The 54,445-nt window shown below is 70.3% G+C and carries 58 protein-coding genes and 4 pseudogenes; 40 read left to right on the top strand and 22 right to left on the bottom strand.

The annotated features are described in order from the left end of the window. Window positions 1–86 precede the first annotated feature (86 nt). Window positions 87–593 carry a hypothetical protein gene (locus ACFVFQ_RS31620; RefSeq protein ID WP_383422627.1) on the top strand — a complete coding sequence of 169 codons (507 nt, stop codon included), beginning with the start codon at window positions 87–89 and terminating at the stop codon, window positions 591–593. 113 nt (window positions 594–706) lie between these two features. Here the strand turns inward: ACFVFQ_RS31620 and ACFVFQ_RS31615 are convergent, their stop codons facing one another. Continuing rightward, window positions 707–982, bottom strand: coding sequence for an HAD family hydrolase (locus tag ACFVFQ_RS31615; protein ID WP_383422625.1), 276 nt, complete (start codon window positions 980–982; stop codon window positions 707–709). A gap of 5 nt (window positions 983–987) precedes the next feature. On the opposite strand from ACFVFQ_RS31615, the gene ACFVFQ_RS31610 reads away from it, so the two are divergent. Genes ACFVFQ_RS31610 through ACFVFQ_RS31600 form a run of 3 tightly spaced genes read left to right on the top strand, consistent with a single transcriptional unit; the run spans window position 988 to window position 3,611 of the window. Then, window positions 988–1,359, top strand: a complete 372-nt coding sequence (locus ACFVFQ_RS31610) for a plasmid mobilization protein (protein WP_383422623.1) — start codon at window positions 988–990, stop codon at window positions 1,357–1,359. After that, window positions 1,359–3,176, top strand: a complete 1,818-nt coding sequence (locus tag ACFVFQ_RS31605) for a relaxase/mobilization nuclease domain-containing protein (protein ID WP_383422621.1) — start codon at window positions 1,359–1,361, stop codon at window positions 3,174–3,176. Before ACFVFQ_RS31610 ends, ACFVFQ_RS31605 begins: the two co-directional genes overlap by 1 nt. A gap of 30 nt (window positions 3,177–3,206) precedes the next feature. Then, the gene (locus tag ACFVFQ_RS31600) at window positions 3,207–3,611 is read left to right on the top strand and encodes a hypothetical protein (protein WP_383422619.1); all 405 of its coding nucleotides are present in this window, start codon (window positions 3,207–3,209) and stop codon (window positions 3,609–3,611) included. On the opposite strand, the gene ACFVFQ_RS31595 is transcribed toward ACFVFQ_RS31600, so the two are convergent. Further along, window positions 3,612–5,567: a serine/threonine-protein kinase gene (locus ACFVFQ_RS31595; protein ID WP_383422617.1), complete on the bottom strand. Its 1,956-nt coding sequence runs from the start codon at window positions 5,565–5,567 to the stop codon at window positions 3,612–3,614. Between the two features lie 598 nt (window positions 5,568–6,165). Between ACFVFQ_RS31595 and ACFVFQ_RS31590 the strand changes: the two genes are divergently transcribed. Both ACFVFQ_RS31590 and ACFVFQ_RS31585 read left to right on the top strand, forming a co-directional pair. Next, the gene (locus tag ACFVFQ_RS31590; protein WP_383422615.1) at window positions 6,166–7,302 is read left to right on the top strand and encodes a serine hydrolase domain-containing protein; all 1,137 of its coding nucleotides are present in this window, start codon (window positions 6,166–6,168) and stop codon (window positions 7,300–7,302) included. A gap of 231 nt (window positions 7,303–7,533) precedes the next feature. Next, a pseudogene (locus ACFVFQ_RS31585) lies at window positions 7,534–7,625 on the top strand (IS5/IS1182 family transposase); the annotation flags it as partial. Window positions 7,626–7,762: 137 nt separating this feature from the next. Here ACFVFQ_RS31585 and ACFVFQ_RS31580 read toward each other — a convergent pair. Continuing rightward, a complete protein-coding gene (locus ACFVFQ_RS31580; RefSeq protein ID WP_383422613.1) occupies window positions 7,763–8,440 on the bottom strand; it encodes a DUF402 domain-containing protein in 678 nt (225 codons plus the stop codon). 114 nt (window positions 8,441–8,554) lie between these two features. Here ACFVFQ_RS31580 and ACFVFQ_RS31575 point away from each other — a divergent pair, with 114 nt between their 5' ends. Beyond that, window positions 8,555–8,764 carry a hypothetical protein gene (locus tag ACFVFQ_RS31575; protein WP_383422612.1) on the top strand — a complete coding sequence of 70 codons (210 nt, stop codon included), beginning with the start codon at window positions 8,555–8,557 and terminating at the stop codon, window positions 8,762–8,764. A gap of 19 nt (window positions 8,765–8,783) precedes the next feature. On the opposite strand, the gene ACFVFQ_RS31570 is transcribed toward ACFVFQ_RS31575, so the two are convergent. Next, a complete protein-coding gene (locus tag ACFVFQ_RS31570) occupies window positions 8,784–9,380 on the bottom strand; it encodes a hypothetical protein (RefSeq protein WP_383422610.1) in 597 nt (198 codons plus the stop codon). A gap of 344 nt (window positions 9,381–9,724) precedes the next feature. Between ACFVFQ_RS31570 and ACFVFQ_RS31565 the strand changes: the two genes are divergently transcribed. The 4 genes and pseudogenes from ACFVFQ_RS31565 to ACFVFQ_RS31550 all read left to right on the top strand — a co-directional run. Beyond that, entirely contained in the window at window positions 9,725–9,871 is a 147-nt protein-coding gene (locus ACFVFQ_RS31565; protein WP_383422608.1) for a helix-turn-helix domain-containing protein, read from the top strand. Between the two features lie 102 nt (window positions 9,872–9,973). Then, the gene (locus ACFVFQ_RS31560; RefSeq protein WP_383422606.1) at window positions 9,974–10,228 is read left to right on the top strand and encodes a winged helix-turn-helix domain-containing protein; all 255 of its coding nucleotides are present in this window, start codon (window positions 9,974–9,976) and stop codon (window positions 10,226–10,228) included. Then, window positions 10,225–10,776, top strand: coding sequence for a transposase (locus ACFVFQ_RS31555; protein WP_383422604.1), 552 nt, complete (start codon window positions 10,225–10,227; stop codon window positions 10,774–10,776). Before ACFVFQ_RS31560 ends, ACFVFQ_RS31555 begins: the two co-directional genes overlap by 4 nt. 183 nt (window positions 10,777–10,959) lie before the next feature. Further along, window positions 10,960–11,124, top strand: a pseudogene (locus ACFVFQ_RS31550) (pirin family protein); the annotation flags it as partial. A 476-nt stretch (window positions 11,125–11,600) separates the two neighbouring features. Here the strand turns inward: ACFVFQ_RS31550 and ACFVFQ_RS31545 are convergent. Continuing rightward, entirely contained in the window at window positions 11,601–12,092 is a 492-nt protein-coding gene (locus tag ACFVFQ_RS31545; RefSeq protein WP_383422602.1) for a MarR family winged helix-turn-helix transcriptional regulator, read from the bottom strand. Window positions 12,093–12,307: 215 nt separating this feature from the next. Here ACFVFQ_RS31545 and ACFVFQ_RS31540 point away from each other — a divergent pair, with 215 nt between their 5' ends. The 5 genes from ACFVFQ_RS31540 (at window position 12,308) to ACFVFQ_RS31520 (ending at window position 18,247) form a co-directional block, all read left to right on the top strand. Then, window positions 12,308–14,011, top strand: coding sequence for a chloride channel protein (locus ACFVFQ_RS31540; RefSeq protein WP_383422672.1), 1,704 nt, complete (start codon window positions 12,308–12,310; stop codon window positions 14,009–14,011). A gap of 69 nt (window positions 14,012–14,080) precedes the next feature. Further along, the gene (locus ACFVFQ_RS31535) at window positions 14,081–14,182 is read left to right on the top strand and encodes an NAD(P)-binding protein (protein ID WP_383422600.1); all 102 of its coding nucleotides are present in this window, start codon (window positions 14,081–14,083) and stop codon (window positions 14,180–14,182) included. A gap of 572 nt (window positions 14,183–14,754) precedes the next feature. Beyond that, window positions 14,755–15,903, top strand: coding sequence for a serine hydrolase domain-containing protein (locus ACFVFQ_RS31530; RefSeq protein WP_383422598.1), 1,149 nt, complete (start codon window positions 14,755–14,757; stop codon window positions 15,901–15,903). A gap of 206 nt (window positions 15,904–16,109) precedes the next feature. After that, window positions 16,110–16,238 carry a hypothetical protein gene (locus tag ACFVFQ_RS31525; protein ID WP_383422596.1) on the top strand — a complete coding sequence of 43 codons (129 nt, stop codon included), beginning with the start codon at window positions 16,110–16,112 and terminating at the stop codon, window positions 16,236–16,238. Between the two features lie 776 nt (window positions 16,239–17,014). Continuing rightward, a complete protein-coding gene (locus ACFVFQ_RS31520; protein ID WP_383422594.1) occupies window positions 17,015–18,247 on the top strand; it encodes a DUF3089 domain-containing protein in 1,233 nt (410 codons plus the stop codon). 588 nt (window positions 18,248–18,835) lie between these two features. Here the strand turns inward: ACFVFQ_RS31520 and ACFVFQ_RS31515 are convergent. From ACFVFQ_RS31515 to ACFVFQ_RS31505, 3 genes are all read right to left on the bottom strand, one after another. After that, a complete protein-coding gene (locus tag ACFVFQ_RS31515) occupies window positions 18,836–19,630 on the bottom strand; it encodes an SDR family oxidoreductase (RefSeq protein ID WP_383422592.1) in 795 nt (264 codons plus the stop codon). 164 nt (window positions 19,631–19,794) lie between these two features. Next, on the bottom strand, window positions 19,795–19,941 hold the full coding sequence (locus tag ACFVFQ_RS31510; RefSeq protein ID WP_383422590.1) for a hypothetical protein: 147 nt from the start codon (window positions 19,939–19,941) through the stop codon (window positions 19,795–19,797). Beyond that, complete coding sequence (locus ACFVFQ_RS31505) at window positions 19,941–20,639, bottom strand: DNA polymerase ligase N-terminal domain-containing protein (RefSeq protein ID WP_383422588.1); 699 nt, start codon at window positions 20,637–20,639, stop codon at window positions 19,941–19,943. The genes ACFVFQ_RS31510 and ACFVFQ_RS31505 overlap by 1 nt, the downstream gene beginning before the upstream one ends. A 430-nt stretch (window positions 20,640–21,069) precedes the next feature. Here ACFVFQ_RS31505 and ACFVFQ_RS31500 point away from each other — a divergent pair, with 430 nt between their 5' ends. The 3 genes and pseudogenes from ACFVFQ_RS31500 to ACFVFQ_RS31490 all read left to right on the top strand — a co-directional run. After that, window positions 21,070–22,380, top strand: coding sequence for an NAD(P)/FAD-dependent oxidoreductase (locus tag ACFVFQ_RS31500; protein WP_383422670.1), 1,311 nt, complete (start codon window positions 21,070–21,072; stop codon window positions 22,378–22,380). A gap of 23 nt (window positions 22,381–22,403) precedes the next feature. Next, window positions 22,404–23,186, top strand: coding sequence for an Fpg/Nei family DNA glycosylase (locus ACFVFQ_RS31495; RefSeq protein WP_383422586.1), 783 nt, complete (start codon window positions 22,404–22,406; stop codon window positions 23,184–23,186). Window positions 23,187–23,424: 238 nt separating this feature from the next. Continuing rightward, window positions 23,425–23,562, top strand: a pseudogene (locus ACFVFQ_RS31490) (IS5/IS1182 family transposase); the annotation flags it as partial. A 26-nt stretch (window positions 23,563–23,588) separates the two neighbouring features. Here the strand turns inward: ACFVFQ_RS31490 and ACFVFQ_RS31485 are convergent. Continuing rightward, a complete protein-coding gene (locus ACFVFQ_RS31485) occupies window positions 23,589–24,119 on the bottom strand; it encodes a hypothetical protein (protein WP_383422678.1) in 531 nt (176 codons plus the stop codon). A gap of 30 nt (window positions 24,120–24,149) precedes the next feature. Further along, window positions 24,150–24,293 (bottom strand): hypothetical protein, encoded by a 144-nt coding sequence (locus tag ACFVFQ_RS31480; RefSeq protein WP_383422584.1) that lies wholly within the window; start codon window positions 24,291–24,293, stop codon window positions 24,150–24,152. Between the two features lie 405 nt (window positions 24,294–24,698). On the opposite strand from ACFVFQ_RS31480, the pseudogene ACFVFQ_RS31475 reads away from it, so the two are divergent. From ACFVFQ_RS31475 to ACFVFQ_RS31460, 4 genes and pseudogenes are all read left to right on the top strand, one after another. Then, window positions 24,699–24,953: pseudogene (locus ACFVFQ_RS31475) on the top strand (MFS transporter); the annotation flags it as partial. A gap of 117 nt (window positions 24,954–25,070) precedes the next feature. Then, the gene (locus ACFVFQ_RS31470) at window positions 25,071–25,391 is read left to right on the top strand and encodes a hotdog domain-containing protein (RefSeq protein WP_383422668.1); all 321 of its coding nucleotides are present in this window, start codon (window positions 25,071–25,073) and stop codon (window positions 25,389–25,391) included. A gap of 7 nt (window positions 25,392–25,398) precedes the next feature. Continuing rightward, window positions 25,399–26,097, top strand: coding sequence for an FAD-dependent oxidoreductase (locus tag ACFVFQ_RS31465; protein WP_383422582.1), 699 nt, complete (start codon window positions 25,399–25,401; stop codon window positions 26,095–26,097). After that, window positions 25,983–26,765, top strand: a complete 783-nt coding sequence (locus ACFVFQ_RS31460; protein ID WP_383422580.1) for a flavin monoamine oxidase family protein — start codon at window positions 25,983–25,985, stop codon at window positions 26,763–26,765. The genes ACFVFQ_RS31465 and ACFVFQ_RS31460 overlap by 115 nt, the downstream gene beginning before the upstream one ends. Before the next feature lie 27 nt (window positions 26,766–26,792). On the opposite strand, the gene ACFVFQ_RS31455 is transcribed toward ACFVFQ_RS31460, so the two are convergent. Continuing rightward, window positions 26,793–27,404, bottom strand: a complete 612-nt coding sequence (locus ACFVFQ_RS31455) for a TetR/AcrR family transcriptional regulator (RefSeq protein ID WP_383422578.1) — start codon at window positions 27,402–27,404, stop codon at window positions 26,793–26,795. 67 nt (window positions 27,405–27,471) lie between these two features. On the opposite strand from ACFVFQ_RS31455, the gene ACFVFQ_RS31450 reads away from it, so the two are divergent. Next, complete coding sequence (locus ACFVFQ_RS31450) at window positions 27,472–28,500, top strand: VOC family protein (protein WP_383422576.1); 1,029 nt, start codon at window positions 27,472–27,474, stop codon at window positions 28,498–28,500. Here the strand turns inward: ACFVFQ_RS31450 and ACFVFQ_RS31445 are convergent. Further along, on the bottom strand, window positions 28,490–29,368 hold the full coding sequence (locus ACFVFQ_RS31445) for an NADP-dependent oxidoreductase (protein WP_383422574.1): 879 nt from the start codon (window positions 29,366–29,368) through the stop codon (window positions 28,490–28,492). The genes ACFVFQ_RS31450 and ACFVFQ_RS31445 overlap by 11 nt on opposite strands. A gap of 37 nt (window positions 29,369–29,405) precedes the next feature. After that, the gene (locus ACFVFQ_RS31440; RefSeq protein ID WP_383422572.1) at window positions 29,406–30,590 is read right to left on the bottom strand and encodes an MFS transporter; all 1,185 of its coding nucleotides are present in this window, start codon (window positions 30,588–30,590) and stop codon (window positions 29,406–29,408) included. A 317-nt stretch (window positions 30,591–30,907) separates the two neighbouring features. Here ACFVFQ_RS31440 and ACFVFQ_RS31435 point away from each other — a divergent pair, with 317 nt between their 5' ends. Beyond that, on the top strand, window positions 30,908–31,030 hold the full coding sequence (locus ACFVFQ_RS31435) for a hypothetical protein (RefSeq protein ID WP_383422570.1): 123 nt from the start codon (window positions 30,908–30,910) through the stop codon (window positions 31,028–31,030). Between the two features lie 201 nt (window positions 31,031–31,231). Here ACFVFQ_RS31435 and ACFVFQ_RS31430 read toward each other — a convergent pair whose 3' ends face one another. Then, a complete protein-coding gene (locus ACFVFQ_RS31430; protein ID WP_383422568.1) occupies window positions 31,232–32,503 on the bottom strand; it encodes an APC family permease in 1,272 nt (423 codons plus the stop codon). Window positions 32,504–32,849: 346 nt separating this feature from the next. Here ACFVFQ_RS31430 and ACFVFQ_RS31425 point away from each other — a divergent pair, with 346 nt between their 5' ends. Next, the gene (locus ACFVFQ_RS31425; protein WP_383422566.1) at window positions 32,850–33,533 is read left to right on the top strand and encodes a CBS domain-containing protein; all 684 of its coding nucleotides are present in this window, start codon (window positions 32,850–32,852) and stop codon (window positions 33,531–33,533) included. 39 nt (window positions 33,534–33,572) lie between these two features. Here ACFVFQ_RS31425 and ACFVFQ_RS31420 read toward each other — a convergent pair whose 3' ends face one another. Both ACFVFQ_RS31420 and ACFVFQ_RS31415 read right to left on the bottom strand, forming a co-directional pair. Beyond that, entirely contained in the window at window positions 33,573–34,478 is a 906-nt protein-coding gene (locus ACFVFQ_RS31420; protein ID WP_383422564.1) for a universal stress protein, read from the bottom strand. A gap of 254 nt (window positions 34,479–34,732) precedes the next feature. Continuing rightward, the gene (locus ACFVFQ_RS31415; RefSeq protein WP_383422562.1) at window positions 34,733–35,314 is read right to left on the bottom strand and encodes a hydrogenase maturation protease; all 582 of its coding nucleotides are present in this window, start codon (window positions 35,312–35,314) and stop codon (window positions 34,733–34,735) included. Between the two features lie 170 nt (window positions 35,315–35,484). On the opposite strand from ACFVFQ_RS31415, the gene ACFVFQ_RS31410 reads away from it, so the two are divergent. The 6 genes from ACFVFQ_RS31410 to ACFVFQ_RS31385 all read left to right on the top strand — a co-directional run bounded on the left by ACFVFQ_RS31410 (window position 35,485) and on the right by ACFVFQ_RS31385 (window position 41,723). After that, a complete protein-coding gene (locus tag ACFVFQ_RS31410) occupies window positions 35,485–36,642 on the top strand; it encodes a 4Fe-4S dicluster domain-containing protein (RefSeq protein WP_383422560.1) in 1,158 nt (385 codons plus the stop codon). Beyond that, complete coding sequence (locus tag ACFVFQ_RS31405; RefSeq protein ID WP_383422558.1) at window positions 36,639–37,124, top strand: cyclic nucleotide-binding domain-containing protein; 486 nt, start codon at window positions 36,639–36,641, stop codon at window positions 37,122–37,124. The genes ACFVFQ_RS31410 and ACFVFQ_RS31405 overlap by 4 nt, the downstream gene beginning before the upstream one ends. Further along, window positions 37,121–37,945, top strand: coding sequence for an FAD/NAD(P)-binding protein (locus tag ACFVFQ_RS31400; RefSeq protein WP_383422556.1), 825 nt, complete (start codon window positions 37,121–37,123; stop codon window positions 37,943–37,945). Before ACFVFQ_RS31405 ends, ACFVFQ_RS31400 begins: the two co-directional genes overlap by 4 nt. Window position 37,946: 1 nt before the next feature. After that, complete coding sequence (locus tag ACFVFQ_RS31395) at window positions 37,947–38,750, top strand: oxidoreductase (RefSeq protein WP_383422554.1); 804 nt, start codon at window positions 37,947–37,949, stop codon at window positions 38,748–38,750. Further along, window positions 38,747–40,120 (top strand): Ni/Fe hydrogenase subunit alpha, encoded by a 1,374-nt coding sequence (locus ACFVFQ_RS31390; protein WP_383422552.1) that lies wholly within the window; start codon window positions 38,747–38,749, stop codon window positions 40,118–40,120. The genes ACFVFQ_RS31395 and ACFVFQ_RS31390 overlap by 4 nt, the downstream gene beginning before the upstream one ends. Window positions 40,121–40,373: 253 nt before the next feature. Further along, the gene (locus tag ACFVFQ_RS31385; RefSeq protein WP_383422550.1) at window positions 40,374–41,723 is read left to right on the top strand and encodes an MBL fold metallo-hydrolase RNA specificity domain-containing protein; all 1,350 of its coding nucleotides are present in this window, start codon (window positions 40,374–40,376) and stop codon (window positions 41,721–41,723) included. Between the two features lie 143 nt (window positions 41,724–41,866). On the opposite strand, the gene ACFVFQ_RS31380 is transcribed toward ACFVFQ_RS31385, so the two are convergent. Next, a complete protein-coding gene (locus ACFVFQ_RS31380) occupies window positions 41,867–42,250 on the bottom strand; it encodes an ArsR/SmtB family transcription factor (protein WP_383422548.1) in 384 nt (127 codons plus the stop codon). 108 nt (window positions 42,251–42,358) lie between these two features. On the opposite strand from ACFVFQ_RS31380, the gene ACFVFQ_RS31375 reads away from it, so the two are divergent. Genes ACFVFQ_RS31375 through ACFVFQ_RS31365 form a run of 3 tightly spaced genes read left to right on the top strand, consistent with a single transcriptional unit; the run spans window position 42,359 to window position 45,361 of the window. Beyond that, window positions 42,359–44,335 (top strand): heavy metal translocating P-type ATPase, encoded by a 1,977-nt coding sequence (locus ACFVFQ_RS31375; protein WP_383422546.1) that lies wholly within the window; start codon window positions 42,359–42,361, stop codon window positions 44,333–44,335. Beyond that, window positions 44,232–44,738, top strand: coding sequence for a (2Fe-2S) ferredoxin domain-containing protein (locus ACFVFQ_RS31370; protein WP_383422544.1), 507 nt, complete (start codon window positions 44,232–44,234; stop codon window positions 44,736–44,738). The genes ACFVFQ_RS31375 and ACFVFQ_RS31370 overlap by 104 nt, the downstream gene beginning before the upstream one ends. A gap of 26 nt (window positions 44,739–44,764) precedes the next feature. Next, a complete protein-coding gene (locus ACFVFQ_RS31365) occupies window positions 44,765–45,361 on the top strand; it encodes a cation transporter (RefSeq protein ID WP_383422542.1) in 597 nt (198 codons plus the stop codon). Between the two features lie 256 nt (window positions 45,362–45,617). On the opposite strand, the gene ACFVFQ_RS31360 is transcribed toward ACFVFQ_RS31365, so the two are convergent. Beyond that, entirely contained in the window at window positions 45,618–46,655 is a 1,038-nt protein-coding gene (locus tag ACFVFQ_RS31360) for a terpene synthase family protein (protein WP_383422540.1), read from the bottom strand. An 818-nt stretch (window positions 46,656–47,473) separates the two neighbouring features. Between ACFVFQ_RS31360 and ACFVFQ_RS31355 the strand changes: the two genes are divergently transcribed. Together ACFVFQ_RS31355 and ACFVFQ_RS31350 are read left to right on the top strand one after the other, a co-directional pair. Beyond that, window positions 47,474–48,487 (top strand): hypothetical protein, encoded by a 1,014-nt coding sequence (locus tag ACFVFQ_RS31355; RefSeq protein ID WP_383422537.1) that lies wholly within the window; start codon window positions 47,474–47,476, stop codon window positions 48,485–48,487. A gap of 248 nt (window positions 48,488–48,735) precedes the next feature. After that, the gene (locus tag ACFVFQ_RS31350) at window positions 48,736–49,515 is read left to right on the top strand and encodes a glycosyltransferase family 2 protein (RefSeq protein WP_383422535.1); all 780 of its coding nucleotides are present in this window, start codon (window positions 48,736–48,738) and stop codon (window positions 49,513–49,515) included. A gap of 100 nt (window positions 49,516–49,615) precedes the next feature. On the opposite strand, the gene ACFVFQ_RS31345 is transcribed toward ACFVFQ_RS31350, so the two are convergent. Further along, a complete protein-coding gene (locus ACFVFQ_RS31345) occupies window positions 49,616–49,891 on the bottom strand; it encodes a hypothetical protein (RefSeq protein WP_383422533.1) in 276 nt (91 codons plus the stop codon). Between the two features lie 263 nt (window positions 49,892–50,154). On the opposite strand from ACFVFQ_RS31345, the gene ACFVFQ_RS31340 reads away from it, so the two are divergent. Next, window positions 50,155–51,126 (top strand): sugar-binding transcriptional regulator, encoded by a 972-nt coding sequence (locus tag ACFVFQ_RS31340; protein WP_383422531.1) that lies wholly within the window; start codon window positions 50,155–50,157, stop codon window positions 51,124–51,126. Window positions 51,127–51,214: 88 nt separating this feature from the next. Here the strand turns inward: ACFVFQ_RS31340 and ACFVFQ_RS31335 are convergent, their stop codons facing one another. Continuing rightward, complete coding sequence (locus tag ACFVFQ_RS31335; protein ID WP_383422529.1) at window positions 51,215–51,379, bottom strand: hypothetical protein; 165 nt, start codon at window positions 51,377–51,379, stop codon at window positions 51,215–51,217. A 271-nt stretch (window positions 51,380–51,650) separates the two neighbouring features. Further along, the gene (locus tag ACFVFQ_RS31330) at window positions 51,651–52,562 is read right to left on the bottom strand and encodes a universal stress protein (RefSeq protein ID WP_383422527.1); all 912 of its coding nucleotides are present in this window, start codon (window positions 52,560–52,562) and stop codon (window positions 51,651–51,653) included. Window positions 52,563–52,803: 241 nt separating this feature from the next. On the opposite strand from ACFVFQ_RS31330, the gene ACFVFQ_RS31325 reads away from it, so the two are divergent. After that, window positions 52,804–53,481, top strand: coding sequence for a CBS domain-containing protein (locus ACFVFQ_RS31325; RefSeq protein WP_383422525.1), 678 nt, complete (start codon window positions 52,804–52,806; stop codon window positions 53,479–53,481). On the opposite strand, the gene ACFVFQ_RS31320 is transcribed toward ACFVFQ_RS31325, so the two are convergent. Beyond that, on the bottom strand, window positions 53,475–54,053 hold the full coding sequence (locus ACFVFQ_RS31320) for a hypothetical protein (RefSeq protein WP_383422523.1): 579 nt from the start codon (window positions 54,051–54,053) through the stop codon (window positions 53,475–53,477). The two genes, ACFVFQ_RS31325 and ACFVFQ_RS31320, sit on opposite strands and share 7 nt — an antisense overlap. A gap of 189 nt (window positions 54,054–54,242) precedes the next feature. Here ACFVFQ_RS31320 and ACFVFQ_RS31315 point away from each other — a divergent pair. Then, window positions 54,243–54,445: response regulator transcription factor (locus ACFVFQ_RS31315; RefSeq protein ID WP_383422521.1), on the top strand; the 203-nt coding region annotated here is incomplete at its 3' end.

Below are 54,445 nucleotides of genomic sequence, written 5' to 3'. Positions count from 1 at the left end.
GCCCAGTACACCTTCAGCGGCTACGACGCCGCCGCGCGCCGTCGGAGGAGGCTGCCAACGCTCAAGTCGCTGGCCCGAAGGGGGTCATGCTGGCCATCGTGTGGTCGTGGGGAGCGGGCTTCGCGCTGTTGGCCGGGTTGAACTTCGCCATCCAGGACTGCGCCGCCACCCAGGATGCCGGCGTGCCGCCGGCACAGATCTTCCTGGACGCATGGGGCCAGGGCGCGACGAAGTCCCTGCTGCTGTTCGTGATCGTCACGCAGCTGTCCTGCGGCAACGCGGAAGCCAGCCGCGTGCTTGGGCATGATCTTCGCTTCTCCCGCGACCCGGCACTGCTGCCTGGCCGCGGGGTGTGCAACGGCACTTCGCGGACGGGGGTGGGGGCCGTGGTGTGGGTGGGCTTCTTGACGATCCCGTTCTGCCTGCCGCAGCACTACCCGATGACGGCCGACACCTTCAACTACGCACCGATCGCGTTCGTCGCCGTGCCGGGCGCCGAGACCCTGTGGTGGTGGTTCGCCAAGCGCGTCTACACGGTCCCCGCAGCGCCGGTCGACCCCGATCTGGAAGACCTGGAAAGGCACGTCATCTGAGGTCTCATCCCCGCTTCTCGCTCGATCAGGTTCCGGAGACGACAACGGCTCCTGCTTGCCAAGTCCCGGAGACCACACCTCCCCTTTGGAAACGGGGGTGTTGCCCAGGGCGGTTAAACGGCGATCGCGACCTCGATACCGGCGTCGGTGAGGCGCGCTGTCACCGCGGAGAGTTCGGGGATCACCGCGTCGGCCATGTGTGACAGTTCGTCGCGTTGGTGCGTCGTGGTGAGCGCCACGGTGGCCATGCCTGCCGCGCGAGCGGCTTCGAGGCCGGCGGGGGCGTCCTCGAATGCCAGGCAGCGGTCGGGGGTGGTACCGAGGAGTTGGGCCGCGGTCAGAAACGGCTCCGGGTGCGGCTTGTGGTTGGTGACGTCGTCGACGGTCACGATGTGTGAGGCATCGACGCCCGCGGCGGTCAGGCGCGCGTCGGCGCCTCTCCGACACCGAGAACGCCGAGATCGTCGCCGCCGCCGCGCAGCGCGGCGTCACCGTCGCCCGATTCCTCGCTGCCGCCGGCCTCGCCGCCGCCCGCGCTTCCACCACCTTGCACACCAACGAACAACTCGACACCGCCATAGACGAGTTGGCCGCCCTGCGTACCGCCCTCTCCCGGATCGGCAACAACATCAACCAGATCGCCTACATCTACAACGCCGGAGGGCAGCCACATCCCAGCCAACTCGACCACGCGCTCACGACCCTGACCCGATCCCTGGCCCGCATCGACGTCACGGCCGACACCCTGGTGAAGAAGCGGCTCTGATGGTCCCCAAGATCCGACGAGGCTCACGAACCCACGGCCTCCTCGCCTACCTGTACGGCCCTGGCAAACGCGACGAACACGTCGACGCACACCTCGTTGGAAGTTGGGACGGTTTCGCCCCCGACCCCGGACGCGACACCAGCCCCGACCCCGACCCCAAGGTCACCCTTGCCCGTCTCGCCGCCGCGTTGGACCTGCGCGTCAAGCAGGCCGGCGAGGCGGCCCCGGCCCAGCACGTCTGGCACTGCTCGGTCCGCACCGACCCCGGCGACCGGCCCCTGACCGACGCCGAGTGGAACACCGTCGCCCGACGCCTGGTCCAAACCGTCAACCTCGCCCCCGACGGCGATCCGGACGGTTGCCGATGGGTCGCCGTGCGGCACGCAGACGACCACATCCACATCGTGGCCACCATGGTCCGAGGCGACCTACGCCGGCCCAGGATGAACTACGACTTCAAGAAGGCCCAGGCCGAATGCCGCCGCATCGAAAAGGAGTGGGGCCTGCGTCAGCTCAGGCCAGGCGACGGAACCGGAGCCAAGGCCCCCACCAGCGCCGAACGCTTCAAGGCCGAACGCACCGGCCGACCCGAGGCTCCACGGGAGACGCTCCGTGAAGCCGTCCGCCACGCCCTTGCCGGGGCCGCCACCGAAGAGGAATTCTTCACCCGGCTGCGCGAGGCGGGCCTACGGGTGAAGATACGGAACGCCCCATCCGGCGATGCCATCGGCTACAACGTCGCCCTCCCGGGCGACCGCAACCGCGACCGCAAGCCGATCTGGTTTCCCGGCTCCAAGCTGGCCCCGGACCTCTCCCTGCCGAAAATCCGCCTTCGTCTGGCCAACAGCATCGCCGACCCGACGAAGCCGTCGACCTTCACCAGCGGCCACCCGGACTGGTCGCCGCCCGCCCGCGCCCGCCGGAGTGCCACCGGTACCGCCGAGCGTGCCGCCATCCTGCTCGACAGTGACGACGACGAAGCCGCCGCTCAACTCGTAGGCGTCGGCGAACTCCTGGACGCGGTCGCACGGACCTCCCCGGCCGCCACCCGCGCCGAGGTGAGTGCCGCCGCCCGTGCCTTTGAGCGCGCCACTCGCAGTCACGTCCGAGCAGAGCGCGCTGACACCCGGGCGATCCGCTCTGCGGCCCGGGGCATCATCCAAGCTGGCAGCGCTCTCGGCCGGGGCGAGGATGGCGGCACCACCGCCATGCTCGTCTCCACCCTGGTCCTCGTTGCCCTGGCTGCCGCCCGCTGGCACTCCGCTCGTGGCCATGCCCAGCAGGCCCACGCTTCCCGACAGGCCGCCGCCCATCTGCGAGCCGCCTACCGCCAGTCCGCCGTCACGCCCATGCAGGCACTGCGCGATCAAGGTCGCGCTCTACCCCAAGCCGAACGCCGAACTCACGAGGCCACCATCCGCGTCGCCCTGTCGGCAGAGGGGCTGCGAGCAGACAGCACGTCGACGAAGACTGACGCCCTGGTCGCCACCCTTGCCCAGGCTGGGGAGGCAGGCCATGACCCCAAGGCCCTTGTGCAGCAAGCGATCGGCATGCGTGAACTTGACACCGCCGAAGACGTGAACGACGTCCTGGTCTGGCGACTGCGCCGACTCGCCCAACTCCCTGCTCACCCAGGCGAAGCGACCCGCCGCCGGCAGGCCGGCACCAACCAGCCCAAGTCCTCGGCCAACCGCACCAGCAACCGGACGGCACCCACAGCCGCAGCTCGCCCCGCCGCTGACCGGAGTCGGGCGGGTCAGTCAACGGCCCGCCCGACTCCGCGAAACCCATGGACAACCCGTTCCACCGGCTGCTAGGGCTGGAAACAGAAGGACCTCGACCGGGAGATGACGCTCGTGCTCAGAACCACCGACCGCCCCGCAGAACCGGCACCCGAGCTGCCCGCCCTCCCCGTCGGCACCGACCCTCTACTGCAACTCGAATACGAGACGCAGCCGCCCAGCGGCCCCGGCGTGACGCGCTGTCTCAACCACCCGCGCGAGCTGGCCCTCCGCGGGATCCCGGTGACGTGCACCGCCTGCCATGCCCGGCGCGACTGGCTGCTCATCAACCACGGCCGCAACGTCTGGGTCGTCTGCCGGTGCAGCAACCAGTGGCTCGAACCCGAGGCCAGCCCGGCCGACTTCGACGCCCTGATTGCCACCCCGGACGGGACGACGTACCCCAGCGTCGAGCAGGGACTCGCCGCGCTCGGGTTCGACGGCGCCTTCGCCGGAACTTACCTGGAGTAGCTAGCTCTTGCGGGCCAGGTCGGCGTACCACTCTGTGCCGGTCCCGTCGTTGGGGGACATCCGGATATGTCCCGCCTTCTCTCCGTGCGTGTTGAGTTCCAGCGCGGGGGAGTTGGCGGCGCAGCTCGGCGCCGAGGAGTTGGGTTCCCGTTTGCCGGGGGTGGTGAGAAGACTGCCGTCGTACGCGGAGAACACCTCGGCCGAGTAGCGGCATCGCTGTTTGGTCCTGCTCACGGTGGTGATATCGACCGCGCGGTGGGTGCGGTCGTAGCCGATTCCCAGCTCGACAGAGGAGCCGTCCGTTGCCGAGCTGTTCCACCGGGCCCGGTACGCGTCCGGCGCGCTTCCCTCGGGGTTCGCCCGCGGGCTCTGCTCGAAGCCGGCCTTGAAAGTGCGGTCGGTTGAGCTGGGCGTGCTGAACCAATTGAGCTGCCCGCCCGACCTGACGAGCCTGCCCGTGGGCTGTTCCAGGCAACTGGCCGTACCGGAGCTGGTTTTGAGCTTGCCCGTGCCGAGTGTGAGGGCTGGGTAGTCGGGTGTCTCCTCGACCTTGGTGATCACGGTGTCCCAGACGCACAGCTGGGCCCTGTCCAGGATTGCCAGCTCGACGTCCTTTTCCGTGATCACCAGCCGGGCGCGCAGCGCATCCGATTCTTGCGCCCCGGGCATCTTCCGTTCGCCGTAGCCTGCCCAGTGACCGCGCAACGCGCTCGGTACGGGGGTGGACGTGGCGCCCCCGTCGTTCTGCCCGGGGCTGAGCAGTGCCGCTCCGACGGCGGCGAGGAGGGCGACGGTCACCGCACCCACCGTGAGGGCCCAGGGGCGACGTCGCTGGTTCGCGGTGCGCGTGGTCTCGTCGTGGCCCGGTCCGACCGTGGGCGCGTACGGGAGCGCGTCCGGTGTGAGTGCAGCGGGTGCTTGGTTGGGCTGGGGCGCGGGGGCTGTTTGCTCGGGTTGGGGTGTGGGCGCGGGCCGGTCGGGGGGTGGCGGAGCGGGTGCCGCCTGGGCGTGGGGCGGGGTGGAGTCCGGGCCCGGCACGATGGCGGTGGGCGAGCGCAGCGGGTCGAAGTCCAGCAACTGTGCGGCATGTCGGCCCAGTTGGCCGAGCAGGGGGCCCGGCAGCCACTCGGCGGCGTCTTCCGTGGTGGTGCGGGTGGCGACTTGTTCTGGCGTGGGGCGTTGCGCCGGGTCCTTGTGCAGGCATTCCCGTACGAGCCCGAGAAGCGGTTCGGGCATCCCGTCCAGGTCCGGGTCCTCCTCCGCGATGCGGAACAGCTGGGCGTGCAGCCCGTTGCCGGTCGCGCCGAAGGGCTGGCGTCCGGTGGCGGCGTAGGCGAGGACCGAGCCGAGGCAGAACACATCGGAGGCGGCGGTGACGTGGAGTCCGCGGACCTGCTCGGGCGACATGAAGCCGGGGGAGCCGATCACCATGCCGGTGCGGGTCTGGAGGCTGTCTCCGCTGATGCTGTCCAGCGCCCGGGCGATGCCGAAGTCGATGACGCGCGGCCCGTCCACGGTCACCAGGACGTTGGACGGCTTGAGGTCACGGTGGACGAGGCCCGCCTCGTGGATGGCCCGCAGCGCGAGCGCGAGCCGGTTGGCGAGGACCCTCACCGAGTGCTCGGGCAACGGCCCGTGCTGCTCGGCCACGACGGTGTGCAGGTCGGGCCCGGGAACGTACTGCGTCGCCACCCAGGGGGTCTGGGCGTCGGTATCGGCGTCGAGGACCGCGGCCGTCCAGGCCCCGCCGACCCGCCTCGCCGCGGTGACCTCACGCGCGAACCGCCTCCGGAATTCCTGGTGTTGGGCGAATTCGGCCTGCACGACTTTGACCGCGACGGTCCGTCCCCCGCCCGACCGGGCGAGGTAGACAAGGCCCATGCCGCCGGCGCCGAGGCGGGCGATGAGCCGGTAGGGGCCTATGTGGGTCGGGTCTTCGGCGATCAAGGGGTCCACAGGAGGACGATAGACCGAGTCGTCCGATGGGCACACCCGAACCTGCCGAAGCAACAAGCGCGTCATGCTTCGACTCACCCGTCACACTGGGATTGTTCGTCTCCGCGTCGGGGGCCCAAGGTCCTGGCGTCCTTGAAGATGAACTCGCTGCTGTGCTGGGGCGGGTGGCCGCCGCGGGGATGGGCCCGGTAGTACTCCTCGCGGGAAGGCGTCGGACGGTGCATGACCCGGTGCGAGCGCAGGCGTCCGACCAGGTCCCGGATCTGGCGGGCGGTCACGGCGGCGAGGTCGTCACCCGGTCACAGGCGTACGGCGTCCAGGGGCGCGGTCTACCGCGCACTGTGGACTGCCTTCGTTGTCGCAGACGGCGGAGCGACTGGGTTCGTTGTCAAACGCTTCGCTTGGATGGCACGGGCTTCCCCGGCTATTCCCGTAGCCTCTTGCCCATCATTTCATTGGTACTTCATCCCCTCCGGGAAAACTTGCCGAGTCAGCACGGCGGCACCCGACCGGAGTTGTTCGCCTACTTCTCACCAAACCCATGGCCAGGCCAGGTTTGGCGTAGACGTGATCGCTGTGATCACACATGAGGAGTCCGATGAAATCTCTTCGTCTGACCGCCGTCGGCGGGGCGTTGGGCCTTGCCGTCCTGATCGGTGCCAGTCCCGCGCACGCCGCGGACCAGACACCGGCCGACACTTTGAAGGCCGGGGCCCAGCAAGGGGTCGCTGACGGGTATCCGGGCGTGATCGGCCTGATACGCGACGGCGGCTCCACCCAGCGCGTCCAGGCGGGTGTCGGCAAGGTCGGCACCAAGGTGCCCGCCGATCCCAAGGCACAGTTCCGGATCGGCAGCAACACCAAGGCGTTCACCGCTACCGTGCTACTTCAGCTGGAGAGCGAGCATCGCCTCTCCCTGGACGACAGCGTGGCCAAATGGCTGCCGGGGGTGGTCGCCGCCAACGGCTACGACGGCGCCAAGATCACCGTCCGGCAGCTGCTCAACCACACGTCGGGTCTGCCCGACTACATAGGCAGCCCGCAGATCGCCGGGCCCTACGCCGTCGACGCCAACGCCCGTCAGTCCTACCCGCCACAGACCCTGGTGAACATCGCCCTGGCCCTGCGCAAACCGGTCACAGCACCGGGCGAGAAGTTCGACTACGCCAACACCAACTACGTGTTGGCGGGCATGGTGATCAAGGCTGTCACGGGCAACGATGTCGCGAGCGAAGTCCACAAGCGCATCATCGAGCCACTCGGCCTCCATGACACCACCTTCCCCACCAAAGACCCAGCCCTGTACGGCAATTACCTCCACGGCTACGTGCATCCGGCGGTCTTCTACATCCAGGACGTCACGGTCTCCAACGTGCAACTCTTCGGGCCCGCCGGTGCGATGGTGTCGACGCTCGACGACCTGGCCACCTTCACCAGGGCGTTGCTGTCCGGACGCCTCCTGCCGCCCAGGCAGATGGCCGAGCTCAAGACCACCGTCCCGACCAGCGACGGAAAAACCCGCTACGGGCTGGGTATCCAGCACGCGCAGACGCCGTGCGGGAAGTGGGTATGGGAGCACACCGGAGCCGTCCTCGGGTACTACAGCTTCTGGCTGTCCAGTGAGGACGGCACCAAGCAAGTGGTGCAAGCCAACACTGAATACCACCTGATCCTCGGGACGCCGGGCCAGACCCACACCGGCTACGCCGCGTTGAACGCCTACTGCGCACTCTGACGACTGTCCGCCGGGTCGCGAACGAAGCCGGAGCCGAAGAGCTGCGACGGTCACGGTGCGGTAGAAGTTGTGCGCCCTGTAGGCCACGTTCTGTGTGGCCTACAGGCTGCCGCGGGTGGGAAGGATCGCTGTCCGTACGGACAGCGCACTCACCTTGGGGAACTCGTCAACGCCCTGCGGCACGAGGCCCACGCGGACAAACTCCGTAACCTACCGACGATTCCTGCATGAGAGCTGTCCGGCGCGAAGGCCGCAGTCGGCCACACGACAGTGATCGCGGACGGCGGCTACCGCGCACCGGCTTGGTCATCCCGCACCGCCGCGCCCCCTGCCTGGCGCTCTCCGAAGGCGGCTTGCCCACAGGGTCTGGCCGGAGCAAACGGGCGGCCGCTGATTCGTGGGTTCACGTCTCCGGTCACGCCTTCGGTCCCCCGCCGAGAGCAACCGTCCCGGCAACGGTTCAGCCACTCTCTGGTGCAATCCTCTCCGCGGCCTGGGGAAGGCGCGGCGTGGGCCAGGCCGGCTCCCACCGCCAGGTCGCCCAGCGTTCCGCCTGCGCGAAGACGCCGGAGAGTTCGGTGAGCATCGTCAGGATCTCGCCGCGGGCGGCGTCGACGGCGCGGTGCTCGGTGTCGGAGACGATGCCGAGGCGTCGCACGTGGGCGTACTCGTCTTCATCCTTCCACTCCCAGCGGGTGAGGTCGGGCGTGATCACCAGGTCCACGGTGAGGTCGAGGGTGTCGAACCCGGCGTCGGTGCGGCGGGTGGGGTGCTCGAAGTTGACGTACCAGTTCCGCAGCCGACGCCCGGGCCCGTCGGGCACGTAGAAGGCGTTGACGCTGAACCAGGCCGTGGGTGGCTTCCACAGCAGCAGGTCGGTCTCCTGCCACACCGCGCTCGCGAGCTCCCATCGGCCACTGGCCATCGCGTCGAACGCCTGCGTGCGCACCGACCGGTCCCCCTCCGCGCGGGCCTGCGCGTACAGGGCCGGCCACCGGACCTGCGCTCCGGGTGCGCAGGCGGTCACCAGCGCCTCGTCGGTGTCGGCGACGACCCGCAGCGCCTGCTCGCTCCACACCCGCCCGGAGCGGTGGACATCGCGCCGTACGACCGTCTGGCCCGTCTCGAAACCGCTCACCGTGTTCCCCTCCAGTGTCCAAGGCCATGCCCGGCCCGGCTTGCACACCTCAGCCCATCCCGGCCGGGTGGGAAAGCCGCCATCCGAGGGTGGCTTGCCCACCCTCCCGCCGGCTTGCCCACGCTCCCCTTGGGCTTGCCCGGCTACCGGCGACGCCCGAACGGACCGCGGCTCTTCTCCATATCCGCTTCGGCCGTCCCGGACGGTGATCTCCTCCACCTGGCGGCGCACGTCTCGCTCAGCCTCCGCACGGTCGGCGGCTCCTTCGCGCACGGCCTGCACAGCTGGTCCGACTCGCCCGGCCACGAGTGCTGCCTGATCTGAGGCAGGTGGTGCAGCGGTGTTATCGCCTCCTGTAGCGGAAGAGGAGGTCCTCGGCTTGGCGAGCGGTGATGCCGAGGGCTGTGGCGAGTTCTTCGGAACTCAGCGTCTGATAAGCGCTGTTGGCGGCGTGGTATCCGATGTTCTGTGCCAGGATCTCCAGGCGGCGAGCAGCTTTGAGGGCAGCTGCGGGGGCATCTCGTGTGATCGCGTCGAGTTCGTCACCTGCCTTGTTCAGCAGTTCGTCGATTTCCTTAGGGATGGCGACTGTTGACGCTTCCACCTCGTCGATGTGCTTGTACCAGTCCTCTGTGCAGTGGTCGGCGTCCCCGCGGACGGTCTCGTCTTCGTGTAGTTCGGTGTCGCCGATTCGCTCCCAGTCGATGGGGTACTCCGGGCCGGTCCAGCCGCACACGCATACCGCCCGCAGTACGTGCGCACGCGGGCCGGAGAAGGGGTGCCCGTCGTAGTGGGCCCAGAAGGTGCTCTTGTGCCCAAAGCTGCCCGAGGCGGAGCCGAAGTAGACCGGCTTGGGGACGCTCCCGTCCTCCAGCAGCACGCCGACCCGGCCCTCGTGCGACTTCCCGAACTCGCCTGTCACCCACGTCTCTTCCGGCACCTACGCGCTCCTCAGCTCGGCTGCTCGTCGCCCGCGCATGTCCAGATGCGGGCACACCACGACCCTCCCGCAATCAGCACTGCGCCGAGAGGAGAACCAGGAAGAAGGCTTGTGTTGAGCGTGAAGGGTGAGGCCCCGGTCGAATTGCATCCGGGCGCACCCGCGGACGAGGGCCGAAGAACCGTGCGCGGTCGCCAGGAGGCGACGGATCCGCCCTACCGTGGAGGGGATCCACGCAGACGCGAACGGTCAGGGCGCTCAGCGGTCACGTGACCCACCGGATAGGCCCTACTGAGGCTTGATATTGGGGTTGACGGCCCGTCTGGTGGTGCTATCCCACGGATATGGAGGAGATGGGGCTGACGTGTGAGGGGTGTCTGCAGCGGGAGAAGCTGCGGTTGCAGGCTGCCGAGTGGTTCGAAGAGGGCATCGCCCAGGCAGAGATAGCCCGGCGGTTGGGGGCTTCCCGGCAGGCAGTGCATGCCTGGTAGAAGAAGTGGAAGAACGGTGGGACACAGGCATTCCGTTCCTCAGGGCCGTCGGGCAGGCGCCCGCTGGTCTCCGAGGACGAATTCACACAGGTCGCAGAGGCGTTGAAGCAGGGACCTGCCGCACACGGCTTCACTGGAGGGTTGTGGACCCTGGCCCGGATCCGCCGGGTGATCAAGGAGGCGACTGGTGCCGAGTACACCAGCCCGTCCGGGGTGTGGCGGCTACTGAAGCGACACGGCTGGTCGCGGCAGATCCCCACGCGCCGGGCCTACGAACGCGACGAGAAGGTGGTGATGACCTGGCGGAGTGAGGTGTGGCCCCAGGTAAAACCACAGCCGAGCATCGCAAAGCGGTGATCGTCTTCTCGGACGAATCCGGTCTGTCGCTGCTGCCACCGGTGCGACGGACCTGGGCACCCGCCGGCCAGATCCCAACTCTGCAGATGCGGATGGGGCAGCGGCCCAAGGTCTCCGTCGTCGGCTGGTGCTGCTACAGCCTCGGCCAGCCAGCCCGCTACTTCTACCGGGTCGTACCGGGATCAGTCACCGATCGCATCCTGATCCGCCAGTTACACCAGGTGCACCGGTCTCTCGGCCGCCCAATCGTTCTGATCTGGGACAACCTCAGCAGCCATCGCAGCCGCCGGATGCGCGCGTTCGCCGCCCGCAGCCACTGGCTCACCTTGATCTATCTGCCGCCCTACGCACCGGACCTCAACCCGGTCGAAGGCGGCTGGGCGCACATCAAGAACGGACCGCTGGCCAACCTCGGCGCCCGAACTCTCGACGAACTCCTCACCACCGCCCGCCGCGGCCTGCGACACATCCAACGTCACCCGGCCCTGGCCACAGGATTCCTTTCCGCGGCGCACCTGGACTGGAACCCACAACCGTCAACCTCATAAGCAAAGGTCAGTAGACCACCCCGACGGGGCGTGCTCGCAGTCCTTGAAGAACGAACCCATACCGCGGGCCAGGGTCTTGGTTGCCATCGTCGAGCTGACTCCTCGGGTACCGATGCTGACGGTTTGCTGACCGCCCACGGTGCGAGACGTCTCTGACCTGCACGAAGCTGTGGAGCGTGTGATATGTGGTGGAACTTCGTGGGACGGTCCCACGAGGACATCGTCCAGGCCCGCGCGGACTGGATGACGGGTACCCGATTCGGTGAGGTGCACGGTTACGAAGGGGGCCGACTGCCGGCGCCGGAACTGCCTTCGGTGACCTTGCGGCCGCGGGGGAGGAGGCGCTGACCTGCGGTTTCGTTCCGCCGGCCGGATGGTGACGGAAGCGCTAGCCGTGCCTTGAAGGCGGTGAACTGGACGGCACGCCAAGCGCTGTCATGGGTCGGCCTTGTAGTGCGCCGGGAGTCGAGGGTTTGGTCGTCTGTGGCGTGGCCTGGTGGGGTCTGTCGGGGTCTGTCGGGATCAATGCTGATCCAATGCTGACTTGACTTTGCTGACGGGTGGTCAGGTCAAGGTAGGCGCGAATGCCGCTGCGGGGCGAGGGGAAGGTGACGTGGAACCCCACGGCCCAGCACTGGACGGAGCCGCGCTCCCGTTGCAAGGCCGGACTCCCAACGGCAGCGCCCAACTCAGGGCTGTTCGCACCCGTCTCCCGCACGTCGGGGGAGAACGGTACTGGGGGGTGATCCAGGCTCTCGGGATCCGCAACCGGGTCGGTGCCTCGGACTCGTGCATGGGCGGGAAGGGGCGTGCGTGGCGGTGCCTCAACCAGCGGTGGTGTCGGTCCAGCCCAGCGGATACGCGTCCGGGCCGGCAACGGGGACGGCCGGTTCACCCGCGGCGTGGGCGAAGGCCGTGAGGGCGTCGATCAGTGCCTGGCCCTGGGCGGGGTCCATGCGGCTGACGATAGTGGCGATCTCCGCCCGGCGGCGGGAGGTGACCTCGTCGACGAGCCGGCGCCCGTCGTCGGTGAGTTGGATCAGGGATTCGCGTCGGTTGGCGGGGTTGGGATGCCGCTCGGTCAGGCCGGCGGTGGTGAGCCGGTCGATCATGCGCATCGCCGTGGAGGGGTTGACGCCGAGAACCTCGGCGACCGTGGAGAGGTTGGCGTCGCCGTGCACGGACAGTGCCACCAGCAGCCGGAACTGGGGCAGCGTGACCGTGTCCTCCGCCGCGGCCAACGACCGCGCGGAGACGCCGACCAGCACCCGTGAGGCGGTCAACACCGCCCGGGTGACCGCGTCCACATCCGCCATCTCCGACGCCTTCCCCTCGCCTTTGATCACATTCCTTTCTACCTCGGCCATCGGCGCACTTGACATCGTTTGCATAATGCAAAAAGAGCTACGAGAGGAAAGGCATGACCGGTATAGACGCGACGCCCCCTGCTGATTCCGTCACCCCGACGCCGGCCGTTGAGGCCCGGCCCCCCTCCCCGGCAGCCCGGCTGGGCAGGGCGCCGTGGGGTGTGCTGGCCCTCGCGGTCGTGGTGGGAGCCGGCGCCGGGCTGGGATCAGTCGCCTTCCGCTGGCTGATAACGACCTTCACCCATCTCTTCTCCGGCCACGCCGACTACGCCGCCGCCGGTGGCAGCGCAAACCCCCATGTGCCGTGGCTGGGGGCGGCGTTCGTCGTCATCGCCCCGATGCTGGGCGGGTTGCTGTACGGGCCGTTGGTCGACCGGTTCGCCAAGGAGGCCCGGGGCCACGGCGTCCCCGAGGTCATGCTCGCCGTAGCCCAACGCGGCGGGCGGATCAACCCGCAGGTCTCCGTCGTCAAGGCGCTCGCCTCAGCCCTGTGCATCGGATCCGGCGGCTCCGTCGGGCGCGAGGGGCCCATCGTCCAGATCGGCTCCGCCCTCGGCTCGACGCTAGGGAGGGTGGTGAAGGTGCCCGCGGACCAGATGCGGTTGTTGGTCGCCTGCGGCGCGGCCGGCGGCATCGCCGCCACCTTCAACGCCCCACTGGCCGGCGTCTTCTTCGCCATGGAACTCATCCTGGGCACCTTCAGCGCCGAGGCGTTCGGCGCCACCGTCCTGGCCAGCGTCACCGCCAGCGTCATCGGACGCGCCGCCTTCGGCAACACCGCCTTCCTCACCCTGCCGCCCTTCCACCTCCAACACCTCGCCCAATACGGCCTGTTCGCCCTCCTCGGCGTGGTGGCCGGCGTCGTGGGCGTGGGCTTCACGCGCATCCTGTACTGGATCGAGGACGCCTGCGACTGGGCCTGGCGCGGGCCCGAGTGGCTGCGGCCCGCAGCCGGCGGTCTGCTGCTCGGCCTGGTGTTGTTGGCGCTGCCCGAGATGTACGGCGTCGGCTACCCCGTGCTTGAGAACGCCACCCGCGGCGGCTACGCCCTCGCCTTCCTCCTTCTCCTCCTGGCCGGCAAGGTCATCGCCACCAGCCTGACCATCGGCATCGGCGGATCCGGCGGCGTCTTCGCCCCCAGCCTGTTCATCGGGGCCATGCTGGGCGCCGCATACGGCGCGCTGACCGGTCATCTCATACCCGGCACCGCCGGCGACGCCGGCGCCTACGCCCTGGTCGGCATGGGCGCGGTCTTCGCCGGCGCCTCACGCGCACCCATCACCGCCGTCGTCATCCTCTTCGAACTCACCGGCCAGTACACGATCATCCTGCCCCTGATGCTCGCCATCGTCCTGGCCACCGCCACCAGCCGCCTGCTCACCCGCGACACCATCTACACCCTCAAACTCCGCCGCCGCGGCATCAACCTCCACGCCCCCGCGCCCCACACCCCTCTCGGCACGCAGACCGTGGGCACGGTGATGGAGGCCGTACCGGCCCCCCTGTCCACGGCCGCCGATCTCACCACCGCGGCGAACCTGCTGACCCGCTCTGAGCACGGCGTGCTCCCGGTCGTCGACGACCAGGGACGCTGCGTGGGCACGCTCACCGCCCGAGCCGTCGCCGAAGCGCTCGCCGACGACCTCGACACCCAACCGACGAGGGCGAGCGACCTCGCCCAACTCGCTCCGCCCATCACCGCGGACATGCCGCTGGCCACCGCCCTGCACGCCCTGATGACCGCCCCCGGCACCGGCCTGCCCGTCGTCGACCCGAACAAGAAGCACCTCGTGGGTTGGCTGACCCACCAAGGCGCCCTCCGCGTCCTGCACACCGCCGCTCCCTCGCCGACCACCACCGTCGCCTGACGTCGGCCCACCGGCCTGGCGGCCAGCCCACCCCTCCCCACTGGACCTCAGGAAAGGGGAACCACTCGCATGAAGGTCGTCATCTGTGGCGCCGGTATCGCCGGCCTCGCCCTCGCCCAACGCCTGGACACCCTCGGTGGGGACGTCGTCGTCCTGGAGCCCGGGCATTGACACCCCTCCATGAGTCGCTTGTCCGGAGCGCCGAGGGTTCCGTGAGAAAACGGGTTCGGCGTGGCTGTGGAGAGGGAGGTATGGGGCCCTTCGCGGAGTGAGTGAAGGGTTGAAGAGGCGATGTGCGGCCGGACATGTCGAACTCATCGGAGAGCAAGGGAACTTGGTATTCGTACGCCCCAACGGCGACGGATCCGGATCGCATTGGTGGCAGCGTTGGTGGTGACTGCCCTCGTGCCCTCGTGCCCTCGCCGAGCGAAGCGGCGCAGCGCCTCACGGTGGGCACCTTCGTCTACGCCACCTCGCCCGCGGCTCCGTCGACCGCACAGCCGGATCCGACCGGCCGGCAGACCTGGCGCGCCACCGGCCCGACGAGTGCGCCACGAGCCCAGTTCAGGCGGCGGCCGGCAACCGTGGTGACGGCCGGCCATATATGACCGCCAGCTATGGCCTGTTCGCCGAGCCACCGGCCGCCGAGTCTCGGGGACGGATCAAGTTCCGTTCCGCGGCAGCTCCTGACATCGGGTCGACGAGCCTGCTGCCATGCCCACCCAGCGATGAGGAGAGGTCTCATGAAGTCCGCCAAGTCCGCACGTCTGGCTGCCATCGGCGCGACGCTGACGCTTGCCGTACTGACCACCGCCGGCCCCGCGAACGCCGACGTGCCGACGGCGGCAGGCATCCTGCAGGCCGGAGCCCAGCAGGGCATCGCCGACGGATACCCCGCCTCGATCGGCATGGTCCGCTCGGGCGCCTCCACCCGGTACGTGTCGGCTGGCACCGGCGACACCGCCACCAAGGTGCCGGCCGACCCCAAGGCGCAGTTCCGGATCGGCAGTAACACCAAGGCTTTCATCGCCACCGTGCTGCTCCAGCTGGAGGCCGAGGGCAAGCTCTCCCTCGACGACACCGTCGGCAAGTGGCTGCCCGGCGCCGTCAACGCCAACGGCTACGACGGAAACAAGATCACCATCCGCGAACTGCTCAACCACACCTCCAGCCTGCCCGACTACTTCACCAGCGCGACGGTCTACCGCTCCTACGCCTCGAACAGCGAGCCCCACCGGATCTGGCCACCGCAGACCCTGGTGGACCTCGGCCTCGCGCAGCACCAGCCCACCAGCGCACCGGGGCAGAAGTTCTCCTACTCCAACACCAACTACATCCTGGCCGGCATGGTGATCAAGGCCGCCACCGACAACGACCCGGCAACCGAGATCCAGAACCGGATCATCCGGCCCCTCGGCTTGCACAACACCAGCTTCCCCACCTCCGATCCCGCCCTGCACGGCAACTACCTGCACGGCTACGAGTACTTGTGGCTCGGCTCAGTACTCAAGGACGTCACGGTCTCCAACGTCCAGGCCGTCGGGTCCGCCGGGGCGATGGTCTCGACCCTGGATGACCTCGCCACCTTCGACCGGGCGCTGATCACCGGCAAGCTCCTGCCGCCCGCGCAGGAGACGGAACTGAAGACCACCGTGCCCACGGGCAACGGCACCACCCGCTACGGCCTGGGCATCGGCCTCTACCAGACGCCGTGCGGCCAGCGGGTCTGGACGCACACCGGGGGCATACTCGGCTACGTCAGCACCTGGGAGATCAGCGACGACGGCAGCAAGCAGGTCCTCGTAGCCAACAACGAAGACCACCTGCAGGAGAACACCAAGGGGCAGACGGACATCCAGAAGGGGGCCAACAACGCCTTCTGCGCACTGTGAACCCGTGGACTCACCGACTCACCGACTCACCGACTCACGAACTCAGCGACGGGGAACCGCTGATGACATCCCCCGGGCCAGTCGGCGACCCAACGCCAGGACGGCCCTCGCCGCCCTCACCCTCACCGCGGTGCCGCCGCCCACGCAGACACCACCCCACCGACCTTCACCAACGGCTTCGGTCTGACCCAGCTCGATGCCCCGTGGTGCACTCCGGCACCAACTTCACCATCACGGTGACCACCCCGCAGCCCTCCGGCATGCACCAGAACCGGATCGCCCTACCCAAGGACCGCGCGGCCGACCCTACCAAGCGCTGGCCGATGACCTACTAGTGTCGTCGGGCTGGCCGTTCATGAGGAGGCTCCGGTCGTGGTGTCGGTAGGAAGTGGGCGGCCTGGGGCTTCAGCGCTACACCTTGCTCGCCAGTGAGAACGACAGGCCGGCCGTGGGGGAGACGAGGCAGCGCCCCCTGTGACAGCCCCTACGGCGTCCCGTACAGCGCTCCCTACGGCGTCCCCTACGGCGCCCCCTATGGCGTCCCCCGATGCTGCACGCGTCCGTGCTGCGCGGCCCGCTGACCTCCCGTGGGATGCGTGGTAAGCGGGTCCCAGCGACGCCGACAACCCTCCGTTCGTACCTGCCCGTTGCTGCGTTGATGAGTGGCGTTGGTGGTGGGGGTGGGGTGTGGGTGCGGTCCGCGCGTCGGGTTCGACGGAGCGCTCGCCGCGCGGCACCAGCACGCGGCTGGACCGCGGTCGGTCTCGCGCGGGTGCGGGGGTGCGACCGGTCGCACCGCTACGGATGTCCGGTGGAGGCGCCCACGGTGTCCTGCGGGGCGTCCACCCCGCCGCCGGGGCCCAGCGGACGGCGTCCGGAGCGTGGCCCGATCGTCTTCCGCTTGGCCACCTTCTGCCGGGCCGACCAGTTGCCTGACCGGCTTCCCGGCCCGCACTCCGACCACCGATTGTTCCGGCCGGCTGCGTTACCTGCCGCGCTGTCGACGCGTTAAGGCGACTGTGGAGGTGGCCAAATCACATCTCCTTCTCATCTTTCATCGTGCGAATCCCTCCTTCCCCTCATGAGGAGCGTTGTGCCCTGGCTCTCTCGGATGACCCCTGCCGTGCTGTCGCTGGCGCTGTTGTCGGGCGCGGCAACCACCCTGCCCGCAGCATCCGCTGTCGCGACGAAGCACATTGCGGAGCAGCCCGCTTGGCTGTGCAAGCCCGGCATCCCGCGCAATCCCTGCAACCAGGATCTCGCTGGAAGTCCCCAACGGCCGGGCCCCGGTGGTGCGTTCACCATGCGCTACCCCTCCGGCCAGTCGGTGACGCTGGATGCCCAGCGCGTCCCGTCCGACCGTAAGGAGCGCTTCGCCGCGCCCCACCGGCCGCCGGTGGACTGCTTCTACGCCTACCCGACCGTGGACATGCTCGGCCAGAACGCCTTCCGAGTGCCCGAGGATCACGTCATGGCGGTGCTCATGGCCCAGGCGGCGCGGTTCTCCGCCAACTGCCGGATCTTCGCGCCGGTCTACCGCCAGGCGACGTTCGCCGAACACATGCTGGGCGGCAAGGAGGCCGCGCTGGCCCGCGGCCAGGCGGACATCACCCGTGCCTGGCAGCACTATTGGCAGCACGACAACCTCGACCCCGTCACCCATCGACACCGCGGAGTGGTCATCCTCGGCCACTCCCAGGGCGCCACGGCCCTCACCGCGATGATGCGGCGGGAGATCGACCCGAAGCCGGCCGTCCGCCGTCACCTGATCTCGGCGGTCCTGCTCGGCGGTGACGTCACCACCGCCTCGTTCCGCCACCTTCCGGCCTGTGCGCGGAACAGTCGCCGTGCGCCGATGCCCACCGGCTGCGTCGTGGCCTACTCCAGCTACGCCAAGGCCCCCACCCGCAAAGATATGTTCGGCCACACCAACGCACCCGACACCCACGTCCTGTGCGTCAACCCGGCCGCCCTGCTGAACGGCGTGCCCAACCAGCGCCGTCAGCGGCTGGACACCTACATGCCCACCCGCAGAGCCCTCAACGGCAACCCGCTGGCCCCGAAGGGCAGCCTGGGGCTCATCCTGACCGGGTACCAGGTCTCCGACGCGGACGCCGGTTACGTCCACCGCCCCAGCGCCCTCGACGGACAGTGCCGCCTGAACAAGACCGGTCACAGCACCACGAGTTGGCTCCAGGTCTCGGGTGACACAGCCGCCGTCACCGAGCCCGGCGCACACAGTATCCTCAGCGGCCTGCACGTGATCGACTTCAACGTCGCCCAGGGCGACCTCACCCGACTCGTACGGGCCCAGTCCAACGCGTGGCTCGCTTCGCGTGCTTGACGCCTGAACGGTGAGGCCCGGAGCCCTTGCCTGAGGGCGTGAACCCGAGTCGGGAACGGCGCGTATGCGCGGCCGCCATGCCTGTCCCATCGCCGCCTCCAGAGGCAGGGCTGTCTGAGGGGCAGTCAGAGGCCCAGCTGGGAGGTACAAACCTCTTGCTGGGCCTCTTCGTTGTTCGGGCAGGGTGGAAGAAGACAGCCTTGGGGGGCCGCATCCGCGCCCATGCGTTGGCCGCGGTCATGCCGACCGCCGGGTGCATGGCGCAGTAGCGCGGCGCGGGTTGGGCCAGGGCGTCCCGTGACCCGTGACCCGTGACCCGTGACCCGTGACGAGAGCCTCCGCGGCAAACGGGGCCAACAGCACGCCATCCGCTCACGCGCCCAACTCCGGCACAGCCCCGCCCTGTTGCGTCGCATCGTCACGGACGACCCCAGCGTCCCGGTCACCCGGGTGCCCACGGCCGCCGGGACCCTCGCCAGCCACGCTGGCAGCGTCTCCATGCACCGCGTCACCCCCATCGTCGGAGACACCGCCCGCGTCAGCGCCGTCCTCACCTACAACTCCCAGCCCGGGCAGGCCCTCGGCTCCCTACGCGGTTGTGGCGATGCCGCCGTCGACGGGGATCACGGCGCCTGTGAGGTATGCGCCTGCCCGGCTGGCGAGGAACACGGCGACACCCGCCATGTCGTCGTCGCGGCCGATCCGGCCCAGTGGGGCCGACGCCGCAATCGCCTCGCCGAACTCGTCGAGGGTTGCCTCCATCATCGCCGACGGGAACGGCCCCGGCGCCACGGCGTTCACGGTGACGTGCTGCGGTCCCAGTTCCTTGGCGAGCACTCTGGTGAGTTGATGCAGTGCGGCCTTGCTGCTGGAGTACGAGTAGTTGGGCCGCTGGGGGATGTGGATGGCGGCGATGCTGCCGATGTTGATGATCCGCGCGGGATCGTCGGCGGTGCCCGCCTTGCGAAGTGCGGGCAGCAGCGCCTGGACCAGCCAGAACGGCGACTTCAGGTTGAGGTCGACGACCGTGTCCCAGGCCGCGTCTGGGAACGTCGCCAGCGGCTCGTCCCACATGGCGCCCGCGTTGTTGACGAGGATGTCGAGACGCTCCGAGTCGGCGGTGACAAGGTCGGACAGTCGCCGACACTCGTCGTGGCGGGACAGGTCGGCGGGGATGGCCCGCACCTCACCAAATTTGGACAGCTGTTCCTGCGCCTGAGCGCACGCTTCCGCGTTGCGTGAGCTGATGACCACGCGGACGCCCGCTTGGAGAAGGCCACGCGCGATCATCATTCCGATGCCTCGGGTACCACCGGTGACGAGCGCGCGCTTTCCACTCAGATCGAAAAGTTCTGCGTGCGTGGTGAAGTGGTTGTCCACCACTTACCCCCTTTTCAGTTGGTCGTGCGGGATGGTGCGTCGACGCGTGGGGTGTTCGGTTCAGCTGTCTCAACGCTATGGCCTTGGAGTGCACTCCAAGCAAGCGGAACTCGGAGCCGACGGAGCCGACGGACCGCGTCCGCAGCCGCCTCAAGACCCTGGCGCGATCACCGGTCGCCGCCTTGTGGCCGCTCCCGGACCACGTCGGTCGCTGCCATGGGCCGCGCCGCCCGGTCGTCGCCGGCGGGCGCGTCGCGCAGCAGCTCGCGCTGGGCGGCCGGCAGCGCGTCCAGGAGTTGCTGGGGATCGGTCATCAGCCGTCGCCCCGCCCTTCCGGGGCGTCCTCGGCGGCCACTTGGCGCAGGGTGCGGCCGCTGAGCACGGAACGGGCCCTGCGGGCATCGGGGGTGCCGCGCCCCTCGGCGCGGTCGTCGTTCTCCTTCACCAGCAGCCAGGACTCCCGTTCACCGGAGCCTTGACCACCCCGGAACCGGGTGAGCGCATAGCCACCGTGCAACTTGCTGCCGTCCAACCAGAAGGCGACGTGGCCCTCGTCCAGGGACTCCCGGAAGGACCGGGAGCGGGCCCCGGACCGGGAGCCTCCCTTCCGCTTGTGCCGCAGCGGGTGGAAGCTGCCCTCGTCCCAGACGATCACGGTCCCCGCGCCGTACTCGCCCTCCGGAATGACGCCCTCGAACTCCCGGTATTCCAGCGGGTGGTCCTCGGTCGGCATGGCCAGCCGCTTGTCGTGCGGATCGGTGGACGGGCCCTTGGGCACCGACCAGGACTTCAGCACGCCGTCGACCTCCAGCCGGAAGTCGAAGTGCAGGGTGCTGGCGTCATGGATCTGGACCACGAAGTGCGGCTCGGCGGCGCCCGCGCCCCCACCGCTCTCGCCGGGGCCGCCCGACGGCTCCCCGGTGCGGTCGAAGTGCCGCTTGCCCCGGTAGGCGCCCAGGCTGTCCTTCGACTTCGTGCCGCGCTCCGCACGTTCACGTCCGTCTGCCACCACGTCGCCCACCCACCTTCCGTAGCCATGGCGCTTCCGCGGCCTCGGTGATCGTCCTTCCGATGCCCGATGCCCGATGCCCGATGCCCGATGCCCGATGCCCGATGCCCGGCTCCCGGCGGCAGGCTCCCGGCCTCGGCGACCGGCGTCGCCCGGCTGCCGGCGGCTTCACCGGCCCTCTCTCCACTCTGGCGCGCGGCGACACGGGCCGCACGTGCGGAGGTCTGCGGCATCCGCGATGACGCACTGCTTACTCCCATTTGCCCAGGTTGGTCGACCATGGGGTGACTAACGGGCGTCGCCGAGGGGCACCCGAAGACCATGGGCGCGAGGTGGGAATGCCTGGGAGCCTCGCACGAGGGCCGTGCCACCGCCTCGCCCCCGAACGTCCTCGACCGTAGGAGTGCACGTGAACCGCCGCCGTCCTCGGATCGTGATCGTCGGAGCCGGCTTCGCCGGCTACACCTGCGCCCGCACCCTGGCCAAACTGGCCAAGGGGGCCGCCGAGATCGTGCTGCTCAATCCGCACGACTACTTCCTGTACGTACCGCTGCTGCCGGAGGTCGCCGCGGGGGTCCTGGAACCCCGCCGGATCTCCGTCTCGCTCACCGGGACCCTGCCGGGCGTCCGACTCGTCCTCGGGCAGGCCCACGACGTGGACTTCGACGCCCGTCGGGTGGCCTTCACCGACCCCGAGGACCGGGAGGGCTCGCTCTCCTACGACCGGTTGGTGCTGACCGTAGGCAGCGTCAACAAGCTGCTGCCGATCCCCGGGGTGGCGGAGCACGCCCACGGCTTCCGCGGGATGCCCGAGGCGTTGTACCTGCGCGACCACATGACCCGTCAGATCGAGCTGGCCGGCGCGGCCGACGACCCGGCCGAACGCGCCGCGCGGACCACCTTCGTCGTGGTGGGCGCCGGCTACACCGGCACCGAGGTGACCGCCCAAGGCGCGCGCTACACCACGGCGTTGGCCCGCCAGAACGCCGGGCTGCGGGACGATCCGCCGCCGCGGTGGCTCCTGTTGGACCTCGCCGACCGGCTGCTGCCGGAGCTGGACGTGCGGCTGTCGCGCACCGCCGAGCGGGTACTGGGTGGGCGCGGCGTGGAGATCCGCACCGGGACCTCCGTGAAGGAGGCGACCTCGGACGGGGTGCTGCTCGACGACGGCGAGTTCGTCGCCAGCCGGTCGCTCATCTGGTGCGTGGGCGTCCGCCCCGACCCGTTCGTCGCGGGGCTGGGGCTGCCCACCGAGAAGGGGCGGTTGTGCGTCGATGAGCAGTTGCGGGTTCCCGGCCGGCCAGGGGTCTTCGCCTGCGGTGACGCCGCCGCCGTACCGGACCTGACCCGCCCCGGCGAGCTGACGCCGATGACCGCGCAGCACGCCGAACGGCAGGGCCGGACCGCGGCGCACAACGTCGCGGCGTCCTGCGGCCGGGGCGCGCCGCGCGCCTACGAGCATCACGACCTGGGCTTCATGGTCGACCTGGGCGGCGGGCAGGCGGCCGCCAACCCGTTCCACGTCCCGCTGTCCGGCCCGCTCGCCGGTGCGGTCACCCGCGGGTACCACCTGCTGTCGATGCCCGGGAACCGCGCCCGCGTCGCGGCCGACTGGCTGCTCGACGCCGTCCTGCCCCGCCAGGGTGTCCAACTGGGCCTGGTGCGCTCCTGGTCGGTGCCGTTGGACACCGCCTCACCCGAGCTGGCCCGCGTGCCCCGCGGCTCCAGCGGCGACACGAAGTAGACGAAGCAAGATGTGCGACTCAGATGCCTGAACTGCCCGACGTCGCGGCCTTCCAGACCGTCCTCGCCGACTGCGCGCAAGGGCGGAAGATCCGCCGGGTCGAGGTGTGGGACGCCGGCGTGCTCCACGGTGTGAGCGCCGTGGGGCTGCGTCGCGCTGTCGAGGGGCGGACGTTCGCCGCGCCCCGACGCCACGGAAAGTGGCTGCTCGCGCCCCTGGGCGGCGACTCCCCGACCCTGCTGCTGCACTTCGGCATGACCGGCGAGTTGGTCTGCTGCCATCCCGACGACGAGCCCGCCGCGCACGACCGCGTCGCCTTCACCGTCGCCACCGATCGGCAACTCCGCTACCGCGACCAACGCAAGCTCCGCGGCCTCTGGCTCGCCGACGACGCGGACCAGGTTCTGGAACACCAAGGCCCCGACGCGCTGGACGTGTCGCGCGACGCGTTCGACGCGGCCCTCACCGGTCGCCGCGGTGGCATCAAGTCGGCCCTCATGGACCAGTCGGTCCTGGCGGGACTCGGCAATCTGCTGGCCGACGAGATCCTGTGGCGCGCCCACCTGCACCCCACCCGCCAGGCCCGTTCCCTCAGCGCCGCCGAACGCGGGGAGCTGTATCGCTGCATGCGGCGCACCCTGCGTTCGGCGGTCCGTGCCGGACGCGTTCCACCCCGCAGGTCCTGGCTCACCGGTCACCGCGACGTCCCCGCCGGCGCCCGCTGCCCCCGCTGCGACGTCCAGCTACGCCACGCCCGCGTAGCCGGCCGCGGAACTGTCTGGTGCCCCAACTGCCAAGCGTTATAGGGGGGTTACTTTCACCGTTGCTCACCGCGCCCAAGCGGGTTGTACGGAGCAACGACCGGAACCGCCGGTGTGGCGCGGGCGGTGGCGACGACCGGCTACACCGGCACTGGGGCGTCGCGCCGGAATCCTTTCCCGGTCACGTGGCGATCGGCCTGCCGCTGCCCGGCAGCCGCAACGACTGCCGGGCGTTCACGGAGCCCGGAGCTCACAGCAGGAAGCGGAGCATGCCGTTCACCGGAGGGCGCGAGCCCGTGTGGAACACACCCTGGCGCGGTTGAAGAACTGGAAGCCCCTGCGGGACTGCCGGCTCAAGGGCCACGGCGTTCACCAGACCATGCTCGGCATCGCCCGGCTCCACAACCTGGCCCTCACCGGCAAACTCACGCCTCATACGGGACAACCTCAGGCCGGCACCGAAAGGCCCTGGATCAGGAGCTGCTTGAGGTCAGACTCAGCGGGGATGGGAGTTCCCCACGCGGCACCGCCGTTGCCCCAGCCGGCGTTGATGTCGAATGTGACATCTCGCTCGCTGACTCCGGAAATGTCGATGAGCATCCCCGGACCGTAGGAGCTAGCCACTACGGTCCCGAGATTGACGTTCTTTACCGCGAAGAAGAGCAGGATCTGCTCTACCGGCTGGAACGTGTCAAGGAAATCGCCATTCAACGGAAAGGCGCACATGGGAACTGCGGCAGCCGTTTGATTGCTCTTTTGCGAGATGCCGCACGTGAAGTACTGCTGCAGTTTGTTGTTGACTCCGATCTGCCCAGGGAGGTTGGCGTCGTCGTAGACGTCGCCAGTGCCCGCCGGGTTCGTGACGTCAAGTCTCTGTTCGAGCTCGATTTCGTAGCTGGCCGAGGCTGTGATCTGCCCATCGGGAATGATCTTGCTTGAGGAGGTGAAGGCTTGGTACTGCGCGTTCCACTGGACCAAGGTCCCGGTGGAATAGGTCGAGCTGGCGAACTACACCAGCGGCATTGCGTCTTGTTTTGGCTGTCCCGCGATGGCTTTGAATCCGTACAGGCGGTACTTCCCGTTTTGTAGGGTGTCTGCCGTTGTCTGGTCCATCGTGATTTTGATCGTGTAGTCGTAGCTGTCCTTGGCCATTATCTGCCTCCTTGGTCGAGGGGGTCGGGTGTGCTGGTGGCATATGCGGCGACGCCTCGCCTTGGTACCACGCACGTCTACACCCGGGAAGCTCCGCTAAAAACTTCACTCCAACAGGCGTGAAGTTTTGCCGGCAATACCGGCCATTCGGTCGGCCTCCTCGCCCGTGAACGTCACGTCCTCTCCAGCATTTTTGGATTTGCTAGAGAGCGAACAGGCATGCCGAATCCGGCTCTGCGACTTGCGCACAGATGCCTTGATGTGGCGCAGGAGGGCGGGAAGGCCTGCGGTTGCGGTGGCGGAGGGTCCGTCGCAGGGGGCCTGGTCGGGGTTGGGGTGGGCCTCGATGAACAGGCCGGCCAGGCCGAGGGCGGTGTCGGCCCGGGCCAGGCGGGCGGCGAACTGGCCGCGGTGCAGGCGGTGATGGCCGATATCGTCGCCCCAAAGGACCGCGTCCGCGCCTTCTCCCTCAACTACTGGGCGATCAACCTGGGTTTCGCGGTCTCCTCCAGCGTCGCCGGGCTGATCGCCGAACACGGTTATCTGGCCCTCTTCTTGGGCGAGGCGACGCCGGTGTTGGCCTGTGCGCTGGTGGTGTTCTTCGCGTTGCCGGAATCGCGCCCGGCGGTCGGCGGGACGGCGACGGCCGGGCGCGCGCCAAGGCGGGCGGGACGGGGAGCTGCGCGGTACCGAGATCGCCAAGCGCGGCTACCCCGGCGTCAGGATCGGCGGACAGGCGGTTGCCCCTGGGATCGGCCGCATCGACGAGGACATCGCGTGAAGGTCATCCACCAGCGATACGTCGCCTACTCCGACGCCCACTACGCCGGCAACCTCGTCGACGGCCACGAGAGCCTGTTCGCCGGGTATTCCTCGGTCGAGTTCCTCGCTCCGGTCCGCGGCGGGGACGTCATCGAGGTCGAGGCGCGCCTCGTGTCCCGAGGAAAACGGAGTCGAGCGGTCGCGTTCGAACTGCGCGTCATCTGCCGCTCGTTGGACGAGACCGGCCGGGCCGAGGTCCTGGCCGAGCCCATCGTGGCCACCCGGGCGCTGGGGACGGGTGTCGTGCCGGCCGACGCAGTCAAGAAAGCGAGTTGAATGAGCCATGGATACGTCGAGCGACGTACGTGAAGAGTCGTGCGAGAGCGTCGTGGTCGGTACGGGCATGGCGGGGTTAATGGCGGCAACCACCCTGTCCGATCGGGACGTTGTCGTACTCGAAGCCGCCGGTCGGGCCGGGGAACGCGTGGAGTCGGTTCGCCAGGGCGACTACTGGATCAACCTCGGAACGCAGTTCACCGAGGGAACCGGCACCCTGATCGAAGCCCTCGAACGCCACCAGATCCCCATGGGAACGCTGGCGGGCAAGAAGGTGGCCCTCGCGCTCAACGGAAAGCAGGTCGACACCTCGAATCCGTTCGGCCTGATGTTGCGCTCCCGGATGACCTTCATGGACCGGGTCGGACTGGCGGCGGTCGGCGCGCGCATCCTCGCGGCCGTACCGTTCCTGGCGATGAACCCCGACAACGCCCTGGCGAAGCGGGTCCGGGCGTTACTCGATGCGCGCTCCGCGTCGTACGTGCTGCGCGGCGTTCGCTCCGAAGTCGCGCGGATCATGGTCCGTCCTGGTCCGGGCAGTGGAGGGGATGCGAACCGGAGGAGACGGCGGCTACCCAGTTCGCGATCTCGATGGGAATCCTCCTCACGGATCCGGAGAAGGTTCCGAACTTCTCCCTGCCGGCAGGAGGAAACCAGACCCTCACCGACGTCCTCGCCGCCGACCTCGGCGACCGGCTGCGACTGAACTCGCCCGTGAGCACGGTGGAATGGACCGAGGACGGCGCCGTCGTGGACTACGAGGACGAGAACGGCCCGGCGCGCATACGCGCCCGCCGTGCGATCGTGGCCGTTCCCGGCGACACGGCGCTGAAGATCATGCCGGACCTCCCACCTGCCTATCGGGCGGCGTTCGACGCCATTCACTACGGCCGGTACGTGGTGGTGGGCTACTTCACCCGCGAGGAGGGCCCGCAGCGGTGGGACGACTACCTCGCCGTGTCGACGCCGCAGCTGTCGTTCCAGGCGATGTTCAACCATGCCGCGGCGATGCGCGGTTCCGGCCCACGCAGGCCGGGCGGGGCGCTGGCCTGCTTTGCGGGCGGTGCGGTAGCCGACAGCCTGTTCCCGCTCACCGACGAGGAGATCGTTACCCGATTCACCACAGACCTTCTCTCGCTCTACCCCGAGCTCAAGGGGAAGCTCGACGAGGGGATCGTCCGACGCCACCACCGGGGCGTACCGTTCTGGGCACCGGGCGAACGCGCCTCGCTGCCGACGCTGCGCCAACCCCTCGGCCCCGTCTACCTGGCCGGCGACTACCAGCTCGACATGCCCTCACTCGCCGACGCGGCCACGTCGGGCGAACGGGCCGCGAAGCAGGTGCTGGCGAGCCTGCCCCGCCCGGTGCGCTGACGATCCGACGCTTCCGCAGTCGAGTCGCTATGTCGGGTTCTCCTGGCGCCAGGACCGCCTGATTCGGTCGATCATGTCGACGAACAGCTCGAAGCTGCGGTCGACCCGGTCCTGGTCCTCGGTGGCGAGCAGGTCGAGCTGGAGGCCACGCGCCTGCGCCACGATCATCGAGGCCACCAGGGAAGCTTGGCCGGCCGGGCACCCTTCGGCCAGAACGAGGCTTTCCATCAGCGCCAGCGAGTCATGCGCGGCCCGTTGAAGGTGGCGCTTATAGCGTTCGGGCTGCCGCACCGCCAGTGCGTGCACTTCGAACAGCAGCCGGTAGACGGCCATGTCCTTGGGGGCGGTTGTCGTCCGCCACCAGCGTGTCAGGCTCGTCAGATCGTGCGGCGATCCGCCGAGGTCCGCGGCCTCCGCCAGCCGATGCCGGAGGAGCTCGATCACCTCCGTGAGCAGGTTCTCCTTGGAGCCGAAGTGATGCAGCAGCGTCCCATGGCTCACCCCGATCGCGTGGGCCATCGGCCGCATCGCCAGGCCGCCGACCCCGTGCTCCAGGACGAAGTCGGCGACGGCGCTGAGCAGTTCAGGCCGCCGATGCTGGTAACGAAGGCTCCGACCGTCGATGTGCTCCGTGTCCACGCGGCTGATCGTACGGGAGCGACAAGTAGATTGACCAAGTGGTCAATCTACTTTTACGGTGACGGCCATGAGCCACGACATCGGGCGTCTGCACCATGTAGGCCACGTCGTCAGCGACATGGGAGAGGCCCTCACGCTCTACCGGCGGCTGGGCTTCACCGTGGAACCGCCGGCCTATCCGACGCTGGCCCGGCGCGCGGGTGCTGCCCCGGAGCCGTTCGGCGCGGCGAACACGCACGCCGACTTCCCGCACAGCTTCGTCGAGCTTGTCACCTGCGTGCAGGAGGGAGGGGACACCCGGGTCCCCGGTGAGGCAAAACTCGTGCCCCTGCAGGCTCCGGCCGAGTTGCTGCCCCAGCTCGTGGAACGGATCAGCGACACGAGTGCCAACGTCGCGGCGTGGCTGGACCGCTTCGAGGGCCTGCACATCCTCATGTTCTCCTCGCCCGACATCGACGCCGCCGCCGCGCGACTGAGCGAGGCCCGCGTGGTACACGGCGGAGTCAACACCGTGCACCGTCCCGTGGAGACCATCGCGGGAACCCTCATGGAGTCCATCCGCTACCTGGAGGTCGACGGCTGCGCACCGGGGGCGAGGCCGGGCACGGTGTCGGAGGGCAGGGTGGGGGTGGTCTCGGATCTCGCCCCGCACGTGCAAGGCTCGCGGCAGACGGGCCACCTCAACGGCGCCTTCGAGCTCGTCGAGGTCATGGCCTGCGTTGCCGAGGCCGACCTCGACACCACAGCAGCCAGATACCAGGACTACCTGGACCGTCCTGCGCGACCCGACGGGCCGTCGCGGTTCTTCGACCTCGACGGCGCCCGGCTGACGCTCGTACCCGAGTCCCATCTCGCGACCGTCCTGCCGGGCGACCACGCCCCCGCTCTCCCCGCCTTCGTCGCCTACGCAGTCGCCGTGCACGACCTCTCCGCCACCCGGAAGCTGCTGCAGGACAACGGAGTCCCGCATCACCGAACCGGCTCAGGCGACCTTTTCGTCCCCGCCACCTCTGCGTTGGGCGCCGCGGTCATCTTCCGCGCGGCGACGGGGACACAAGACCAACGGCCCCAGCCGGCACGAGCCTTCAGAAGGTGATGAGGGCCTTGCCGAGGAGGCCGCCGGCTTCGAAACGCTGGTGGGCGGTGCGGATGTCGTCGAGCGGGAAGCGGTCGGCGATCCGCAGCCGCAGCTCGCCGGTGTCGACGAGCTTGGCGAGGTGGGCGAGGTCGGTGGCGTTCTCCTGGACGTAGCTCTTGCGGGCGCCCGGCACGTCGGGCAGGGGGTGGTCGGCGACGGAGACGAAGCGCCCTCCGGGGGCGAGGGCCGCAGCCACGTCCGTGCCGGCGGTGTCGAGGACGGCCTGATACCGGCCGCGGGGCAGGTCCTGCGGGCGGTGCCAGGCACGCTCCGCGCCGAGCTCCGTCGCTGCCTGCTCATGGCCGGGCCGGGAGACCAGGGCATCGACGTGGGCGCCGGTCACGCGGGCGAGTTGGACAACCAGGCCGCCGACAGCCCCGGCGGCACCGACGACCAGAAGGCGCTCGCCGGCGCTCAACTCCGTGGCGCGCAGGGCCTGCAAGGCGGTCGTCCCGGCCAGCGGAAGGGCCGCCGCGTCCGCCAACGGCACCGTGGTCGGTGCGGGTGCGAGCAGGTGGCCGGGCAGGGCGACCAGCTCTGCCCAGGTGCCGCGGCCGGTGGCGATCTGCGCGGACATGGCGATGACGTGGGCACCCACCTCGTGGGCGGGGTCGTTGCTCGCGACGACCCGGCCGGAGAGGTCCCAGCCGAGCGTGGCCGGCAGCGGCGGGCCGACCTCCCAGGCGCGGGTCTTCCAGTCCACCGGGTTGAGGCTGCTGGCTTCGGTGCGGATGAGGACGTCACCGGCGGCGGGTTCGGGTGCGGCGACCTCGCGGAGGGTCAGGACGTCGGGGCCGCCGTGGCGGTCGATCTGGACAGCGCGCATGGTCAGAAGTTCCTTCCAGGGAGGGTGGGTTCGGGGGTCAAACAGCGGTGTTCGCCGGGGCAATGCCGGTGTGCTGCGCGGTTCTGGTTCGGGGCAGGACCAGGTAGGTCAGGGCCAGGCCACCGAGGCTGAGTACGGCTCCGGCCAGGCCGGTCCAGCGCAGTGCTCCGGCGGCGACGATGGCCCCGCCGAGGGCAGAGCCGGCGGCGGCGCCGAGGTTGAAGGCACCGACGTTGGCCGCGATGGCCAGGGTCGGTGCGGAGCCGGCATGGCGCAGGATCAGGCCCTGCAGCGGGGCGATAGTGGCGGTAGCCAGCAGGCCCAGGCCCAGGACCGCAAGCACGGCGGTGGGTTGCCAGGCGGCGGCGAACGGCAGGGCCACCAGCACGCCGGTCAAGCCGCCGAACACCCCGCGCACCGTGGCGGACATGGACCTGTCGGTCAGCTTGCCCGCGGCCAGGTTGCCCAGAAAGCTGCCGACACCGTAGGCGAACAGGAGAGCGGAGACGGCGGCAGGGGAGAAGCCGGCGATGCGGGTGAGCAGCGGCGCGATGTAGGTGAAGACGACGGCGACGCCGGAGAAGCCGACCGCGGTGGTGGCGATGGCGAGCAGCACCGGCTTGCGGCTCACCACGCGCAGCTCGTCGCGCAGACCGGCGGACGATGCCTGCTGCTGGGGCAGCACCAGCGCCAACAGCACCGTGGCGGCCAAGGTCAGCACGGTCAGCACCGCGAACGGGGCCCGCCAACCGGCCGCATGTCCCAACAGCGAGCCCAGCGGCACCCCGAGCAAGGTAGCGATGGTGAACCCGGAAGCCACGGTGGCGATCGCCGAACCGGTCTTGTGCTCGGGCACCACGCTGGTGGCCATCACCAGCGCCAACGCGAGGAACGCGGCATGGCTGAGCGAGGAGACCACCCGCCCGACCAGCAACATCGTGAACGAGGGGGCCAGGGCACTGAGCGCGCTGCCCACCGCGAACACCAGCATCAGCCCGAGTGCCAGGGGCTTGCGGGGCAGCCGCGCGGTCAGCAGGGTCACCGCGGGCCCGCCGATCACCACGCCGAGCGCGTAGGCGGTCACCGCCTGCCCCGCCGTGCTTTGCGACACCCGAAGATCCGCGCCGACCTCGGGCAGCATGCCCGCGACCAGGTATTCCGTCGTACCGACAACGAAGACGCTCGCGCACAAGGCCGCGAGCGAGGCAGCGTTCTTACTCATGCCGGGGAAGCTAGAGCCTCACATCGGTGTGAGAGTCAAGCGGCGTTGCCCGCCCGAGGCATCCATGAGACGCGGCATCCATGAGGAGGATGCCGCGCGGAACAGTCCGGCTGCACAGCAGCCTGTGGCGCTCCGCGGATGCGGCAGCACCAGCCCAGTCATAGCATCGCCGTGACATGCCCGTGAGGTCAGGAAGTTGATGCTCGTGGACCCATCAACCGCGCCCGCCGAAGCCGCAGTTCACAGGAACGACCAAGCCAGGCACGGGCGGGGAGCCTCCACCTACAACAGTGTCGCGGAACTGCATCCTCGACTTCATGGACGCCTTGGACACCAAAGAGATCCACGGGTTCGACCCGGCGCGCGGCTACCGGGTGTTCGCCCAGTCGGCACTGGTGGGCGATACCGGCGAGGCGGCCGGGCAAGTCGGCGCGGTGTGAGGTGAGGACGCAGGCACCGGAACTTCCTCGGTCGCGCCCACGAGGGCCCCGTCCAGGCCCGCTCCGACTGGACGGCCGCGAGCGCCCGCTTCGGCGAGGTGCGCGGCTACGGTGGAGAGCGCCTGCCGGCCCCCGAACTGCCTTCGGTGGCCGTGTCGATGTCGTTCCAACCCGTCGCCCCGGCGCGAGCCCGGTCGCAGATCAACCCCGGGCAACGACCAGGCGGCGCAGCCCGTAGGCGGCGGCGCCGAGTGCCAACACCGCGGCTCCGGAGAGCACCGAGGAGAGCGGCAGGGCAAATGCGAGGGTCAGACAACCGGCGAGCCCCACGACGGGGATGATGCGGGCCGGGCGACCCTCGGCCGGTGTGAGGGTGAGCGCGGAGGCGTTGGCGATGGCGTAGTAGGCGAGCACGCCGAAGGAGGAGAACCCGATCGCCCCGCGCAGATCCACCAGCGCCACGAGCGCCGCGACCACCGCGCCCACGAGCAACTCGGCGCGGTGCGGGACCTGGAAGCGGGGATGGACGGCGGCCAGTGCATGCGGCAGGTGCCGATCGCGGGCCATCGCGAGCGTGGTGCGGGAGACGCCGAGGACCAACGCCAGTAGCGACCCGAGTGCGGCCACCGCCGCGCCGACCCGCACGACAGGCACCAGCCAGTCGGCCCCCGCCGCGCGCACCGCTTCCGACAGCGGCGCGGCGGCGCCCGCAAGCCCCTTCGGCCCCAACACCACCAAGGCGGCAACGGCGACCAGGGCGTAGACAACCAGGGCGATGCCCAGTGCGAGCGGGATGGCGCGGGGAATGGTGCGGCCGGGGTCGCGAACCTCCTCGCCGAGAGTGGCGATGCGCGCGTACCCGGCGAACGCGAAGAACAGCAAGCCCGCAGCCTGAAGGACGCCGCCGAAGGTGGCGTCCGCGCCCACGTTCAGCCGGGCCGCATCCGCCGTGCCGGACGTCAGGGCCACGACCACTACGGTGGCGAGCACGGCCAGGACCACGGCGACGATGGCGCGGGTGAGCCAGGCCGACTTCTGCACGCCGGCGTAGTTGACCGCGGTCAGCGCCACCACCGCAGCCACCGCAACTGCCTGCGCCTGCCCGGGCCATGCGTAGGAACCCACAGTCAGGGCCATGGCCGCGCAGGAGGCGGTCTTGCCGACCACGAAGCCCCACCCGGCCAGATAGCCCCAGAAGTCACCGAGGCGTTCCCGGCCGTAGACGTACGTGCCTCCCGAGGCCGGGTAACGGGCCGCGAGGCGTGCGGAGGAGGTCGCGTTGCAGTACGCGACCACCGCGGCGACGGCGAGACCGAGCAGCAATCCGGAGCCGGCGGCGCGCGCCGCCGGGGCCAACGCGGCGAAGATCCCGGCGCCGATCATCGATCCCAGACCGATCACGACGGCATCCGGCACCCCGAGCCGCCGTCGCAACTCATCCGGCATCCCAACGGCGTCCGCTGGTTTGCTCATTGCCCACTCCCCGGCAGCACAGCACGCGCACAGCACGCACCTCGATTTCGGGGAGACGATACGTCAGGGCGGGTCTGACCGACGACCGCGCCTGACACCACGGGCGCCCGGCTCCGTGCCGACGCGTCGAGTTCCGGGACGGCACGTTGCGCGCGAAGCGGGGTGTTCCAGTCGACCGGTACGGCGGCTGCGAGCGAGGCGGGCCGCCGCGAGAAGACGAAAGGGCCATGCGGCCCTGTCCGGCCGGCACGGCACGTCGCAGGCTGGTGAGTGATGCCGGACAGGCGCGCCGTACGGGCGCTCGGTGCCCACACGGCGAGGGACCGCCCCCGAGGAGGCACCAACCATGCCGAACAGCCTGCGCAGGGTCAGCGACGTCATGACACGGCCGGTGGCCGCCGTCGATCGTGCGGCCGGCTTCAAGGAGATCGTCGAGACTCTGGTCCGGTGGCGGGTGACCGCCCTGCCGGTGCTCTCGGCCGAGCGCCGGGTGGTCGGTGTGGTGTCCGAGGCCGATCTGCTGCCCAAGGAAGGCTTCCGGGAGGTGGATCCGGACCGGTTGGAGCGGCTGCGCGCGCTGGACGACGTACGGCGGGCGGAGGCCGTGACGGCCGGAGAGCTGATGACCAGTCCCGCCATCACGGTGCGCGGCGACGCCACCCTCGCCCAGGCCGCGCGGACGATGGCCCGGGCGGCCGTCAAACGACTGCCGGTGGTGGACGGGAACGGGGTGCTGGTGGGGATCGTCAGCCGCGCCGACCTGCTGAAGGTGTTCCTGCGGACCGACGACGAGATCGCAGCGGAGGTGCGCCAGGTGCTCGCCAAGCTGTTCGCCGCGCCCACGAAGGATCTGCGCGTCGCGGTCGCCGACGGGGTGGTCACGCTCAGCGGTCAGTTCCGCGACCGGTCGCTGGTACCCGTAGTGGCTCGCCTGGTACGCGGCGTCGAGGGGGTGGTGGACGTGGAGTACGACGTGACGGGCGGGGCGACGGGACTCGGCGTCGCGTCGGCGGAGACCTTGTCGCTGTGATGCCGTGCCACGCCACTTTGTCCTTAGCCGTGGGCGTCCTCAGCCGTGCGGGACGACGGCGACCGGGGTGGGGCAGTGGTGCAGGACGGCGTGGGCGATGTGCCCGATGTGCGGAACGGAGGGCAGCGCGGTGCGGCGCCGGCCGATGACGACCAGGGCGGCGTGATCGGCGGCGTCCAGGAGGTGGTGTGCGGGCTCGCCGATCACGGCCTGCGCCGTCACCCCCACGCTCGGGTACCGGTCCCGCCACGGTTGTAGCGCCTGGCGCACGGACTCCCGCTCGTCGGCGGAGAGGTCGGTGCCGAACTTCAGCGCTGCGCCGAGCCCGTAGACGTAGTACGGCGGTGGATTCCAGCCGTGCACGACCACCAGGGGCGCGGCGCGCACCGCCGCGGCCTGGAAGGCGAAGGTGATCACCTCGTCGCAGGGGCGACTGAGGTCCAATCCGAGGACCACGGACGAGGCCGCACCGGCAGCCGGGTCGGGCGAGGGCAGCTCCGACTCCCCACCAGGGGCCGGGCGGTGGGCCGAGGGACGGGCGCGCACGAGGACGACGGGGCCCTCGGCGCGGGCGACGACGGCCAGGGCCACCGAGCCGAGCAGGAAACCGGCGACCCGGCCCACCCCGGCGGTGCCGATGACCAGTATTTCGGCGTACTTGGCTGCCTGGCACAGCACGTCCCGCGGCAGACCGATGACGTGATCCGCCGTGATGTCGAGGTCCGGGTAGCGGTGCCGCAGTTGGTCGGTCACCTCCCGGGGGACGCCCTCCGACCAGAGCCGGGCGGCTTCCTCGCCGGCAGGCGGGACAGAGGAGTAGGGCCACTCCCCGGCGTGGACCAGCCGCAGGGGCAACTCCCGCAGCAGGGCCTCGCGGGCACCCCAGTCCGCGGCGGCCAGACCCGCGGGCGAGCCGTCCACGCCGACGAACACGGGGTGAGCCACGGCCACCTCCCAGGGGACGGTTCTGCGGGTCGCGTCTCCCACGATGCGCGGCGCGCGCGTGGCGCAGGAGGGGCCGCTGGGCCCGGGCGGAGGCCGGTCGGCCCAACGAGCCCCGAGCGGCGGGCGTCCCGGCCGGCCGGTGGGTGGAAGGCCGGACGGATCCTGCCCGGTTGCCGGCGGGCCACCACGCGCTGAAGGCGTCGCAGCTGCAGGGCATCGTCAGCCGCGTGGATCTTCTTGCACCCTCGTCGCGTTTACGAGCCGTTCGGCCCCTCTACGGCTCGTTCCCGGGCTGACCCGTCGCGCTGAGGGCGCTTCCCGTGGCTTTCCGTTCCGGCGCTCCCATGACGCGCAAGGTGAGGGGCGAGGTCCCGCTCGATCCGTGTGGCGAGCGGGAGCACGGCAGCGGCGACCGATGGCGACAGCCCGGCACCGAGGCCGGTGTCGGCGGCCTCGACGGCGTAGACGAGCAGTTCCGCGGGGAACCGGCCCAACGCCTGGGCCAGTTCCACGGCACCGTCCAACGCGAAACCGTGGGAGCTGGTCGTGCCGAACGGCCTTTGGCGCCGGGCTCGGTGGCCGCGAAGCCGGTGGATGCGGCCCGGTTGAGGCGGAGTAGCCACGCCGGCATCCACCACGATCGCCAGACGGGCACCTGCCCATGCGGTGATCAGGCGGGCGGGTTCCCCGTCGGAGCGGAAGAGGGCGACGCCGCGGGGAAGCGGCCGTCGTTCGAGCTCGGCCACCACCGCCCAGCCCACGCCGTCGTCGCGGCGGTGGTCGTTGCCGATGCCGATGACGACGATCCGCGCGGAAGAGTGCGAGAACGCATCCATGGCATCGCCTCTTCCCCGGCTGCGACCGTTGCGGAGCTGCCCCAAGGGCCGTCCGAGCTATCCGCAGCGCTGTATGGAGCACAGCCCAGATCTGTCGGCCCGTTCGGAGACGGTGCCCGGTCACATACTGACCGCGTTGGCGCGATCCACAGCGAAGGGCGAGGCGGCTGATGACGGGCGAGACAACCACCGCGGTGCTTGGGCCTGACGGGATGGCGGCGCTGATCCGCGTCCTCGTCGCACGCGGGCGGACGGTCATCGGACCCACCCTGCGCGACGGGGCGATCGTGCTGGACGAACTCACCGACGGGGACCAACTGCCCTACGGCTGGGGCGTGGAGCTGGAGGCCGGGCACTACCGCGTGCGGCCCCGCGCGGACCGGGCGGCGTTCGCGCACAGCGCCGGCCCGCAGTCGTGGAAGACCTACTTGCATCCGCCGCGGGAGCGGCAGTGGAGCGCCGATCGAGGGCCCGACGGCGCGTGGGCGGTGACGGAGGACGACACCCCACCGCCGTCGTACGCGTTCCTCGGCGTGCGGCCCTGCGACCTGCGGGCGATCGCCGTACAGGACCGCGTGCTGGCCGGCGGGCCGCACACCGACAACCGCTACCGCGCGCGCCGCGAACGGGTCTTCCTCGTGGCCGTGGAGTGCACCGAACCGGGCGCCACCTGCTTCTGCACCTCCATGGGCACCGGCCCCGCCGTGGACGGTGGCTATGACCTGGCGCTGACCGAGGTCATCGAGGAGGGCGGCGGTCATCGTTTCTGGGCGCGGGCCGGCAGCGAGGCGGGGGCAGCGGTGTTGACGGAGCTGCCGCAGTTGCCGTCCGATCCGTCGCTCGCCACCGCGGCACGGGAGCGGGTCGAGGCGGCGGCCGGCCGGATGGGTCGCACCATGCCGGAGGTGGACCTCCAGGTGCTGATGCGCGAGACGCTGGACGCCGACCGCTGGAACGACGTCGCCGCACGCTGCCTGACCTGCGGCAACTGCACCATGGCGTGCCCGACCTGCTTCTGCACCTCCGCCGAGGACGTGACCGACCTGACCGGCGACCACGCCGAGCGGTGGCGACGCTGGGAATCCTGCTTCGACCTGGAGTTCACGCATCTGCCAAGCGGCCCGGTCCGGGCGAGCGGCCGCAGCCGCTACCGGCAGTGGGCCACCCACAAACTCGGCACGTGGTTCGACCAGTTCGGCAGCTCGGGGTGCGTCGGCTGCGGGCGGTGCATCGTGTGGTGCCCGGTCGGCATCGACATCACCGAGGAGGCCCACGCGCTCCATGCGGAACAGGCGGCGGGCGCCGGCTCGGGGGAGGGCGCGGAGTGACGGCCGACCGGTCCCGGATCCTCGACGCCCTGTCGCCCGCGTACCGGGAACGCCTGCTGGCCCACGCCGACGAGGTGTCCTTCCCGGCGGACACCCGGATCTTCGACGAGGGCGATGCGGCCGACCGGTTCTGGATCATCCGCTCCGGAACCGTCGCCCTCGACGTGCCCGAGCCGGGCCGCGGCGCGACCGTCGTCGAAACCCTCGGGGAAGGTGAACTGCTCGGCTGGTCCTGGATGTTCGAGCCTTACCGGTGGCACCTGGGAGCGCAGACCCGCGCCCCGGTGCGGGCGTATGAGTTCGACGCCGGGGAGGTCCGCCGGGCCCTCGACGCGGACCCGGCCTTCGGCCTGGCGGTCACCCGCTGCGTCGCCGCGGTGGCGATCGGCAGGCGGCTACGGGCCGCGCGGATCCGCCTGTTGGACGTCTACGGGCCGCCCGGTGCCGTCAGGCGGATCAGGGCCGGGGGAGTGGCGCCGTGACCGTGGCCCGCCCGGACACGGTGCCGGTTCCGTACCGAGTGGTGGCGCGCGTCGAGGAGACCTCCGACACCGCCGAGCTTGCGCTCGAACCGGTGGCGGCGCCCCTACCACCGTTCGCGCCGGGCCAGTTCGCCATGGTGTACGCCTTCGGCGTCGGTGACATCCCGCTGTCGGTGAGCGGCCTGGACGGCAGCCGGCTGACGCACACCGTCCGCGCGGTCGGTGCGGTCTCCCGGGCGCTGCACGGGCTGTCGCCCGGTGCGACGGTGGGCGTGCGCGGCCCGTTCGGCGTCGGCTGGGGCCGGTTCGCGACGGAAGGCGGCGATCTCCTCGTCGTCGCCGGGGGGTTGGGGCTCGCGCCGTTGCGCCCCCTGGTCCGTGCCGCGCTGGCCACCCCGCGGCGACGCGGCCGGCTGAACGTCCTCGTCGGTGCGCGTACCCCCGGTGACCTGCTGTGCACTCGCGACCTCGACGTCTGGCGCGCGGCCGGCGCCCGGGTCGAGGTCACCGTCGACCGGCCCGAGGAAGGCTGGCGGGGGGACGTCGGAGTCGTCACCGAGCTCCTCGACCGGGCCGAGTTCGACGCCCGGAACGCCACCGCCTTCCTCTGCGGACCGGAGGTGATGATGCGGGCCACCGCCCGCGACCTCGTCCATCGCACACTGGCCCCGGAACGGATCCAGGTCTCGCTGGAACGCACCATGCACTGCGGCACCGGCCACTGCGGCCACTGCCAGCTCGGTCCGCTACTGCTCTGCCGCGACGGCCCCGTCGCGTCCTGGAAGCGCGCCGAACCCCTGCTCTCCGTAAGGGAGTTGTGACATGGCTGCCATCCCTGGCGAGGGGGCCGCCGGCCGGCGGCCGGAGCTGGCGGTGTGGAAGTTCGCCTCCTGCGACGGTTGCCAACTCACCCTGCTCGACTGCGAGGACGAACTCCTCGGCATCGCCGACCGGCTCCGGATCAGCTACTTCCTGGAGGCGTCCAGCGCCCCCGGACCAGGGCCCTACGACCTGTCCCTGGTCGAGGGGTCGGTCACCACCGCGCAGGACGTCGAACGGATCCGACACATCCGCGCCGCCTCCCGCCGCCTGGTCACCATCGGCGCCTGCGCCACCGCCGGCGGCGTCCAGGCACTGCGCAACTACGCCGACGTCGCGGAGTACCAAGCAGTGGTCTACGCCCGGCCCGACTACATCGACACCCTCGCCACCTCCACCCCCATCAGCGCCCACGTCCCCGTCGACTTCGAACTGCGCGGCTGCCCCATCGACCGACGCCAACTGCTCGAAGTCATCACCGCCTTCCTCGCCGGACGCACCCCCGACGTCCCCACCCACAGCGTGTGCTTCGAGTGCAAACGCCGCGGCACGGTCTGCGTCACCGTCGCCCACGGAACCCCCTGCCTGGGCCCGATCACCCACGCCGGATGCGGCGCCCTCTGCCCCGCCTACGACCGCGGCTGCTACGGCTGCTTCGGCCCCTCGAACTCCCCCAACTTCCCCTCCTTCATCCCCCTGCTACGCCGCGACGGCATGGACACCCTCGACGTGGTGCGGGTGCTGCGCACCTTCAACACCGGCTCGCCGGAATTCGACGCGGCGTCCCGGAAGGAGGCCGAACGGTGACGCATCGGGAAACCAAGGTGCTGCGGGTGGACTCGCTCGCCCGCGTCGAGGGCGAAGGCGCCCTGCACCTACGCCTCGACGGGGACTGGGTCGCCGAGGCACGCCTGAAGATCTACGAACCGCCCCGGTTCTTCGAGGCGTTCCTGCGCGGCCGCTCCCACGCCGAACCGCCCGACATCACCTCCCGGGTCTGCGGGATCTGCCCCGTCGCCTACCAGATGAGCGCCTGCCGCGCCATCGAAGACGCCTGCGGCATCACCGTGGACGGGCAGTTGGCGACGCTGCGCCGACTGCTCTACTGCGGCGAGTGGATCGAGAGCCAGACCCTCCACATCTACCTCCTGCACGCCCCCGACTTCCTCGGCCACGACAGCGTCATCGACCTCGCCCGCACCCACCCCAGGCACGTCGAGCGCGGGCTCGCCCTCAAACACACCGGAAACGCGATCATCGAACGGCTCGGCGGCCGCGCCATCCACCCCATCAACGTCCGCCTCGGCGGCTTCCACCGCGTCCCGTCCAGAGCCGAACTCCGGCCCCTGGCAGAGCAGTTGCGCCGATCCCGGGATGCCGCCGAGGCCACCGTGCGCTGGGTCGCCGGCTTCGACTTCCCCGACGCCGGCGGCGACCACGACCTCCTCGCCCTGGCCCAACCCGGCAGCTACGCGATCGACTCCGGCACCCCCACCGTCATGCCGGCCCCGAGCACCGCCGGCCTCCCACCGAACAGCGACCGCGCCCTGCCCACCCGCACCTTCCCCGTCCACGCCTTCCCCGAGCACGTCGTCGAGCACCAAGTACCGCACTCCACCGCCCTGCACGCCCGCCTTGACGGACGCCGCCACCTGACCGGCACGCTCGCCCGCTACGCCATCAGCGGCCGCTGGCTGCCGCCCGACGTGCTCAACACCGCACGCGAGGCCGGACTCGGTGACCCATGCCAGGGGACGGTGTGCCGCAACCCCTTCCGCAGCATCATCGTCCGCGCCGTCGAGGTGCTCTACGCCGTCGACGAGGCGCTGCGCCTCATCGACCGCTACGAGCCGCCGCCCCGCCCGTACATCGACGTGCCGGCGCGGCCCGCCACCGGCCACGGCGCGACCGAGGCACCCCGCGGCCTGCTCTACCACCGCTACGCCCTGGCCCCCGACGGCACCCTCACCGACGCCTCCCTGGTTCCGCCAACAGCCCAGAATCAGGGCGCGATCGAGCACGACCTGCGGCACGCCGTGCAACGCCGACTGGACACCGGCGACCGCCGCCCCACCGACGCCGAACTGACCACCCTGTGCGAGCGGATCATCCGCAGCCACGACCCGTGCATCTCCTGCTCCACCCACTTCCTGGACCTGACGGTCGAGCGGGGCTGACCCGCGGCGGCCGCCGCCCGCGACCGGGTGGAACTTCGCCGGGACGCACGCTCCGCGGTATCCGGGCCAAACAGCCCTGCCCGCGCGCCCTGGTCGGCCCATCCGACGTGGTGGTCCGGAGAGTGACACTGGGAAGACCGACCCACGTGACGCGAGGAGTCCCACGATGCCTCCCGCACCGTCTGCGCCAGAAGAACCCGCGACGCCCCGGCCAAGACCGGCACTGCTGACTTTCATGGGCGGTGTCGGAACCGTGACCGGCAGCAAGTTCCTCGTCGAGAGCGATCACGCACGCATCCTCGTCGACTGCGGGCTGTTCCAAGGTCTCGGCGAGCTGCGCCGTCGCAACTGGCGGAGCCTTCCGCGCGATGCCGCCGACATCGAGGCCGTCGTCGTCACCCACGCACACCTGGATCACTGCGGCTATCTGCCCCGCCTCGTCCGCCAAGGCTTCCGTGGACCGATCCTCGCCAGCACATACACCGCGCGGCTGGCCGGCATCGTGCTGCGCGACAGCGCCCGTCTCCAGATGGAGGCGGCGGCGCACGCCAACGCGCACGGCTGGTCCAAGCACCGGGTCGCCGAACCGCTCTACGACGACGCGGACGTCGAGCGCACACTCCAGTACTTCGATCCGGTGCCCATGGACACCGCCGTCGACATCACCCACGGCACCACGTTGACCCTGCGCCGCGCCGGCCACATCCTCGGCTCGGCATGGGCTCACCTGGCGTTGGAGGACGGACACACCCTCGCGGTGAGCGGCGACCTCGGACGCCCCGGGCACCCCCTGCTGCGCCCGGCCGAGCCGTTCTCCGGCGCGGACGTGCTGCTGGTGGAGTCGACGTACGGCGACCGCCGGCACGACGACCAAGCGGGTCGGGCACTGTTCGCCCACGTGCTGGCCCGCACGCTGCGGCGCGGCGGAACCGTGGTCATTCCGTCCTTCGCCCTGGACCGCACGGAGATCGTCCTCAACGAGCTGGCCGCCCTGCGCGGTCAGGGAGCCCTGCCGAAGAAGGTCTCGGTGTACGTCGACAGCCCCATGGCCCTGAAGGCCCTGGACGTGTACCGCGACGCCCTCCACTCCCGCGCCGACGAACTGCGGCCCGAGATCAGGTCAGTTGGGGCGGCCGCCCTGAGCCCCGAACCGTTCACCGCCGCGCGCTCCGTCCAGGAGTCGATCGACATCAACCACACGCAGGGCCCGGCGGTCATCGTCTCGTCGGCGGGCATGGCGACCGGCGGACGCGTACTGCACCACCTGCGGCGGCGGCTGCCGGACCCGCGCAACACCGTGGTCATCGTGGGCTTCGCGGCCGAGGGAACCCGCGCCCGCGACCTCGTGGACGGAGCCACCGCCCTCAAGATGTTCGGCGAGTACGTCCCCGTGCGCGCGGAGGTGGCGAACGTGCCGCACTTCTCGGCGCATGCGGACGCGGCACAGATCGTGGACTGGCTGCGCGCCGCACCGCCGCCCCACACCACGTACCTGGTTCACGGTGAACCGGCGGCTTCCGCGGCGCTGCGGGACCGTATCGCTCGGGAGCTCGGCTGGCACGCGGTCGTGCCACGGTCGGGAGAGAACGTCCTGATCCGCTGAGAGCTGCCGAAGGTGCGCCGGGCCGACGGTGGGTGGGTTCGAGGTTGCCCAACTCGCTCAGGACGGGAGGGAGTTGGGGCACCTGATGGCGGGGCGGGGGAGAGGCCGTTCGGGCACGCGGCTCCCGGGGAACCCCCAGGGCGCTACGGGGCGGTCGCCCGCTCGGGCTCTGCAGGGCTGTCGGTGAGGCCGAGTTGCAGGTGTTCGACGTGGTAGAGGGCCTGGTCGAGGAGTTCGGCGACGTGGTTGTCGTAGAGGGCGTAGACGACGGAGCGGCCCTGGCGGGTGCCGGTGACCAGGCCGAGGTTGCGCAGCAGGCGGAGCTGGTGGGAGCAGGCTGACTGTTCCATGCCGACCTCGGTGGCCAACTCCGTGGCAGGGAGCGGCCCTTCGCGCAGGCGGGCGAGGATCAGGAGCCGGGAGGGGGTGGCCAGGGCCTGGAGCGTGGTGGCCACGCGGGCAGCCTGGGCCGCGTCCAGACGCTTGCGCGGGACGGCGTTCTTCGCGGCAACAGCTCCATGACCCATGCGGTCATCGTACGCCCGTCCAGGAATACATGAATCGATGTTCATTCTTTCCTGTTACCGTGGTCGGGTTGGACCTCCGGCCCTCGCCTGCGAAGGACCTCTCTTGCCATGACTTCCACCTTGTCCCGCCCGGCCCCAGCCGGCGACGTGGTGCGTGACGCGGTGCTGCCGCGGCGCCGCACGCGGATCTTCGCCCTGCCCGAGGCCCGGTGGGCGGCCGCCGCACTGGTGCTGTTCCTGATCGCGCTGCCGCTGTATCTGCTCGGCGCCCCGGCGTGGGCCTGGGGCCCGCTGTTCGCGCTCACCTACGCCACCGGCGGGTGGGAGCCCGGCTGGGCCGGGCTTCAGGCGCTGCGCGAGAAGACCCTCGACGTGGACCTGTTGATGGTCGTCGCGGCACTCGGCGCGGCGGCGATCGGACAGGTCCTGGACGGCGCCCTGTTGATCGTCATCTTCGCCACCTCCGGAGCCCTGGAGGCCATCGCCACCGCCCGGACCGCCGACTCCGTGCGCGGCCTGCTCGACCTGGCCCCCACCACGGCCACCCGCCTCCTGGACGACGGCGCCGAGGAGTCCGTGCCCAGTTCCGAGCTGAAGGTCGGCGACACCATTCTGGTGCGGCCCGGGGAACGGGTCGGCGCAGACGGCCGGGTGCTGGACGGCGCCAGCGAGATCGACCAGGCCACCATCACCGGCGAACCCCTCCCGGTGGCCAAGGAGACCGGGGACGAGGTCTTCGCCGGCACCCTCAACGGCACCGGTGCCCTGCGGGTGAAGGTCGAGCGCGACCCGTCGGACTCGGTGATCGCCCGCATCGTGGCCATGGTCGAGGAGGCATCGGAGACCAAGGCCCCGACCCAGCTGTTCATCGAGAAGGTCGAGCAGCGATACAGCCTGGGCATGGTCGCTGCGACCATCGCCCTGTTCGCCCTGCCGCTGCTCTTCGGCGCCGCGCTGCAACCGACCCTGCTGCGGGCGATGACCTTCATGATCGTCGCCTCCCCGTGCGCGGTGGTGCTGGCCACGATGCCCCCGCTGCTGTCCGCCATCGCCAACGCCGGACGCCACGGCGTGCTGGTCAAGTCCGCGGTGGTGATGGAACAGCTAGGCCGGATCGACGCGGTGGCGCTGGACAAGACCGGCACCCTCACCGAGGGCACCCCGCGGGTGACCGACATCCGCCCGCTGGCCGCCTCCGGCCTGAGCGAGCGGGAGCTGCTGCGGCTCGCGGCGGCGGCCGAGCACCCCAGCGAGCACCCACTGGCCCGCGCCGTCGTGGACGCCGCCCGCGCCCGCGACCTGGACGTGCCCGTGGTGGCGGACTTCACCTCCGCCCCCGGTAGCGGTGTGACGGCCACCGTCGACGGCAAGGCCGTCGCGGTCGGCAGCCCCGTCCGGCTGCTGAACGGCCGCCAACACCCGGCCGCCGCGGTTGCCGCCGCCCTGGAGGACGAGGGCCGTACCGCCGTCCTGGTCGAGGTGGAGGGCACCCCGGTCGGCGTGCTGGGCATCGCCGACCGGCTGCGCGAGGAGGCCGCCACCACCGTCAGCGCGCTGACCGCTTTGACCGGAGCCGCGCCGGTGCTGGTCACCGGCGACAACCCACGCGCGGCCGCCAGCCTGGCGGAGGAGGTCGGCATCACCGACGTCTGCGCGGGTCTCCTGCCCCAGGACAAGGTCACCGCCGTCCAGGAGCTGGAGCAGGCCGGGCGCAGGGTGCTCGTCGTCGGCGACGGTGTCAACGACGCCCCGGCGCTGGCCGCCGCGCACACCGGCATCGCCATGGGCCGTGCCGGCTCCGACCTCGCCCTGGAGACCGCCGACGCCGTCGTCGTCCGCGACGAACTCGGCACCATTCCCACCGTCGTGGCCCTGTCCCGTCAGGCCCGTCGTCTGGTGGTGCAGAACCTGGTCATCGCCGGGACCTTCATCACCGGCCTGGTGATCTGGGACCTGGCCGGCACCCTGCCGCTGCCGCTCGGTGTCGCAGGCCACGAGGGCTCCACGGTCATCGTCGGCCTCAACGGCCTGCGCCTGCTGGCCGACGCCGCCTGGCGCCGCGCCCGCACCGGGAACGGCCAGTGAGCCGCCGCACCCACCGCAAGGTCGCCCCCGCCCCGGCGGGGCGGCTCGCTGCGCGGTCACCGTCTGCCGGGGCTGCTGCTGCGGCACCCCCAAAGTCCCCGGCCTCGACCACACCGCCCAACTCACGGGCCTGCGCGACTCGTTGGCCGCGGTGGCCCCTGTGCGGGTCACCGATTGCCTGGATGCCTGCGAGCGCGCCAACGTGATCGTCGTCCAACCTTCCGCCGACGGTCGCCGGGCAGGCGGGCGCCCCGTGTGGCTGGGCCTGGTCAACGACCCCGACGCCGCCCGCGACATCACTGCCTGGGTGAAGGCCGGCGGCCCCGGCTTGGCCGATCCGCCCGGCGTGCTGGACCTGTACGCCTTCACCCCCTCCCGCCGCATCCGCCGGCCCCTCGGCTGACCACCCTCACACGAGGTTCACCGAACATGTCCCCCTTGCCCGCCACCGGCCGTACCGCCTTGCTGCGGCGCGGTTTCGCCCTTGAATACGCCACCCTCGGTTGGAACGTGATCGGCATCGTGGTGCTGACCCTCGCCGCGATCCCGGCCCGCTCGGTGGCGCTGGCCGGGTTCGGCCTGGACTCCCTGATCGAGATCGGGGCCTCGACCGTGGTCCTGTGGGAGCTTTCGGGCACCGGCGAGGACCGCCAGCGCCGGGCCCTGAAGCTGATCGGCGTCGGCTTCGCGCTGCTGGCCGTCTACCTCCTCGTGCAATCCACCCTCGTGCTCGCTACCGGCTTCCACCCCCGCCACTCCCCGCTGGGCATCGCCTGGACCGCGCTCACCGCAGCCGTGATGTTCGCCCTGGCCTGGGGCAAAACCCGCACCGGCGCCGCACTGGACAACCCCGTCCTCAAGACCGAGGGCCGTGTCACGCTCATCGACGGCCTGCTCGCCGCCGCCGTGCTGGTCGGGCTGCTGCTGAACACCGCCGCCGGCTGGTGGTGGGCGGACCCGGCCGCCGGATACGTCCTGGTCTACTACGCCCTGCGTGAGGCCAAAGAGATCTTCACCGACCACTGAGCCAGAACAGTCCGCCCAGGGCGGCGCCGTTGACCGTGGCCACGATTACCAGCAGTGGGCACTCGCCGCGGTCTGGAGTGTGGGAGGACCTGTGGCCGGTGCGGAGTCTGCCCGCTGTGCCCAGACCAAGCGGTGCGGAACTCGCCGCCGCACGTGGCGAGTTCGACGGCCACCCCGGCCAGGTCTGTCGCTGAGGGCTTGAACCGGCCTCGGCGCGCAGCAGCGACGCGGTGGTTGAGACGAGCTCGCCCTGGTGTCAGCGGTTGGGTGCCTGACTCGCGTCAATGATGGTGCGCTCGGGGTGGAGGGTCACAACGCCGTCGCGTAGCCCGTTCCAGCCGTAACCGGGTCCGTTATAGCGCGAGGTCTCGCACGACCACCGGTAGTTCCCGGCGCAGAGCCAGCCGATGCCGTCCAGATAGGAGCTGATCTCCCGCCCTTTCGGGCCCGCTGACGCATGGCGTCGACGCAGGGCGGCGGAGGCGTCCGTCAGCCTGGCGTCGGCCCTGTCGGCCATGGTCGCCAACTCGTCGACCGCCTCTTGGAGGGGCGTGCCGTGGGCGCGCATAAGTACCGCCACCACGTTGAAGTAGTCGCCGTTGAAGCACTCCCAGCGGGCCGAGTAGACGTCGTTGACCAGCATGGCGTGCTCCACTGCCAACTCCTTGACCACAGCGAGTTCCTCGTCCTGTTCCAGATCCCGGGTGAGATCCAGGTCCAGGACGTATTCGAGGCAGGTGAGGTACGGGCGTAGCCCAACGCTGCTGCGGCGCACCTCAAGATAGGTCTCGATGCTCGGGACGTGCCCGGCAGCACGGAACTCGTTCTCCTGCTGTGCCCCGGCGAACCAGTTCTGCCAGCCTTCGCGGTACCGTCGGTAGACTTGCTCGGGCATGCGTCGGCACAAGGTGGACCAGATATCGTGGAAGGCACGCCCGTAAGGGTGTTGGTTACTCTCCCAGTCGGCATCGATGTCGTCGAACAAGCCGCGTTGGAGCAGGGCTACGTCGTCCACCTCGAACATGAGCGAGGTGACGCAGGAGGAGTGCGCAACCCTTTCTGGCAGGCCCACGGGATACACCATGGACTCCCACAGTGGATAGCGGTGAGCCAGCATGCGACCAAGCGCCTCGGAGTTGGAAAAGGGCAGGAACGCCCGTACCCAGGCGGCGTTGTGCTCATAGATCGTGGGGTAGTCCGGGTTCACCTTCGCCGTGGTGGAGCACGCTAGTGCAGGGAAATGCAGTGACTCTCCCGGAACCAGGAGCTGATGAGGGGCTGTCGTGTCGTCCATGGCGGCCCTCTCTGCATGGATTACAGGAATCCCGAAGGCGGGGATCGGCGAGATCCAGTAGAGCAGCGCTGCGACGAACGTCGGAACGGCCTTGCCGCGCCGAGGTGTTGAAGGTGTTGAAGGTCTTGCATGGCGGCACGGGCCGATTGGCGTGGTGATGGATCGCCAGCCCGGCGCGTATGTTGGCGCCGGGTCAGCTCTTCTTGTCTGTCGCTCCGCGCGCGTTTGGGCGCAGCCTTTCAACGCGTTCACGCACCCGGCGACGGAATCAGCTTCCGCGTCGGCGGTGTACCTGCTCTCCTGGAAGCTGCGCGTTGCCCGCGGCTGGTGAGCTGCGGGCCTGCCGCTGCCCGTCTGGGGAGCCCGTCGTGACCGGTGCGCCGGTGAATGTGCTCCGGCCCGACGTGCCGGAGCTAAGTCGGCAAGTCGATGCAGTGCTGGAGGAGTTCCTTGATAGCAAGGCCCGTGCCGGGGCCGATGGCCACATGTCGAGCGAGTGCCAGCATCGCCAGGAACCATGAACGGCTCCGGCGCCAACTGAGCACCTTCGCGCTGCTCCTGGGCGAGGCATTCCCGCTTCGTGACGTGGGCGAATGCACCGTCCGCGACCACTCGCGCACCTTGGCGGGACAGGACACCTGGAGGTTGGCATGACCCCCAACACCCCTCGTACCAACGTAACTTGGGCACCCGTCACCTCGGAGATCCACAGCCCCGAGGGTCCCAACGGCCGCACCGGTTTACCCGCCGTCTACTGTCCCATCCCTCAAGCGGTCCATCCTGAAGCCGCATTGATCAACGCGCACTCTCTCGCCTGGATGCGCACCCAGCCCTGCTTCACCGACAGCAGGCTGGCGGCACGTCTTGAGAAGGCCGACGTCGGAGCACTGGCCTCCGCCTTCTTCCCGCACGGCACCCGGCAGGCGTTGGAGATCATCTCCGACCTCTACTGCTGGCAGTTCGTCTTCGATGACCTGATCGAAGACCTCGCCGCCCGTGATCTCGTAGCAGCCGCCAACCGGCAATTCGGCCTGCAGCGCCTGCTGGACGCTCCGGAGAGCCCGATCCCGGAAGACGATCCCTTCGCGGAGGCGCTCACGGACATCCGGCGCCGCTTCATCCAGTCAGCCCCAACCACTGTGTGGCGGCGCTGGATTGAGCTCAACCGGGCATTCTGCACCGGTGTGACCTGGGCCTGCATCTACAGGGCCACCAACACCGTCCCATCCTTCGACGAGTTCGCCGTGCTTCGGCCCCTCGACGCCGGAGCCCCCAACTCCGGCGCGGCGCTCATCGAACTCGCCGAAGGCTTCGCCGTCCCCGACGACCACCTCGACCACCCCTACGTCCGCACCGTGGCCGACCTGCTGGGCACCATCTTGAGCTGGGACAACGACATCTGCTCCTACCTGGTAGAGACCGAGGGCAACCTTGAGCGGATCAACCTGGTGGCAGTTCTGGCTCACCACCTGGGGATCAGCCCACGTAAGGCAGTCATCGAAGCGATCCACCTCCGCAACCGCGCCATGTGGTGCTACCTCCGCCACCGCGAAAACAACCCCTTCAACGTCAACGACGGCACCTCCCACGCAGCCGTCCTCCGCTACGTAAGCTCCATGGACCACCTCATCCCCGGCAACCTCCACTGGAGCATCGACCGCACACACCGCTATCGCGCCAGCCGCCCCGCACTCGCGCTGACCCTCCACACGTCCCCCACCGACCGTCTCAACGGCCACGACCTGACCCGTCCCATCGAGGCGCCCGCACTCCGGTGGTGGTGGACAGGGCTGCGCCACCAGCCCGGCAGGGAAAGACGACCAAACCCGTGACGACCCTGCCCCTGCCTGCGCCTACAGCGGCCCTGCCGACGCCGAGGGGGTTTGCGTTCATGACGTCTACCGCCTGAACCCAGGCTTGCCGGGAGCGAATTCGGACGTGGCGTAGCTCAACTCGCCTGCGTACGCGTAGGTGCCCGGCGGGGTCATGCGGTTCGGCCGTCGACCTCCTTGCGTGATCGCCAGCGGGTTCATGTCATGATCACGGGCGGCCCCATCCTTCACCGGTAGGACTCGTCCCCATGCGAACCATCAGCGTCATCACCGCCGTACACGAAGGCGGTCACCACTTCATCGGTGACACCTATGCATCCCTGCGCGAACAGAAGCTCCCGGGTGACTGGGAGTGGCAGTGGTGCGTGCAGGAGGACGGCACCTCGGGCATCCCCGCGAAGAGCCTGCCCCGCGACCCCAGGATCACGTTCGGGACCGGGCTACGGGCGCGCATCGCGGTGACCCGTACACACGCGCTCTCCCGCGCGACCGGAGAGCTGGTTCGGACGTTGGACGCGGACGACGTCCTGCTGCCGGGGGCGCTGGAACGGGACATCGAGGCCCTGGAACGTGTTCCGTGGTGCGTATCCGCCTGCGTCGACCTCCTTGCGGACGGGAGCACGGCACCGGGGCCGTTTGACCCTGCGGACGGCCCCTTGGAACCCCATCGCCTCTACCGCGAGGTGCAGGAGGGACGCCTGTCCGTTCAGGCAACCACGTTCGCCGCGCACCGTCGTCTGGTGCTGGCGCTCGGTGGTTGGCAGGCACTGTCCGGAGCCGAGACGGTTGCCCTGCTCCTCGCCGCGGAGGCGGTGGCACCGGGCGAGTTCATAGCCGAGCCGAGTGTCTTGTACCGCAAGCACCCTGAACAGACGACCGCGTCCCCTCAGTACTGGGAGCCGACCGAAGCGGCCACGCGGATCGACGCCCTGCTCCAGCGGGCCACCGCCCTACGAGAAGCGGGTTGGAGGTGGCCGTGGGACCGCCCCTCGCCGGTGGGTGAGCGGCAGACGCCGCAGGCGTCCTGAGTCGACGCCCCCGGGCCTGGGGGCTTACGCGGTCGCCGCCCACGGAGGGCTGCAGCCTGGGCGCCGTGCTGCGGGCCAACGCAGCGGGGCGTGAGCGGAGTTAGGCGTGGTGGTGCTGGACGTGCTGGTGCTGGATGTGGGTCAGCCACGGGAAGGGGCGGAGGGCCTCGGAGGTCCTGCGCACACGCAGCGGGGCGTCGGCGACGCTGCCGGGGATGAGCAGAGCATCGTCCAGGGCGGCCAGCAGCCGGGCGGCGTGGGGCTCGCATCCGTTAACGGCGTGGTTTCGGGCGTCGATGATCGTCACTGCGTCGTGGGGGCCGACGCAGCGGACCGGGTCGTCGGGTCGGGCTGCCTCGCAGCGGTCTTCAGTCATGGTCCCCTCCTCGCGGCTTGCTCGATGACCAGCACGTCCAACCAACGCCCCGCAGCGGTGTCGGCCATCTCCCGCAACGCCTCGGCGTTGGCATCGGGGGACACCACAGCGCGGCAGTCTTCATGATCGCTCCAAGCTCTTCGCCTGTCGGGCCTTCTTCCTCAACAGTCCGCCGCACCGGCCGCGCACGACAAGCCGGTGCACCATCGTGCACGCCGATTTCCCGGACCTTCTGAAGAAGCACCGTGCGACCATGCACGATCGTGCAGCTACGCTGGGACAACGTGGACGAGGCCAAAGTGGACGACGCCGTACGCGCGGTGCAGATGCACTACCTCCAGGGCATGACGATGCAAGCCATCGCGCGGGAGATGCGCACCTCCCGCTCGACGGTGTCCCGACTGATCAGCTACGCGCGCTCGTCCGGCCTGATCGAGTTCCGCTTGCACCCGCCGGACGAGCATGTGCCGGGGCTGGAACGACGCATCGGCGAGAGGTTCGGGGTGAGCGCACATGTGGTACCCGTCCCCGACACCGCCAGCGAACTGGAACGCCTGGAGAGGACCGCGAAGGTCGCCGCCCAGGTGCTCGACGGACGGTTCGGTTCCGGCATGGTGCTCGCCGTCGCCTGGGGCACGACGATCGAGGCGATCAGCCGCCACCTGCTGCCCAAGCCCACCCACCACGCACGGATCGTCCAGCTCAACGGCGCGGGGCTGACCCGGGCGACCGGCCTGGGGTACGTCAGCGAGATCCTCGCCCGCTTCGGCCGCAACTACGCCGCGCCCGTCGAGCAGTTCCCCGTCCCGGCGTTCTTCGACTACGCCGACACCAAAAGCGCACTGTGGCGGGAACGTTCCATCCGGCGCATCCGCGACCTCCAACTCGGCGCCGACGTCGCCCTGTTCGGCATCGGAGCGGCCACCGGGGAGGTACCCAGCCACCTCTACCGCGCCGGCTATCTCGACGATGCCGAGCTGCGCGAACTGCGCGAGGAGGGGGTGGCCGGCGACATCGCCACGGTGTTCTTCCGCGCCGACGGCTCCCACGAGGGCATCGCCCTCAACGGCCGCGCCAGCGGCCCCGACCTGTCCGCCCTGCGTCAGGTGCGCACCCGGATCTGCGTGGTCTCCGGCGAACACAAGCTCCCCGGGCTGCACGCGGCCCTGCGCGGCGGCCTCCTGACAACTCTGGTGCTGGACGACGCGACCGCGACCAAACTCCTGGCACGGTAGGGAACCGGAGCCGCGTCACAGGCGCCAGGCGAAGCCGTCGAGGCCCCGCGGGCGCCGCCTGCGCCGTACTCGCGCCGATCCTGCCCCGTCAGCCCTTCTCGATGTCGTTCTCCCCGAAGAAGAAGTCGGGTCCGGAGGGGTCCGCGTCGCGGCGCACTTCGTAGTGCGACTCTCCCTTGCGGCCCGTCGCCACCTCGACGACGGTTCCGCGCTCGGTCTTTTCCGACACGTCGGGGTGCGGCGAGAACCGCACGTGGTCACCTTTTTGGAAAAGCATCGAGACCGCTTCCTCTCGTGCGGCGGCGCGGGCGTCTACCGCCTGGTTCCGGCTGGTGCCAGCTGATTCCAGGTAATTCCCGAGTGAAGGGTCGCGATAGGGCCGGACGGCCCCGTGTGACCGATCCGGCCGGGCGCAGGCTGGCCCGATACCTGACAGCGCGCGCCGCTCGACCACGCGACGACCGGGCGGTGCGGAGCCGCTTCCTGGGTGGTGCCTGCCGCCGGGCCGAATACTCCGCACCGCGTCAACCGTGCGGGACGACGGCGACCGGGGCGGGGCAGTGGTGCAGCACGGCGTGGGTGATGTGCCCGATATGAGGGGGAGAGGGGAGCTTCGTGCGGCGGTGCCGGCCGAGGACGACGAGCGCGGCACGGGCGGCGGCGTCGAGCAGATGCCGTGCGGGTTCGCCGACGACGGCCTGCGTCGACACCTCCACGCCCGGGTACCTCTCTCGCCACGGTTGCAGAGTCCGGCTGACGGATTCCCGCCTCTTGGCGCCGAGGTCGGCGCCGAACGTCAGCCTCGCGCCGAGCCCGTAGACGGAGTACGGGAGCGGGTTCCAACCGTGCACGACCACCAGGGGCGCGGCGCGCACCGCCGCGGCCTGGAAGGCGAACGTGATCACCGCGTCGCCGGGGTGGCTGAGGTCCAGCCCGAGAACCACGGGGGCGTCCGCGCGAGCGGGCGGACGGGGAGCGGGCGGTTCCGCGCCCGACTCGGAAGCCGCCTCGCCCTCCTGGGCACCGGCGCGCACGAGGACCACGGGGGCCGCGGCGCGGGCGACGACGGCCGTGGCCACCGAGCCGAGCAGGAATCCGGCGAGCCGGCCCGCGCTCACCGTGCCGATCACCAGTACCTCGGCGTCCTTCGCGGCGCGGCACAACACGTCCCGAGGCGGGCCGATGATGCGGGTCGCCCAGACGTCGAGGTCCGGGTAGCGGCGCCGCAGTTGCTCGGTCACCTTCTGGGCAACACCCTCCGACCAGAGGCGGGCGCCCTCCACGGAGGCGGACGGGTCGTGGTCGCCGGGTTGCCACTCCCAGGCGTGGACCAGGCGCAGTGGCAGGTCCCGCAGCAGGGCTTCCCGGGCACCCCAGTCCGCGGCCGCCAGACCCGCGGGCGAGCCGTCCACACCGACGACCACGGGTCGTGTCATGGCTGCCTCCAAGGGCAAGGGCGTGCGGTCACCTTCACGCTGCGGGACGTGCGCGGCCCAGGGGAGGGGTCGCTGGACCCGTATGCGGGCCGATCGGCCCAACGAACCGGCCGTGGCGGACGGGTGCCCCGGTGGCCGGTGGGTGGAAGGGCCGGACGGCCCCTGACCGGAGGGGGTGGGCGGGCGCACGCTGAAGGTGCCGGGCCCCGGCACCAGGCAGTCGCAGGGAGGAGGAACGATCATGACGCACGGTCCGCACAAGGTCAGCGACGTGATGACGCAGACGGTGGTGGCCGTCGGGGAGGCGGCGCGCTTCAAGGAGGTCGTCGAGACCATGGAGCAGTGGAAGGTCAGTGCCCTGCCGGTGCTGGCGGGGGAGGGGCGGGTGATCGGTGTGGTCTCCGAGGCCGATCTGCTGCCGAAGGAGGAGTTCCGGACGCTGGAGCCGGACCGGTTGGAGCAGCGGGACCGGTTGGACGCCCTGCGGAAGGCGGGCGGTCTGACGGCGGGGGAGCTGATGAGTACGCCGGCGTTGACGGCGCACCCCGGCGACACTCTTGCCCAGGCGGCGCGGACGATGGCGCATAAGTCGGTCAAGCGGCTGCCCGTGGTCGACGACCACGGGATGCTGCAGGGCATCGTCAGCCGCGTGGATCTTCTGAAGGTCTTCCTGCGCTCCGACGAGGAGTTGGCGGCGGAGGTGCGGACCGAGATCGTCGACCGGCTGTTCACCAACCCCCGCGAAAGGGTCCAAGTGACCGTCGAGGACGGCGTGGTGACGCTTCACGGGCCGATCCGCGACAGCGCGCTGTCGTCGGTCGCGGCCCGCCTGGTACGGGCGGTGGAGGGCGTGGTGGACGTGGCGTTCGACGCCCACACCGGCCCGGCGACGGAGGAACGCACTGCAGTCGCTCACTGACGATGGTGCCGCCATTGCGCGTCCAGCGTTTCCCACTCCCGCTCCCATTGGGCGGAGCGCCTGCGGTCCAGTACGCAGACGCCGATCTTGTCCACGCTGAAGATCAGCAGCCCGGCGCCGCACCCGGCCGCGATGCCGACCACGGTGCCCATCGCCATGGTGTCGGTCGGGGATCCGGGGTCCCGTACGAGCGCTCCGTGCCGATCCAGCCACACCGGCGCCCGGTCACCGACCCGCGCGCCGGGCGCCACGGCCGTCTCGCCCGTCCGCGGGGTGTGACCCCGAGCCACCCACCGGACCTTTGCGAACACCTGGCCGCCGGCGCTTCCCGTCCCGGTCTCGATGCCGACGGGAACGGAGGGTTGCTGGACCACCACGGCGGAGGAACGACGCCACGCGGCGTGCTGGTGGTCCGCCGCCGTAGTGGTCGCCAGGCCGGCCACCACCCCGACGATCGGGGCCCCCACGAGGATCAGGAGCCCGGCGAGCAGAGTCATCCAGGACTGCAACACGTCCGTGCCCCGGCGCAACGGGACGTGCCGCCACGGCGGGTGAGGCTTCGGCAGAGGCATCATGACCCCCTTCCGCTGCTGCACCGAGCGTCCCACCGCCGGACCGTGGCCGGAGAGGGCCGAACGGTCCCGGAACGGGCGCCACAGCGCGCCCGGAATGACCAGGCCGGGACCGTTCGGCCCTGGCATGGTGGTTCGGGTGGGGCCACGATGGATCAGGGGGTCGGTGCGGAAGGAGGAGGGCGCGTGATGAGCGAGACGACCCCGATCCCGCCTCGGCGGGCGATCCGGGTGTTCCTCGTCGACGACCACGAGGTGGTCCGGCGCGGTGTGCAGGATCTGCTCGATGCCGAGCCCGACATCGAGGTGGTGGGGGACGCCGGGACGGCGGACCACGCGCTGGCTCGGGGACCGGCGCTGCGACCCGACGTGGCGGTGCTCGACGTCCGCCT

It is taken from the genome of Streptomyces sp. NPDC057743 (assembly GCF_042798755.1).
GTDB lineage: Bacteria > Actinomycetota > Actinomycetes > Streptomycetales > Streptomycetaceae > Streptomyces.
Note: the sequence above shows the minus strand (reverse complement) of the source record. Positions and strands in the feature narration are given on the sequence as shown.

Excerpts from the sequence above, each read along its gene's own strand:
- ACFVFQ_RS31620 (WP_383422627.1), top strand. The coding sequence starts at position 87 with ATGCTGGCCATCGTGTGGTCGTGGGGAGCGGGCTTCGCGCTGTTGGCC.
- ACFVFQ_RS31605 (WP_383422621.1), top strand. The coding sequence starts at position 1,359 with ATGGTCCCCAAGATCCGACGAGGCTCACGAACCCACGGCCTCCTCGCC.
- ACFVFQ_RS31600 (WP_383422619.1), top strand. The coding sequence starts at position 3,207 with ATGACGCTCGTGCTCAGAACCACCGACCGCCCCGCAGAACCGGCACCC.
- ACFVFQ_RS31590 (WP_383422615.1), top strand. The coding sequence starts at position 6,166 with ATGAAATCTCTTCGTCTGACCGCCGTCGGCGGGGCGTTGGGCCTTGCC.
- ACFVFQ_RS31565 (WP_383422608.1), top strand. The coding sequence starts at position 9,725 with ATGGAGGAGATGGGGCTGACGTGTGAGGGGTGTCTGCAGCGGGAGAAG.
- ACFVFQ_RS31545 (WP_383422602.1), bottom strand. The coding sequence starts at position 12,092 with ATGGCGGATGTGGACGCGGTCACCCGGGCGGTGTTGACCGCCTCACGG.
- ACFVFQ_RS31535 (WP_383422600.1), top strand. The coding sequence starts at position 14,081 with ATGAAGGTCGTCATCTGTGGCGCCGGTATCGCCGGCCTCGCCCTCGCC.
- ACFVFQ_RS31530 (WP_383422598.1), top strand. The coding sequence starts at position 14,755 with ATGAAGTCCGCCAAGTCCGCACGTCTGGCTGCCATCGGCGCGACGCTG.
- ACFVFQ_RS31520 (WP_383422594.1), top strand. The coding sequence starts at position 17,015 with ATGACCCCTGCCGTGCTGTCGCTGGCGCTGTTGTCGGGCGCGGCAACC.
- ACFVFQ_RS31510 (WP_383422590.1), bottom strand. The coding sequence starts at position 19,941 with ATGACCGATCCCCAGCAACTCCTGGACGCGCTGCCGGCCGCCCAGCGC.
- ACFVFQ_RS31495 (WP_383422586.1), top strand. The coding sequence starts at position 22,404 with ATGCCTGAACTGCCCGACGTCGCGGCCTTCCAGACCGTCCTCGCCGAC.
- ACFVFQ_RS31480 (WP_383422584.1), bottom strand. The coding sequence starts at position 24,293 with ATGGCCAAGGACAGCTACGACTACACGATCAAAATCACGATGGACCAG.
- ACFVFQ_RS31465 (WP_383422582.1), top strand. The coding sequence starts at position 25,399 with ATGGATACGTCGAGCGACGTACGTGAAGAGTCGTGCGAGAGCGTCGTG.
- ACFVFQ_RS31460 (WP_383422580.1), top strand. The coding sequence starts at position 25,983 with ATGGGAATCCTCCTCACGGATCCGGAGAAGGTTCCGAACTTCTCCCTG.
- ACFVFQ_RS31450 (WP_383422576.1), top strand. The coding sequence starts at position 27,472 with ATGAGCCACGACATCGGGCGTCTGCACCATGTAGGCCACGTCGTCAGC.
- ACFVFQ_RS31445 (WP_383422574.1), bottom strand. The coding sequence starts at position 29,368 with ATGCGCGCTGTCCAGATCGACCGCCACGGCGGCCCCGACGTCCTGACC.
- ACFVFQ_RS31440 (WP_383422572.1), bottom strand. The coding sequence starts at position 30,590 with ATGAGTAAGAACGCTGCCTCGCTCGCGGCCTTGTGCGCGAGCGTCTTC.
- ACFVFQ_RS31435 (WP_383422570.1), top strand. The coding sequence starts at position 30,908 with ATGGACGCCTTGGACACCAAAGAGATCCACGGGTTCGACCCGGCGCGC.
- ACFVFQ_RS31430 (WP_383422568.1), bottom strand. The coding sequence starts at position 32,503 with ATGAGCAAACCAGCGGACGCCGTTGGGATGCCGGATGAGTTGCGACGG.
- ACFVFQ_RS31425 (WP_383422566.1), top strand. The coding sequence starts at position 32,850 with ATGCCGAACAGCCTGCGCAGGGTCAGCGACGTCATGACACGGCCGGTG.
- ACFVFQ_RS31415 (WP_383422562.1), bottom strand. The coding sequence starts at position 35,314 with ATGGATGCGTTCTCGCACTCTTCCGCGCGGATCGTCGTCATCGGCATC.
- ACFVFQ_RS31410 (WP_383422560.1), top strand. The coding sequence starts at position 35,485 with ATGACGGGCGAGACAACCACCGCGGTGCTTGGGCCTGACGGGATGGCG.
- ACFVFQ_RS31395 (WP_383422554.1), top strand. The coding sequence starts at position 37,947 with ATGGCTGCCATCCCTGGCGAGGGGGCCGCCGGCCGGCGGCCGGAGCTG.
- ACFVFQ_RS31380 (WP_383422548.1), bottom strand. The coding sequence starts at position 42,250 with ATGGGTCATGGAGCTGTTGCCGCGAAGAACGCCGTCCCGCGCAAGCGT.
- ACFVFQ_RS31375 (WP_383422546.1), top strand. The coding sequence starts at position 42,359 with ATGACTTCCACCTTGTCCCGCCCGGCCCCAGCCGGCGACGTGGTGCGT.
- ACFVFQ_RS31365 (WP_383422542.1), top strand. The coding sequence starts at position 44,765 with ATGTCCCCCTTGCCCGCCACCGGCCGTACCGCCTTGCTGCGGCGCGGT.
- ACFVFQ_RS31360 (WP_383422540.1), bottom strand. The coding sequence starts at position 46,655 with ATGGACGACACGACAGCCCCTCATCAGCTCCTGGTTCCGGGAGAGTCA.
- ACFVFQ_RS31355 (WP_383422537.1), top strand. The coding sequence starts at position 47,474 with ATGCGCACCCAGCCCTGCTTCACCGACAGCAGGCTGGCGGCACGTCTT.
- ACFVFQ_RS31350 (WP_383422535.1), top strand. The coding sequence starts at position 48,736 with ATGCGAACCATCAGCGTCATCACCGCCGTACACGAAGGCGGTCACCAC.
- ACFVFQ_RS31345 (WP_383422533.1), bottom strand. The coding sequence starts at position 49,891 with ATGACTGAAGACCGCTGCGAGGCAGCCCGACCCGACGACCCGGTCCGC.
- ACFVFQ_RS31330 (WP_383422527.1), bottom strand. The coding sequence starts at position 52,562 with ATGACACGACCCGTGGTCGTCGGTGTGGACGGCTCGCCCGCGGGTCTG.
- ACFVFQ_RS31325 (WP_383422525.1), top strand. The coding sequence starts at position 52,804 with ATGACGCACGGTCCGCACAAGGTCAGCGACGTGATGACGCAGACGGTG.
- ACFVFQ_RS31320 (WP_383422523.1), bottom strand. The coding sequence starts at position 54,053 with ATGCCTCTGCCGAAGCCTCACCCGCCGTGGCGGCACGTCCCGTTGCGC.